42 protein-coding genes and 1 riboswitch (2 of these 43 running past the window's edge) are annotated in these 57671 nt (G+C 56.5%); of the genes, 28 read left to right on the top strand and 14 right to left on the bottom strand.

The features are described from left to right. The 9 genes from purT to ACP4CD_RS12345 all read right to left on the bottom strand — a co-directional run. A protein-coding gene (purT, locus tag ACP4CD_RS12385) for a formate-dependent phosphoribosylglycinamide formyltransferase (protein WP_426991146.1) crosses the window boundary here: on the bottom strand, positions 1–156 show its 5' portion. The gene continues 1047 nt to the left of window position 1, outside the view; the window shows 156 of its 1203 coding nt (coding positions 1–156); its start codon is at positions 154–156; its stop codon lies off the left edge, out of view. Further along, complete coding sequence (locus ACP4CD_RS12380; RefSeq protein ID WP_426991144.1) at positions 156–1748, bottom strand: MutS-related protein; 1593 nt, start codon at positions 1746–1748, stop codon at positions 156–158. Before ACP4CD_RS12380 ends, purT begins: the two co-directional genes overlap by 1 nt. Before the next feature lie 36 nt (positions 1749–1784). Continuing rightward, on the bottom strand, positions 1785–2762 hold the full coding sequence (hemH, locus tag ACP4CD_RS12375; RefSeq protein WP_426991142.1) for a ferrochelatase: 978 nt from the start codon (positions 2760–2762) through the stop codon (positions 1785–1787). A 1-nt stretch (position 2763) separates the two neighbouring features. Beyond that, the gene (gene folE, locus ACP4CD_RS12370; RefSeq protein ID WP_071155201.1) at positions 2764–3309 is read right to left on the bottom strand and encodes a GTP cyclohydrolase I FolE; all 546 of its coding nucleotides are present in this window, start codon (positions 3307–3309) and stop codon (positions 2764–2766) included. 40 nt (positions 3310–3349) lie between these two features. Then, entirely contained in the window at positions 3350–4336 is a 987-nt protein-coding gene (dusA, locus tag ACP4CD_RS12365) for a tRNA dihydrouridine(20/20a) synthase DusA (protein ID WP_426991141.1), read from the bottom strand. A 126-nt stretch (positions 4337–4462) separates the two neighbouring features. Next, entirely contained in the window at positions 4463–5842 is a 1380-nt protein-coding gene (locus ACP4CD_RS12360; protein WP_426991139.1) for a DUF1302 family protein, read from the bottom strand. Between the two features lie 65 nt (positions 5843–5907). After that, positions 5908–6810: an outer membrane lipoprotein-sorting protein gene (locus tag ACP4CD_RS12355; RefSeq protein WP_281022393.1), complete on the bottom strand. Its 903-nt coding sequence runs from the start codon at positions 6808–6810 to the stop codon at positions 5908–5910. 9 nt (positions 6811–6819) lie between these two features. After that, complete coding sequence (locus tag ACP4CD_RS12350; protein ID WP_426991137.1) at positions 6820–9534, bottom strand: efflux RND transporter permease subunit; 2715 nt, start codon at positions 9532–9534, stop codon at positions 6820–6822. 385 nt (positions 9535–9919) lie between these two features. Next, positions 9920–12406: a penicillin acylase family protein gene (locus ACP4CD_RS12345; RefSeq protein ID WP_426991136.1), complete on the bottom strand. Its 2487-nt coding sequence runs from the start codon at positions 12404–12406 to the stop codon at positions 9920–9922. 849 nt (positions 12407–13255) lie between these two features. On the opposite strand from ACP4CD_RS12345, the gene ACP4CD_RS12340 reads away from it, so the two are divergent. The 10 genes from ACP4CD_RS12340 (at position 13256) to ACP4CD_RS12295 (ending at position 24663) form a co-directional block, all read left to right on the top strand. Continuing rightward, positions 13256–14227, top strand: coding sequence for a hypothetical protein (locus ACP4CD_RS12340; protein WP_426991134.1), 972 nt, complete (start codon positions 13256–13258; stop codon positions 14225–14227). A gap of 154 nt (positions 14228–14381) precedes the next feature. Continuing rightward, positions 14382–15362, top strand: a complete 981-nt coding sequence (locus tag ACP4CD_RS12335) for a hypothetical protein (protein ID WP_168031698.1) — start codon at positions 14382–14384, stop codon at positions 15360–15362. Positions 15363–15394: 32 nt separating this feature from the next. Continuing rightward, positions 15395–16171, top strand: a complete 777-nt coding sequence (locus tag ACP4CD_RS12330) for a hypothetical protein (RefSeq protein ID WP_168031959.1) — start codon at positions 15395–15397, stop codon at positions 16169–16171. Between the two features lie 44 nt (positions 16172–16215). After that, on the top strand, positions 16216–16971 hold the full coding sequence (locus ACP4CD_RS12325; protein ID WP_168031957.1) for a DUF1566 domain-containing protein: 756 nt from the start codon (positions 16216–16218) through the stop codon (positions 16969–16971). A gap of 523 nt (positions 16972–17494) precedes the next feature. Further along, positions 17495–18568, top strand: a complete 1074-nt coding sequence (locus ACP4CD_RS12320) for a HEAT repeat domain-containing protein (RefSeq protein WP_168031955.1) — start codon at positions 17495–17497, stop codon at positions 18566–18568. 796 nt (positions 18569–19364) lie between these two features. Continuing rightward, entirely contained in the window at positions 19365–20345 is a 981-nt protein-coding gene (locus ACP4CD_RS12315) for a hypothetical protein (RefSeq protein ID WP_426991132.1), read from the top strand. 25 nt (positions 20346–20370) lie between these two features. Continuing rightward, positions 20371–20505 carry a hypothetical protein gene (locus tag ACP4CD_RS12310; RefSeq protein ID WP_426991130.1) on the top strand — a complete coding sequence of 45 codons (135 nt, stop codon included), beginning with the start codon at positions 20371–20373 and terminating at the stop codon, positions 20503–20505. Positions 20506–21285: 780 nt separating this feature from the next. After that, positions 21286–21459: a PEP-CTERM sorting domain-containing protein gene (locus ACP4CD_RS12305; RefSeq protein WP_426991129.1), complete on the top strand. Its 174-nt coding sequence runs from the start codon at positions 21286–21288 to the stop codon at positions 21457–21459. A gap of 369 nt (positions 21460–21828) precedes the next feature. Further along, positions 21829–22920 (top strand): HEAT repeat domain-containing protein, encoded by a 1092-nt coding sequence (locus ACP4CD_RS12300; protein WP_426991128.1) that lies wholly within the window; start codon positions 21829–21831, stop codon positions 22918–22920. A 720-nt stretch (positions 22921–23640) separates the two neighbouring features. Continuing rightward, positions 23641–24663 (top strand): hypothetical protein, encoded by a 1023-nt coding sequence (locus tag ACP4CD_RS12295; RefSeq protein ID WP_168031948.1) that lies wholly within the window; start codon positions 23641–23643, stop codon positions 24661–24663. 16 nt (positions 24664–24679) lie between these two features. On the opposite strand, the gene ACP4CD_RS12290 is transcribed toward ACP4CD_RS12295, so the two are convergent. After that, a complete protein-coding gene (locus ACP4CD_RS12290) occupies positions 24680–24850 on the bottom strand; it encodes a hypothetical protein (protein WP_426991127.1) in 171 nt (56 codons plus the stop codon). Between the two features lie 513 nt (positions 24851–25363). On the opposite strand from ACP4CD_RS12290, the gene ACP4CD_RS12285 reads away from it, so the two are divergent. The 16 genes from ACP4CD_RS12285 to ACP4CD_RS12210 all read left to right on the top strand — a co-directional run bounded on the left by ACP4CD_RS12285 (position 25364) and on the right by ACP4CD_RS12210 (position 48825). Next, positions 25364–26941, top strand: a complete 1578-nt coding sequence (locus tag ACP4CD_RS12285) for a fatty acid--CoA ligase (RefSeq protein WP_426991126.1) — start codon at positions 25364–25366, stop codon at positions 26939–26941. A gap of 119 nt (positions 26942–27060) precedes the next feature. Further along, positions 27061–27957, top strand: coding sequence for a TauD/TfdA dioxygenase family protein (locus ACP4CD_RS12280; protein WP_197471691.1), 897 nt, complete (start codon positions 27061–27063; stop codon positions 27955–27957). 73 nt (positions 27958–28030) lie between these two features. Next, positions 28031–28924, top strand: a complete 894-nt coding sequence (locus ACP4CD_RS12275; protein WP_281022406.1) for a TauD/TfdA dioxygenase family protein — start codon at positions 28031–28033, stop codon at positions 28922–28924. Continuing rightward, positions 28924–29385, top strand: coding sequence for an FcoT family thioesterase (locus ACP4CD_RS12270; RefSeq protein WP_426991125.1), 462 nt, complete (start codon positions 28924–28926; stop codon positions 29383–29385). The genes ACP4CD_RS12275 and ACP4CD_RS12270 overlap by 1 nt, the downstream gene beginning before the upstream one ends. Positions 29386–29858: 473 nt before the next feature. Continuing rightward, a complete protein-coding gene (locus tag ACP4CD_RS12265; RefSeq protein ID WP_426991124.1) occupies positions 29859–34883 on the top strand; it encodes an amino acid adenylation domain-containing protein in 5025 nt (1674 codons plus the stop codon). After that, entirely contained in the window at positions 34859–35023 is a 165-nt protein-coding gene (locus tag ACP4CD_RS12260) for a hypothetical protein (protein ID WP_426991123.1), read from the top strand. The genes ACP4CD_RS12265 and ACP4CD_RS12260 overlap by 25 nt, the downstream gene beginning before the upstream one ends. A 75-nt stretch (positions 35024–35098) precedes the next feature. Next, on the top strand, positions 35099–40111 hold the full coding sequence (locus ACP4CD_RS12255; protein ID WP_426991122.1) for an amino acid adenylation domain-containing protein: 5013 nt from the start codon (positions 35099–35101) through the stop codon (positions 40109–40111). 1 nt (position 40112) lies between these two features. Then, a complete protein-coding gene (locus ACP4CD_RS12250) occupies positions 40113–40421 on the top strand; it encodes a hypothetical protein (RefSeq protein WP_426991121.1) in 309 nt (102 codons plus the stop codon). A gap of 77 nt (positions 40422–40498) precedes the next feature. Further along, positions 40499–41119 carry an ABC transporter permease gene (locus tag ACP4CD_RS12245; protein ID WP_426991120.1) on the top strand — a complete coding sequence of 207 codons (621 nt, stop codon included), beginning with the start codon at positions 40499–40501 and terminating at the stop codon, positions 41117–41119. Between the two features lie 432 nt (positions 41120–41551). Continuing rightward, a riboswitch (cyclic di-GMP riboswitch) is annotated at positions 41552–41628 on the top strand. 100 nt (positions 41629–41728) lie between these two features. Further along, positions 41729–42499, top strand: a complete 771-nt coding sequence (locus tag ACP4CD_RS12240) for a hypothetical protein (RefSeq protein ID WP_168031938.1) — start codon at positions 41729–41731, stop codon at positions 42497–42499. 134 nt (positions 42500–42633) lie between these two features. Continuing rightward, the gene (locus ACP4CD_RS12235; RefSeq protein ID WP_426991119.1) at positions 42634–43419 is read left to right on the top strand and encodes a VPLPA-CTERM sorting domain-containing protein; all 786 of its coding nucleotides are present in this window, start codon (positions 42634–42636) and stop codon (positions 43417–43419) included. Between the two features lie 28 nt (positions 43420–43447). Then, positions 43448–44308 (top strand): hypothetical protein, encoded by an 861-nt coding sequence (locus ACP4CD_RS12230; RefSeq protein WP_168031936.1) that lies wholly within the window; start codon positions 43448–43450, stop codon positions 44306–44308. Then, complete coding sequence (locus ACP4CD_RS12225; RefSeq protein WP_426991118.1) at positions 44308–45990, top strand: hypothetical protein; 1683 nt, start codon at positions 44308–44310, stop codon at positions 45988–45990. The genes ACP4CD_RS12230 and ACP4CD_RS12225 overlap by 1 nt, the downstream gene beginning before the upstream one ends. A gap of 539 nt (positions 45991–46529) precedes the next feature. Then, positions 46530–46736, top strand: coding sequence for a DUF6494 family protein (locus ACP4CD_RS12220; RefSeq protein WP_426991117.1), 207 nt, complete (start codon positions 46530–46532; stop codon positions 46734–46736). Between the two features lie 124 nt (positions 46737–46860). Further along, positions 46861–48396 carry a cation:proton antiporter family protein gene (locus ACP4CD_RS12215; protein ID WP_281022414.1) on the top strand — a complete coding sequence of 512 codons (1536 nt, stop codon included), beginning with the start codon at positions 46861–46863 and terminating at the stop codon, positions 48394–48396. A gap of 51 nt (positions 48397–48447) precedes the next feature. Further along, the gene (locus ACP4CD_RS12210; RefSeq protein ID WP_426991116.1) at positions 48448–48825 is read left to right on the top strand and encodes a VanZ family protein; all 378 of its coding nucleotides are present in this window, start codon (positions 48448–48450) and stop codon (positions 48823–48825) included. 4 nt (positions 48826–48829) lie between these two features. Here ACP4CD_RS12210 and ACP4CD_RS12205 read toward each other — a convergent pair whose 3' ends face one another. Further along, positions 48830–50182: a DUF3999 family protein gene (locus tag ACP4CD_RS12205; protein ID WP_426991114.1), complete on the bottom strand. Its 1353-nt coding sequence runs from the start codon at positions 50180–50182 to the stop codon at positions 48830–48832. Beyond that, positions 50179–52698 (bottom strand): DUF2339 domain-containing protein, encoded by a 2520-nt coding sequence (locus tag ACP4CD_RS12200; RefSeq protein WP_426991113.1) that lies wholly within the window; start codon positions 52696–52698, stop codon positions 50179–50181. The genes ACP4CD_RS12205 and ACP4CD_RS12200 overlap by 4 nt, the downstream gene beginning before the upstream one ends. 253 nt (positions 52699–52951) lie before the next feature. On the opposite strand from ACP4CD_RS12200, the gene ACP4CD_RS12195 reads away from it, so the two are divergent. Further along, positions 52952–54559, top strand: a complete 1608-nt coding sequence (locus tag ACP4CD_RS12195) for a methyl-accepting chemotaxis protein (RefSeq protein WP_313728861.1) — start codon at positions 52952–52954, stop codon at positions 54557–54559. A gap of 207 nt (positions 54560–54766) precedes the next feature. Continuing rightward, positions 54767–55669 carry a DMT family transporter gene (locus ACP4CD_RS12190; protein WP_426991112.1) on the top strand — a complete coding sequence of 301 codons (903 nt, stop codon included), beginning with the start codon at positions 54767–54769 and terminating at the stop codon, positions 55667–55669. A 10-nt stretch (positions 55670–55679) separates the two neighbouring features. On the opposite strand, the gene recN is transcribed toward ACP4CD_RS12190, so the two are convergent. Together recN and ACP4CD_RS12180 are read right to left on the bottom strand one after the other, a co-directional pair. Then, the gene (recN, locus tag ACP4CD_RS12185; RefSeq protein WP_426991111.1) at positions 55680–57359 is read right to left on the bottom strand and encodes a DNA repair protein RecN; all 1680 of its coding nucleotides are present in this window, start codon (positions 57357–57359) and stop codon (positions 55680–55682) included. Between the two features lies 1 nt (position 57360). Beyond that, positions 57361–57671 carry the end of an NAD(+) kinase gene (locus ACP4CD_RS12180; RefSeq protein WP_426991110.1) on the bottom strand. The gene runs 577 nt beyond the window's last position, so only the last 311 of its 888 coding nucleotides appear in the window; the start codon falls outside the window, past its right edge; it ends in the stop codon at positions 57361–57363.

The following is a 57671-nucleotide window of genomic DNA, read 5'->3' as shown; positions in this document are numbered from 1 at the left end:
GGCGACCTGCATCGCCGGGGCATTAGCGTAGCGGTCCACCGCGATGACTTCGACGCCGTAACGTTGCAGCGAAATTGCGATTTCCTTGCCCAATTCGCCGCTGCCCAGCAACAGGGCTTTAGTGGCGGCGGCGCTGATGGGGGTTCCTAGTGTCATCACGATTGGGCTAAATAGTGGTCGATATCTTGTTTGGAAAAGCCGATTTTCTTGGCGACCCGGTCGGCATGGCTGATCCGGGAAATGCCGGCTACCAACTTGAAGGTCGGTAAATCGTCGGCGAATTCGACTTGTTTGGGATCGGCGATTTTGCGTTTGACGAATTCGTCCACCAGTTGATGGTTGTGGGTAATCAGGATCGTACTGTTGCCTTTGCGGTAAAAACCGTCCAAGACATCGATCGACGATTGCATCTTCTCTTCAAAAGTAGTGCCTTCCGCCATTTCGTCAAGCACGACCAAGCTTTTCGCACTGCTGGCCAGGAAAATGTCCCGGGTGCGTTTCAGCTCGGTGCCGAAGCGGCCCTCGCCGTCGTCGAGGTGGCTGATTTCCGGCGCCTGGTAGAAAATTCGGTCGGCGACGCTGAGTTTGGCCGACTTGGCCGGTACGAAGCAGCCCACCTGAGCCAACAACTGGATTTGGGTAACGGTCTTGCAAAAAGCGGTCTTGCCGCCGCTGTTCGGTCCGGTGACGCAGACCAGACGGGCTTGATCCATCGTAAAATCGTTGCCTACATAGTCCGGGTTTTTATTGCCGAGTACCGGATTTTTAGCGTCGGTCAATACCATGTCGTGGCGCTCGCCGCCGTGCAGTTCCGGCAGCACCATATCGCTGCCGTAATGTTCGGCGTATTTGATGAAGGCCAGCAATTCGTCGAGTTGGCCCAAGGCGTCCAGTAATTCGCCCAGCGCCTTGGATTGACGGAAGATATTGCGCAACGGAATGATGCAGTTGTCGCGGTCGTAACCGCCGACCACCGGAATATACACCAAGGCCAGCGGCAAAAAGAATACCGAGGCGATCGACAGGCCGTCGCGGGTCACTTCGAATATATTGGACGGGAAGACTTTGGTGATGCCCCAGATCACCGCGACGACCAGAGCGATCAGTAGCGGCTTGAACAAGGTTGGTCGGAATATCGTCGCCGGCGCGAACGAGTGCTTGCGCTCTTCCTTGCTTTGGATGCCTTTTTCGCTGTTGTACACCGGGCCGACCATCAACGAGTATTCGTTGCTGTCGGCGAACGCGGCGATTTTGTCGAAGATGGCTTGCAAATACGGTGTTTTCGGCTTTCCGGAATTGTGGATGGCGCCGACCAACTCCAGAGGCAGACGGATGCCGCGACTATAGGGTTTGTAGCCGTAGCCTTCGATTTGATGGTCTTGGCGGGCGGTGCCGAAACTGCCCAGAAACTCGCCGAACAACAATACGTAGAGGCGTTTTTCGGTTTCGGCGGCGCGGGCCACGATCGTTTCGATGTTGTCGCGTACCGCCGGATTGTCCTGAATTTCCCGCACCGCCGCTTGTTTGGCGGCAATCGCGTCGGCGTCGGCCAACGGCTGGGTCAGCGAGCGGTACAGCACCGATTGGCCGGCGGTCGTCGCGGCGTAATTGACGTGGTCGAACAATTCGTCCACTTCGATGGTGTTGAACGCGCCTTGGTCGATGACGCCGGCGCCGGTGGGCGGCGGGGTGCTGGATCGCACCGTGGGCCATTGGTCATTCCAGCTTTCTAAGATATTCGCTTGCATGCTGCCTCCCCGGTTTTATTTTATGGTTCCGCGTTTCTAACGCGCGGTTTCGATCAAAGCTTGCATCACCTCGACGTGGGCGTCGCTGTCGTTCAAGGCCGGAATATAGCGGTAGGTTTCGCCGCCGGCTTCCAGAAAAATCTCCCGGTTGGCGATGGCGATTTCTTCCAAGGTTTCCAAACAGTCTACCGAGAATCCGGGGCACAGCACATCGATGTTGCGTATTCCCTGGGTTGGCAGTTCCGCCAAGACTTCCACGCAATAAGGTTTCAGCCATTCGGCGCGGCCAAAACGCGATTGGAATACCAGACGCCATTGGTCTTCGGCCAGTTCCAATTGTTCGGCAATCCGTTTAGCGGTGGCTTGGCATTGGTAAAAATACGGGTCGCCGAGTTCGGTCAGTTTAGCCGGCAGGCCGTGGAAGGACATTAGCAGACAGTCGGCCTGGCCGTGCTCGGCCCAATGCGCGCGTACCGAATCGGCCACGGCCCGAATGTAAGCCGGATGTTGGTGGAATTCGCCGATAAAACGTAGCGACGGCAGATGCCGCCAGCCGACGAAGACCTCGGCGACCACGTCGAAAATCGAGGCGGTGGTGGTCGAGGAATACTGCGGGTACAGCGGCACGACGACGATGTCTTCGACGCCGTTTTGCTTGAATTCGGCCAGTTTCTCGGCCAGCGCGGGTTTGCCGTAACGCATCGCATATTCGACTTGAATGTCGGTGCCGGCCAGGCGCGCGGCCAGTTTTTCGGCCAGCCGTCGGGTGAACACGATCAGCGGCGAGCCTTGCTCGGTCCAGATCGCGCGATAGGCGTGGGCCGACTTTTTCGGGCGGAACGGCAGAATGAACAAATTCAGGATCAGCCACCACAACGGCCGAGGCAGATTGACGACGCGCGGGTCGCCCAGAAACTCGCGCAGAAAGCGGCGCACGTCGCCGATCTTGGTCGAGGCCGGCGAGCCCAGATTGACCAGCAGAACGCCGGTTTTGCGTAGCGCTTGCCGGCTCATGTTATTTGCGGTTGATCAGGTTGAGGAATTCGGAACGGGTGCTGATTTCCTGGCGGAAAATCCCGGTCATTACCGACGTGGTCATTACCGAGTTTTGCTTTTCGACGCCGCGCATCATCATGCACAAATGCTTGGCTTCGACAACCACCGCTACGCCGCGCGCGCCGATCGCGGTTTCCACCGCCGTGGCGATCTGCCGGGTCAGTTGTTCCTGGATTTGCAGGCGGCGGCCGTACATGTCGACGATCCGCGCCAGTTTGGACAGTCCCAGCACCCGGCCCTGCGGCAGATAACCGATGTGGCATTTGCCGATGAAGGGCAGTAAGTGGTGCTCGCACAACGAATACAGTTCGATGTCCTTGACGATGACCATGTCCTCGGTATCGGCCTGAAAAATCGCATCGTTCAGCACGTCTTCCAGCGTTTGCTGGTAGCCCTTGTTCAGGAATTTGAAGGCTTCGGCGGCGCGTTTGGGCGTGTCGCGCAAACCTTCGCGGTTGACGTCTTCGCCTATCGCTTGAATGATTTTGGAAAAGTATTCTTCCATTGCCGTCCCCCAGGTAAAAAAATGCGGTGAGTATACCGTATCACCGGGTAAATTCTAAGGCGTCCAGCAAGACCCCAGCGCCGGCGCCGGGTTTGTTGGCATTCTCGCTGAGATGGCGCCGCCAGGCCCTGGCGCCGTCGACACCGTGGAACAAGCCCAGGATATGCTTGGTGATCGCGTGCGGGCGCAAGCCCAACCCGGCCTGTTGTTCGAGATAGGGCAGCATGGCTATCGCAATCTCGCGGCGGCTGGGAATCGTGCCGCTATTCCCGAACAGGCGGCGGTCGACTTCGGCCAGAATATAAGGGTTGTGATAGGCCTCGCGGCCCACCATCACGCCGTCGAGTTGTCGCAGCAAACTCGCCGCGCTGTCCAGCGATGTCACGCCGCCGTTGATAGCGATCGTCAGATGCGGAAAATCCTGTTTCAGGCGAAACACCACGTCGTATTGCAGTGGCGGAATCTCGCGGTTTTCCTTAGGCGACAGGCCCGACAGCCAGGCTTTGCGGGCGTGGACGATGAAGGTCTCGCAACCGGCAGCCGCCACCGTCGCGACGAACTGCGCGAGTTCTTCGTAGGAGTCCCGGTCGTCGATGCCGATGCGCGACTTGACCGTTACCGGTATCGTCACCGCCGCGCGCATCGCCGCGACGCAATCGGCCACCAGTCCCGGCTCGGCCATCAGACAAGCGCCGAATCGGCCGTTTTGGACCCGGTCGCTCGGACAACCGACGTTCAGATTGACTTCGTCGTAGCCGTAGTCTTCGGCGATTTTTGCGCACAGCGCCAAATCGGCCGGATCGCTGCCGCCCAGTTGCAGGGCCAGCGGATGTTCCTCGGCGTTATAACGCAAATGCCGCTCCCGCCCGCCCTGCAAAATCGCTCCGGTGGTGACCATTTCGGTATACAGCAAGGCCTCGCGGGTCAGCAGACGATGAAAGTAGCGGCAATGCCGGTCGGTCCAATCCAGCATAGGCGCAACGCTGAAGCGGTGACTTGCGAACGGCCGGTTTTCGGTGTTTTGCATTCCTCAATATTCCACGAAATTTCAGACTAAGGGGGACTATCGTATCGCAACACGGTGCCGCCTACCGAAACTGGCGCGTTTAGTTGTCATCCGCGCGGGACCGCGCCGGCTTGGGGGCAGACGGCTTTACAGCGAGTAACTGATGCTGAATCCGAGCCTGACGTCCTGGTCCAGAACCGGCAGCGCGCTTTGTTTGTTGGCGAACGTGCCGACCACGGTACCCATCACCGACCAATGGTCGTCGATCGAATAGGTCAGCATCGCGCTGGTCAAGGCTTGGCCGGCGTTGAGCGTGCCTTGGTTGTAGGAGATGAAGGTTAGGGTGTCGTTCCAAAAACGGCAGTTGTAGCGTATCAGCCAGGTGCCGAAGATGTCGCCGTTGCTGGTGCGCTCGCTGACGGCCAAGCCGGTGTCGTGGTCCAGAAACGAGCGTGCCTGTACCGAGGCATTGATGTTCTGGTCGTTGGTCAGCGCGTAGTCGAAGCCGAAGGATGCGCCGATTTGATCCTTGCGCGCGGTCGAGGTATGCGGGATCGGCGCAAGGATGTTCGTGTCCTCGAGCAGGCCCACGCTGTAGGCCAAGTCCAGCTTCAGCAACAACTTGCCGATGGCCCGGTTGGCGCTGGCGCCCAGCAGCCAATAGCCGTTGTCCTTGGACTGGATGTGGCCGTTCAGCGTGGTCGGCGTCAGATAATGCAATTGGTTTTCCTGCAAATAGGCCGCCATCAGCGCCAGATCGCTGTGTTCGACCGACCATTGCATCCGCGCGCCGACTTCGATCGGGTGACGGTCAGGGTTGGGATCGTCGATCGGAAATAGCGGCGCCGAATAAGCCGGGCTGCCCTGGCGCGGCAGCGGGTTGAATTGCGGATTCAGATTGACGAACATGGCCCAGCGCCGATTGGCGGCGAAATGCTCCCAAACCGCGAACCATTGGTTGATGCGGGCGTCCTCCACCTCTATCGTGCTCAGGTCGCGGTATTCCAACACGTTCAAGGTGTCCAGCACCGAATTGCCCTCGGCCTCGCCCCACACTAAGGTCTGTCTGCCCAGCTTGAAGGTGTGGCTGCCGAAGGTCTTGCTCAGATACAACTCGTTCAGCCGCATTTCGACGTTGTCCAGGCGTTGTTCCATTTCGATGGACTGGCTGCTCAAGCCCTCGAAATCGTAATCGGACGGCCAGTACAGCTTGGCCTGGCCGCTGCCTTGCAGATTCCAGCCGGGGGCGAAGGGGTTTTGATATTTGACCAGCAGGCCGAGACGGTTGTCTTCGACGGTGGCTTGCTTGTGCCGGCCGGAATCGGTTTTGTGGTCGTGAACTTGCGCGTAAAGCAGTTGGGTGAATTTGAAGGTAAATCGGTCCAGCCAGCCTGAATCGGTATCGGTCGGCGGCGACGCCGAAGCGTCGTCGAATGCTAGCGAGCCGGTGTCCGGCAAGTCCAGCACCGGTTCGGACGCCAACGCCGCCGCGCTGGGCTCGGCGCGCGCGGGGAGCGCCAGACTCAAGACGACGGCCAAATACAGCCGTGACCGCTTAGGGCCAGGTTTGCGCGGTGGGCAAGCAATCACCGTCAGTTCGTTTGGGCCCGCAATTGTTCCAGCGTGGTTTCTCTAAAAGCCACGTCGGTTAACGTGCGCTGGGTCAGAAAGTCGTCGGGGATTTTTACGCTGCTGTTGATTTCGCTGCGGGCCATATTCGATAAACGATTGGTGACCAGATTCATCATGGTTTGCGAACGCGCCGTCCAGACGCCTTTGATTTCCTCGACCTTGGAAGTCAGCAGGCGCTTGATTTCCTTGTTTTGCTTGTCGTACAGCTCGACCCGCAACGACACGTAGCGCTCCTTGTCGACGTACATTACCCGGCGGCCGTAACGGGTCTTGCGGGCGCGCTCGGCATTGGGGATGGTTTCGATTTTCCAGACCGGCCGGCCCGCTTCCACGGTGTCGCCGAGCACATTGATCGTGTAGTCGTCCAGTTTGCCGGTTTCGGTGTCCTCGGTGGTGAATTCGGAGCCAAACAGCGAGGCCGGTTCGGAATCGTCGTCGGAATTGCCGCTGGCAATGCGCTTGACCTTACCCAGCGCCGACAGGTAGAGCCAGGTTTCGTTATCCTTGCCGGTTTCGTCGTAGGTGTAATTCAACATGCCGACGCCTTTTTCGGAGGCCGGTTCCAGTACGATGGTTACCGCCTTGGTGTCCTTTTTGTTCTTGCCGTCGTTGATGCCGACCGCTTCCAGCAGTTTTTCCCGAGGCGTTTCGGCGCAGGTGATTTTGTTGTCCTTGATGCCGTATTGGCAACTGGACAGGCGCGATTTGACGAAGGCCGAGTCGGTGATGCTGCGCTGGTAATCCGACAGTTTTTCCAATATGGCCCGCCCGTCCGGCGCGCCGCCTTCCTCGGCCGCCGCCGGTTGAGCCAGTACGGCGCAGACGGCCGCCAGAATCAGCCGATTTGCAAAGCGATTACGCATGCTTGAACCTCATAAATTGACGGTCGTATCGACCTGTTTGAGACCGAATTTCGGTTTGAAGGCCACCAGCAACGCCGGTAGCAAGAACAGTTCGCACAAGATGCCGACGAAAATCGCCAAGCCGCCGAAGATGCCCATCTTCGCGGTGCCGAGGTAGTCGGAAAAGCCTTGAATCGAAAAACCCAAGCCCAACACCATGCCGGTAAACAGTATCGATGGGCCGACTTCCTCTATCGTCTCCCGCAAGGCTTCGGCCATGTGCCGGGTCTTGATCAGCGTTTGTCGGTAATGGGTCATGAAATGGATGGTGTCGTCGACCGCCAAGCCGATGATGACCGGCGCCAGCAACAAGGTGTCGGTATCGAGCGGTATGTCCAGCAAGCCCATCAAGCCGTAGGTGAACAAGGCCGGAATCACGTTGGGAATCAACGACAGCAAACCGGCCTGCACTGAACCCAGCGTCAGGAAAATGATCACGCTGATGACGCCCAGCGCCAACAAAAAGCCGTCGTACTGCGAATGGGCGATGATGGCCTGGGTGCGCATCGCCAGCGGAACCGTGCCGGTCAAGGTGACTTCCAGATCGGGAAATTCGTTCTTCACGTCGCCGAAAACCTGTTCGATTTCCCGGTTCACTTCGTCGAAGAAGGCTTGGTATTGCGAAGAACCGGCGCTGTACACGTTGACGCTGATATGCGACTGGCTATAGTCGTCGGACACGATGCCGCGCCGGTCGGCCGGATTGACGCTGTTGAACAGATACAACAATTGCGCCACCATCGTCTGGGAATCCGGGATGCGGTAAAACTCCGGCCGGTCTTCGTTCAAAACCCGGTAAGTATCCTTGACCAGATTCGCCAACGAATACGTCCGGCTGACCTTGTCCGGATATTTTTCGGCGATCTTTTGTTGCAGACTATCGATGCGGGTCAGGATTTTCGGGTCGAGAATGCCGTCCGCCGTTTTGGTATCCAGCATGATTTCCATGTTTTGGGTGCCGGCCATCTTGCCGTCGGCGGTTTGGTAGGCGACCCGGATGGCGCTGCCCTCGCGGGTCAGTTCGGTGACGTTGGAGTCGATGCGCAGCCGGCTTTCGCCGTACCAGCAGGCCGCCACCAACACGCCGAACAACAGCAAGGACAGCCGAAATTGCCGCGAGGCCAAGCGCGGCACGGCGCTCAACAAACGTTTCTGGCCGCGGATCACCGCGTAGGTCAATACTGAAATCAGCGCGATATAGCCGCCCACGCTAAAGCCCAAGGCCAGCATGACCAAGCCGACGTAGGCAATGGTGCAGACCGAGCGGGTCGCGGTAGACAGTGCCAGCCAACGATTCGCGATACGCCGCGGCCAGCCCGGTTTGACCGACGCGTCGGCCACGCCGGGATGCCAGAAATCCAACAGGATCGGCAGCAGCAGCACCGAAAATAAGTAGGCCAGCCCGACGCCCAAGGTGGACATCGCGGCGAACACCCGGATCGGATAAAGCTCTGACGAAATCAGCGAAAAGGTACCGGTCATATTGGTGATGCTGGTTATCAACATCGGCAAACCGGCGGTCGCGTAGGCATCCGAGAGCGCCTGTCGATGGTGGTCGCCTTGCTGGCGGCGCGCTTGGTAAATGCTGATGACGTGGATGCAATCGGCCATGCAGCAAACGAACACCAACATCACGGTCAGACTGATCATCGTCGACAAACTCTTGCCGGCCCAGGCGGCCGCGCCGGTGACCCAGACGATGCTGAACAGCACGATCAACACCGGCCACAGCACCGCGCTGAACGAGCGGAACAGCACCCACAGCAGTACCACGTTGATCAGAATCATGCCCAGATTCAAACCTGCCGATTGCTGCAGCACTTGCTGAACGAATTCCATCAGCGGCGGATAACCGACCGAATAAAATTCGAAGTCGTTGTCGTAGCGTTGGTACACCGCTTTCAAGGCCTTGACGAAGCGGGCGTAAACAAAATTATCGACCTTCTCGTATTGGATGGCCTGCACTTCGGCGCTGTCGTCGAACTTCAAGGTTTCGGCGCCGCTCGCCACATCGCCGAAGCTGTCGTCCAAGGCCACGCCGTCGGCGTTGACCTTGGGCACGTAGTCCTTGACCGGTATCGCGCCGAAATCGGTTTGGATCAACACCGCCGCGTATTGGCCGTCCGGCGAGTAAAACGCCAAGCGATAGTCTTTTTGCGCCAGGGCCTGGGCTTTGATTTCGGCCAATTCGGCTGGATTGTCGGGCAATTGGCGCGGCACCAAGCGGTTGGAATGCAGGGTATCGCCGTCCGCGCTCTGCACGCGGAGGTTGCTTAAGGATTGTACCCGGCGAATATGGCGCAGTTCGTCCAAGTTCGCGGTCTGTCCGCCGGCATCCTTGACCTTGTCGCCGAGTTCACGCCAGTTTTCCAAGTCGTCGGTCAAGGTTTGCAAGGCGGCCAACGAACGCCGCGAGAAGACGTCGCCGTCCTTGGCCCGGTAAACCAAAAACACCGAGTCGTCGCTACCGAACTGGCGGCGAAACTTATCCAAGGCGACGATGGCCGGGTCGCTTCTATCCAGAAAGCTGTTCGCGGCGGTGTTAATGCTGGTGCGGGTCAGCGCCCCGAATAGCAAAAACAGGGTTAGCGCGAGGGTTGACAGCAAAATCCACCATTTAAACCGTATCACCCGTGTCGGGACACCGGCAAAATATCCGTTCAGACTGTCGAACAATTTTTCCATCGCTACTCCATTGCGCCGCTGCCGAAAGCGGGGAATCGATTTCGGCGGTTAAGTTTTTAGGTGTCTGAAGGCGCGGGTGTTGCCGGGGGGAGCTGAAAAAAATCGCGCCGCTTACGCCCGCAAGCAATTACCAAGCCAAGCAAAAGGCACCGAATAGCAAGGCTTCCGGACTCTCGACGGGTGTCCGAATCACTAAACTACGTTATTTGACTCAGGCAGCGCGTGAAATGGCGCGATTGAGCGGCTAGGAATAATCGATGAGCTGGGTTGTGCGCGGCCCGGCCAGCGGTTTGGAGTACAAGCCGAGGTTTGTACTCCGCCGTTCGTCGGCGCCCATCGGGCATAGAGGCGACACCACTCCGCCTCGAAGACGGTAGGACCGGTGTTACGGCGTTGCTACTTGGTAGCGCCGCAAGCTCGGATCGGCTTCGATATCGGCATCCCGGAACAAACAAGGTCGCCAGCCTTTCTTGGAGAACAATTCAGTCTGGTCCGCGAAATGCGGCGACTCGGGGTCGGTCGATTGCGAGAAGGCCAGCACCGCTTGACCATGCGGGCCTTGCGGCGTTAATTCGACAGCCAGCAAAAACGAGGTGCCGTAATTGACCACGTAGCCTTGGTCGGTCAAACCGGTGGCCGGATTCAGCACTTTTCCCCGCTGGGTACCCGGTAGCAAGGTGTCGTTCGAGCCGCTGTAAGCCGCCATGTTCAAAATGCCTTCCTGGCCTTGACCACCGTGGATAGGAATCTTGGCGGCGTTTTTCTGGCTGAATTGCAGATCGCCCAATTTGGCATCCAATGCGATGCCGGCTTGCCGCAGCGTTTGCACGGCCTTGCCCAGCGCCAGCAGCGCCGGGTCCGGACCGTGTTTCGGTGCTGGCGCGAGGCCGTCGGGCGTCGTGAGCGGCGCGGCCGGGTCGAAGGCCCGGGCAAAGATCTTGTCCTTGGCCGACATCATCGTATCTTCGTGGCCGCCGGCTTCCGGGCGAAACGTGCTCAGAAACTCGCGAAACAACACCGCGCCGCGGCTTTCCAAATCGAAGCGTTCGTCCCAGTTGGCCAGTATTCGGCGCGCTTGGCTCAAATCGACGCGCTCGGTGCCGATTTTGACCGATTTGGCGGCGCGGCAACGTTCCACCAGGGCGGTTCTGAACAAGCGGCCGGCCAGCGATTGGTTTGACAAGGCCGCCTCCTTGACCGACTGCAACGAAAATTTAGCGTTTTGCCGGGTCAAGGCCAGCGCGTTCATCCGGGTCCGCAGCGACGGCGGCAGACGCTCGTCGCCGTACAGCGCGTAAAAGCCTTCCAGCGGCTGCTTGGGATTGCTCAGCCAGTGGCTGTCGTTGGCGTTGAACACGAAATCGCTACGCAGCAGTTGCGGCGCGCGCTCGAACGGTAGCAAGCCCGGCTTGCGGGCGGCCGGGTCGTTAAGCCATTCGTCGCGCGATGTGCTGCCGTCCAGCAAATAGATGCCGTGAAACGCGTATAGCGCCGCGACGCCCGGATCGCTTTGCTTGGCCTGTTGCCAGGCCTGCAACGCGGCCGGCGACAAATGCGGTACCGGCGAACTGTCGGCGTACCAAGCTTTGCCTTCCACGGACGTGGCGATGGTGTTCGAGAACGGTACGCTACCGGCCCAACGCCGGTGGGCGTCGATCAGGCCGTCCAAGTTCGTTGCCTTGGCCATGTCGAAAAATTGGGCGAGCATCGAATCGTTGTCGATATTGGCGTCGCGGTAAGTCAGAACGTGCTGATTATTCCATGCCAGATCGGCCATGCCGCCGGTCAAGGCGGCCGGAATAGACAGGATCGGTCCGTAGTGGCTGCGCCACAGCTTGCGGGTTCTGGGTTCCAATATGCCCGCGCCGTTCAGCACCTCTATCGTGTAATCGGTCGATTCCATCGCCTTGATTCCGTCGTCGTAACGATAGCGAGTTGGATCGCCCGGATCCAGCGCTAATCGGTAGAGCGTGGCTTTCGGCGACGTCGTTACGGTCAAGGTCCAGGCGACTGCGGCATTGAAGCCGACCAGCGTGTTCGGTACGCCGGGGACGGTGATGCCGTAGACGTCGAGTTTGCCCGGCACCGTGACGTGCGACTCCCAAGCCTGCAATGCGCCTTCCCACGGAAAATGCGGTTGGGCCAGCAATAGGCCGTGGCCGGACTCGCTCAAATCGCCGCCGATCGCCCAGCCGTTGCTGCCGGGCTTTGCCGAGTCGGCCGGGACCGCGGGCGGTGCCGATACCGGCGCGCCGTTGGCTTGCGGCGGTTGGGCGCTACTCAGGAAGGATGTCAGAAACCGGCCGCTTAAAAAAATGCTGAAATCGGTGGCAATCGCCAATAAATCAGCTGACGTAACCGTCACGTGCCGCTTCGGATCGCGGCAGGCGCCGGGCAATTTACCGGAATCGGCGACAGCCAGAAAACGGTTGATGCCGGCGGCATGCGCGGCCAGCATGTCTTGAATATCCGCGGGTAAGCCGGCCAATTTCTTTTCCGCATCGGCCACTAAACGCAGATGTCGGTAAGCAAAATCGCTTTCGACGTTAGCTTCGTAATCGCCGGCGCCGAAATAACGCGAACGTTGGCCGCGCACTTTGATGACTTGATCCAGCAATACGCAAATCCGGTCTTCGGCCATCGCATAGCCTTGGCCGAACCAGGCGCCGGGTAGATCCGGGGCGGAGATGTGCGGAACACCGTAACTGGTGCGCCGAATGGTTGCCGAATAGGCGCGTTCGCCGACCGCGGTCGGCATGGCGTTAGGTTCCATGTTTTTCAACGACTCCGAATGACAGGTACCGCTTAAAAACGGAATGAATATAAAAGCAGCCAACGCGCAAGCGTTTGTAAATGATCGATTGGCATTCATGGTTTCTCAAGAAAACTATAAAAAACGAATAATTGAATAAGCGCTTATTTAAAGCGGGAAAGTTTTTTCGTAATAAATGATGAGGTGATTATAACCATCCTGGATGGGTCTCGCTCTGAAAAAAGCGTGCGGCTGAATTGTAGTTAAATTTTTGAAAGTCATCAATCGCGGCTTTAAATTCATAACAGCTGGCAGATTAAGAATCGATGCTGAATTTTCGCGAAAAAAATTAGCTTTTAAGCTCAGCAATTGTTCTTGATTTTAGTTGGGTGTCGCTAGGCGGCTGGGCGCCGGTAACGACAATATCTAGTGTGCATGGCGGGCTAAAAGCTGTTCGTCCTAAGCCGGCAGTAGAGCATCGTACATGGTGTATAGAACCGGATCAATCCGAATAGTCATTCTGATCTCGGCGGTTGTCGGCTTATGTTTTAAGGTTCGCTTTTCTCCGGCTCCATGTGGTACTTGTCGGCGTTTTTTTAGCGCTAGGCATGTTCGACCGAAAAATAAATTTAATATTAAACGGTATGGCATATGCCGCAAGGCGCTAAAAATTGCGTGATATGCCATAAAAAATATTAACTTTTTGGTGAAATAAACTAGTTATTTAACACAGATTTTTAGTCGGTATGCGACAAATCGCCGCGCGACAATTTGTCTCATTGCGAATTATTTATTCTCGATTGAAGATGCGCCCGGCTCTAAAAGCCAACGAGAGTGTTAGAGGTGTTTTTGAACGATTTAGGGTTCTGTCTTTAAGATGCCGATTAATGCTGATTTTATTTAAAATTGTTTAAATTAGTTTGGTAACCCGCCGTAATCGAGCAGGTTATTCAAAGCCGGGAGTTATAAATGAAAAAAAGCAATAAAATCAAAGTAGGAATATTCGCTTTAACCGCGCTATCCAGCGCGTTGACGGCGATGGAGGCGAATGCGGCGTGTGCGACGGGTAAAACCGCGACCATCACGTTGAATAAAGCCATACTGGCAACGATAGCCGGCGGCGGCAGGCCTGGCGGCGTGACCTTGCCGGTCTCGAATGTCAGTTCCGGACAAGCGCTCTGGGGTGGCGTGGATTACGGCAAGCGCTATATCTACCTCAATACATTTTTGGCGGATAGCACGTTCAGTTACAGCACCTTGAGTAACACCGTGCCTGTCACGACCACTGGCGGAACCGGCGTGCTTGCCGGTACAGACACCTATCCAACACAAACCCTGCCTGTGGTCTGCGCCACGTCCGCTACACCTAATTACACAACTACTTTCCAAACCGGCAATATCGTCTCGACCTATAACGCTGGTACAGGTGCGGGAAAGATTGGCTTGGCGGGTGTGTTCAAAGTAAGAAGCGCCTTCCAAAACCCCAGTTTATCTCTTAGATGGGGAGAACTATCTCTAGAAAAAGTCGCTGGCAAATGGGTGGTTAAAGATAATTTGGTCGCAGCCATGACAGGTACGCCACAAACGCTGTTTAAACTGACCGAGGCGACGGAAACTCTATCGGGCACCACGGTGACGCTGAAAGGTAATCTGCGTTTCGCCGATGCCGCCGGACCGACAGACTGGGGTAGTTGTATTAAGGGTACGTTTAGCTCTACTTGTAATAACGGCGACCCTGGCGACACCATCGGTACCGGCGTCAACTGGTGGCAAACAAGCACCGCCACCTACAACAATCAAACCATGCTGACCGGAACCGGCACCTATACGACAGCAACTTCGACTAAAACCGGCACGCCGGCCCTCTACGGTAGTCCACGGCCAACCGGCAGCGAGTCTCAAGCCCTGGTCGGCACCATCGAAGTGACCTATACGTACTAATTGCCGATACTTCACTGGCGATAGACGTCTGTCCATCGCCTTCGTTTGAAGTTTACCACCAGGGAAAGCTCCGCCTACCCTGGTGGTTTTTCAGGACATAACTCCAAAAAATTCCGGCTGGTTTACCCCAAAACAATAATTTCAAGAAAAACTCATGAAAATCTATCCCGCAAACCTGAAACCCCTGGCCGCCGCGCTGGCGTTGGCGGCAGCCTCGCCGGCGCAAGCCGATCTGCCGAACGGCACCATCGGCGGCATGGCCTATTTCACCTATGACCAAGCTGCCTGGGCGACGATGAAGAGCTCGGGCAAGCGTAGCGACGTGCACGGCGTCGATCTGAAGAGCACGCCCGATCCCACCTCGGACACCGACGGCAACCGCTTCTTTTATCCGCAGCTCTTCCGCGACTATCGCCAGTCCGCTTTGATAGTGGCTTCCGGCACTGCGTCCGACGACTTCATCGTCGTTAGAGGCAATCCCTACCCGGAAGCGGTCGAGCAGTGGCGGATTTTCGATTTGGCGCAGCGCAAGCCTTTGGCCCAGCCTGAGGGCGGCTTCGCGATGCCGGTGGACCCAGTGGATGCTGGGCTGCCGATTGACTGGGGCGATGGTTACAGTCAAACCCGCTACGATCCCAATCCGGTAAATCAGGGTGGCGTGCTCATCCGTTCGGTGATTGGCCTGGGCGGTGGATTTAGGATGGTCAGCGACTTTTTTGGCCAAAGTGGCTCGTTGTGGTTTGGCGGGTTGGAATTGAGGGAGCAAGGGCAGCCTGATGCCGACGATCCAAATTATAAATGGTATCTGGCTGCCAGCACCCCGGCTCAAGCTAATGCAACGGTATTCGAATTGATCGATCCTCTCTTCGGGGTCGACGCCCAAGGCCGGATGACTTTGGAAGCCGATTACAAATGGGGGCAGACCGCCTGGGGAGCGTTCTTTGGTTTTAGAAATGTAGACGGCAGTACATCCGAAGACGGCAACAAAGTCCTGGGCCACCTTTCCATCAATCCCAATCGCTCAGGCGCGCCGGTTTCCAGCGTACCGTTACCCGGTGCGGTTTGGCTGTTCGGCAGCGCGCTGCTGGGCTTGATTGGCGTCAAGCGGCGCATCGCTAACATTTCCGCCGTCTGACCCATCCTCGCGATCATTCAAGGAGCACGAATATGCAAACCATTAAAATCCTAGGCGCCGCGGCGCTGCTGGCCCTGTCCATGAACGGCCAGGCCGCCTTGCTCAGCCGGGCCGGCGGCACCATGGTCTACGACACCGAACTCAATGTAACCTGGCTGGCCGACGCCAACCTGATCAAATCCCAAATGGCGGCCAATCCCAATCTAGTCAGCGAGATCATCGCCAATGTCGGCGGCATCCACGACACCCCCAACGACTACGATTCCCCGGCCGGCAGCGGCTACCATTCGCTGACCGCCCGCGACTTCGACGCCGAAGACGGCCGGATGACCTGGTACGGTGCCAAGGCCTGGGCCAAAAATCTCAGCTACGGCGGTTTCAGCGACTGGCGTTTGCCGAATTACGGCACGGCGGAGTCCGGATTTGGTATCGGCGGTAGCGAAATGAACCATTTATACCAAGAACTGGGCAGTTTGGACCCCGACTACGCCACCAGTCCGGATTACAACCTGTTTAGCAACTATCCGTCGGTGCAGGGCGGCGGTTACCACACCCCACAATACTGGCTGGACGCCGAGTTCGGGCCGTTTCCGGAGTTCGCCGGTTACTTTAAGTCGGCCTTTCCACGGGGTGCCAGCGTTCCGGAGGGCTACCAAAGCTACGGCGTCAAGGGCGACGAATACCTGAATGCCTGGGCGGTGCGCGACGGCGACGTGGCGGGAACCGCGCCGGTGCCGCTGCCATCCGCCGTTTGGCTGTTTGCCGGCGGCTTGGGCTGGCTGGGCGCCAAACGGCGCAAAGCCGCTTGACTAGACGCGACACTTAAAATTTTAACGAAAAAGGAAAAACGCATATGCAACTGTTAAAACCCTTGACAGCCACCTTGCTGTTCACCCTGTCAGCCAGCGGCCAGGCCGCCTTGCTCAGCCGGGCCGGCGGCACCATGGTCTACGACACCGACCGCAACCTCACCTGGGTGGCCGACGCCAACCTGTTTCAAACCCAGGCCGCCGCCAACCCCAACCTGGTCAACCAGATCATCGCCAACGTCGGTACCATTAACGACACCCCCAACACCAGCGACACGCCAGCCAACAGCGGCCATTACAACCTCGCCGCCGGCGACTTCAATGCCGATGCCGGCCAACTGAGCTGGTATGGGGCGACGGCGTGGGCGCAAAACCTGGATTACGGCGGCTATAGCGATTGGCGCTTGCCAACCGCTAGTGCCAAAAACGTCCAAAGCGAGATGGGACATTTGTTTTTGGGCGAACTGGGCGGTGAATTGGGACAGCCGCTGGATGCCGTGCATAACGCCAATTATGACCTGTTCAAAAACATTCAGGTTGGTGGGTTCGGTTACTGGGCGTCGGGCGAATTCGCCAAGAACCCCGCTATGGCGGAGGTTTTCAGTCCTTATGACGGTGGCAATAGTTATCAAAATAAGGGCGACCCGTATTCTTTTGGCGGCACGTTCTTTAACGCCTGGGCCGTCCGCGACGGCGACGTGGCCGATACCGCGCCGGTGCCGCTGCCCGGCGCGGTTTGGTTGTTCGGTACCGGTGTAGTTGGCTTGCTGGGCTTGAAACGGCGCGGCGGTGTCGGTTAAACGTTAGTGTTGATCGAGGGCGATGGACCAAGCAGCGCTGGCACCGCCGTTGATTAAGGGAGGCCGTCGTAAAAGCCAAAATCGAAATGTTGGACGTCATTGCGATCCGCCCAATCTACCTTTTACGACAACCTCCACAGCAGGTCGTGCCCTAACTTAACGGTACTGCCCGCTTACTGGTTTCGCCAGCCGCCGTCATTTATTGTTCCCACGCGTCGACCTGCTCTCCTCTTTTTCAAAGAGAGGCTGAGGGAGATTTTTTAAATAAACCCCTCGATCCCCCTTTTTCAAAGGGGGAAGAGCTTTAACTTAACGGTATTGCCCCTTCAATCTCCTTCGGGTGCTTTTCCAAAGGGGAGGCAAGCTTAACGGCATTGCCGCCGGAGAAAATGGCAATTTTTTATCGTTGCCGCGCTCCAGCGTGGGAACAATACAAACAATAAATTACGCGGCGCGCTTGCTGCCCGGCAGGTCGCGGGCAATCGGGCTTAGGCTGAGTTCTTTGATGGAGTTAAAACTAGACATGCGGAAATTTAGTGTTTTTTTTGTGCCGGTTTTCCTGTTGGCATGTTTGTCGATTTATGTGCTCAAGGGCACCGGGTTTGATCGGCCCGAACCGCAGCCAGGGCAACCGGTCGGTTCGGCGACTGCTCCGCCGAGCCAATTGCTGGACGTTAACCCGCTTGGGCCTAAAATCCAGACCTTTACCGACGATCAAGCCTGGCTGGATTTTTCCGACGACACGTCTGCCGACGAGGTTGCCGATACTCAAGGCACGAGCCAGTTGCTGGCGGCATTGGAAGACAAGGCCGGGCAGGGGCTAAGCTACGAAGCGCTGCGGGACGGCGAGGAATTTCAACGGATCATGGCCCAACTCCAATCCGACCCCGCCGCCCGGCAGCAAGTGTTGGCGCAAGTTATGAAGTTCAGCGGCACGCCGTTGGGCAAAACTCTGAGTTTGGCCTTAGCGACCTCCGGTGTCGCCGTGAGCATGCCGAAGCTTAAAACGGCGGCCGTTCAGTTATTGCGGAAAGGCTCGGAGGAGCAACGGCTGGATGCCCTGCAATTGTTGGGTGCGACGGCGAGTTACGATGCTCCGACCCGCGCCGGTGTGCTGGATGTGTTACGCGGAGACGGCGCGGCAAATTCGGAATTAGCGGTGGCGGCCATGGCTAATTTGGTTAAGCAAAGCGGAGGTGCTTCGCCGGCCGAGCAACAAGAAATCGTTAAGGCGGTTTATCCGTTTGTCGGCAGCGGCGATCCGCAACTGCGGCTGAACGGCCTGCAAGTACTGTCCACTTTGGCGGGTAGCGATCCGGATGCTCAGCGGATTTTCGCCGAAGGGGTCAATGATGCCGATCCAGACGTCAGGCGTTGGGTGATTGCCGCGATGGGCAATGGCGAGTTTGCTTACGACAGCGTGCGCGAGCCGTTGCTGGCAACCTTGCAAAATCCGGATGAGGACCCGGCGGTGAAAGCCGTCGCGCAGCGGGCGCTGGAACGTTTTCCCTTGGACGAACAGGCGCAACAAATTTACCAGGAACATTTGGCTAGCGAATCTTACCAGGCGCCTACGGGCGGGTTTGGCTTCAATTAACGGCCTTGGCTGCATGCGCGTCTTTTCTTGATGCCACTACCATTATCAAAAAGGCCATTTCCTTGAAATATAGGGAATGGTGTTATTCCAGGAATGGTGATATAAAACTCAGTATTAATAGTTAAAACGCTGCTAATGTAAATGGGTGTTTTATTGTGTTAAACGGTTTAACGCTTCACTCGTTTTTGCTGATTTCCGAGTTTGGCGTCCTGTTATTAATATCATTCAGTAAAGCGGTAAGTATTGATTTCAATTTAAATAAATCGCCGCCTTCCTCAAGTCTGAAAAGTCGTCATTGAATAATAAACATTAGCTCTTAAGCTGCGTTAACCAGTTGAGGCCGGTTGTCTACAATTCGACTATTCCAGCAGAATCGGGTCGAAGAGACGATCACGATTCATCCGCCAGGGCATCGTTTTTGGCGTTAGCTTGTTTCAGAAGTTGTTGGGGGTAAAAAATATTTTCATAATCAAAAATTCGCCTGTCATTGGTAATTGCGGCATATGCCGTAAAATCGACCGAAATTGCGGTATATAAAATAGTTATTTAACACAGTATCGATATTATGGCTGAGATAATTTGTCCTGCGACAATTTGTCTCATTGCGAATTGTTTATTCTCGCTTGAAGATGCGCCCGGCTCGAAAAAAGCCAAAGAGAGTGTTAGAGGTGTTTTTTGAACGATTAAGGGTTCTGTCTTTAAAATGCCGATTAATGCTGATTTTATTTAAAGCTGTTTAAATTATTTTGATAATCCGCGCGCAAGCGAGCAGGTTATTCAAAACCGGGAGTTATAAATGAAAAAAAGCAATAAAATCAAAGTAGGAATATTCGCTTTAACCGCGCTATCCAGTGCGTTGACGGCGATGGAGGCGAATGCGGCGTGTACGACGGGTAATAACGCCACGCTCACCTTGCATAAAACCGCTTTAGCGACGATGGCGGGTGGGGGCAGGGCCGGTGGCCTGACGCTACCGTCTGCGGACTCGGATACGGGGCAGGCGCTTTGGGGAGGGGTGGATTACGGTAAACGTTTTATCTATCTCAATGCATTTCTTGCCGATAATGCTTTCAGCTACTCCACTCTGAATAATGCCACACCGAGCACCGGTACCGGCGGAGCTGCGGTGGTTGCGGGCACGACGACCTACAATGCTCAGACTTTGCCTGTGGTCTGTGCGACCTCGGCGACACCCAATTACACCACTACGTTTCAAACCGGAAATAAAGTCTCTACATGGAATAACGCTTCAACGGGCATAATCGGTTTAGCAGGGGTGTTGAAGGTGCGTAGCGCATTTCAAAACCCTGCGTTATCGCTCAGATGGGGTAAGCTTTCCCTGGAGAATACGGGCAATACGGGGGGCAACGGCACTTGGGTGTTGAAAGAGTATTTGACGGGTAATACTCTTTTCAAACTGACCGAAGTCTATACCTCGCTGTCCGGAACCACCTTGACGTTGAAAGCCAATTTGCGCTTTGCCAATTCCAGCACTGATACCGATGGAACCGATTGGGGAAGATGCTTTAAAGGGACGAAGACAGGAACGGTTTGCGATGACTTCTACGGTATCAATGTAGCGCCGGCCAATGGTGCCAATTGGTGGCAATATACGGCCGATTCAGTCAATAACATGACCATGTTGACCGGTAGCGGTACTTACACCACTCCAACCTCGACAAAATCCGGCACTCCGGCTGTGTATGGTTCGCCGGCGCCAACAGGCTCTGAGTCGCAAGCCATCATAGGCACCATCGAAGTAACCCATCAATATTAACCATTGAAAGCGTGGGCGGCGATGGGTGACTAAGGCTACCTTCGCCTTCGTTGATAAGCATCAGGGAAAGCCTTTCGCCGCCCCTGATGGTTTTCCGGTAACAGTAAAGATAAAAAAATTTGATATTCAGGAAGAACCGCATGAAAAAACAATTACCTAACGTTAAGAAAATAACCCTGCTTTCCGTCAACCTGGCCGCGTTGATGATTCTATCCGCGCCCGCTGACGCCAGCACCTTGAACGGCACTATCGGCGGTATGGCTTACTTGACTTATGACCAGCAGGTCTGGGCGACGATGAAAAGCGAGTGGTTTCGAAGCGATATACACGGTATTCCGTTAAATAATGGTGCCATGGAGCCCACCTCCAACACCTACGGCAACCGCTTCTTTTATCCGCAATTGTTCGTTGGCAACGAGGTGCCGTCCGAAATTCCCAATTCGATAACCGCCTCGGATCGATCTATTCAGCGTGGCCAGTCCACGCCGGAAGCTATCGCGGCTTGGCGGATTGACGACCCAGCGCAGCGAGTGCCACTCGAGCAGCCGGTTGGCGGCTGGGCGATGCCGGTGGAATCGGCCGATTCGCCGGGGTTGGATCCTGGTTGGGGGGCAGGGTATGCGCCGGGTTCGTACGGGCCGTTGATGGCCGACGGCATGGGTTATAGCGATCCCGACTTTCCGGATTTTGTCCATTACATTAGCTTGGGCGGTTCCTTGCGCTTTGCCAGCGACTTTGCTGCGCCTGGCGGTACGCTCTGGCTGCGGGGTATTGATATTCGAGAATATCAAAGCGGTGATACTAATAGATGGTATATAGGTGCCAGCGGCCATGCGGAAACAGCCAAATATACGGCATTCCAGCTATTGAACCCTGTGTTTGGCGTTAATGCCCAAGGCATGCTGACCCTGGAATCTGATTACATTTGGGGGGACAGTTCGTGGGCCAGCTTTTTCAACTTGGGGATCCAGAAGTCAATTTGGTTCTGGGTCACCTTTCCATCAACCCCGATGTTACCTCTACGCCGGCGGTCCCGGTGCCGGGAGCGGTCTGGCTGTTCGGTACCGGCTTGCTGGGGCTGCTAGGCCTTAAGAGGCGGGGCCGCGCCGGCTAAGCGTCAAAGCCGTGGGACGTGCTGAACGACGCGCGGCACACCCTATAGGCTGAGTCGTAAGCAATCATAAGCGCGCCATCGAAGTAAGCTATCAATATCGACCGTTGAAAGCGTGGTGGGCGATGGGTGGCTAAGGCTCCCATCGCCTTCGTTGGTAACCGCCAGGGAACTCTTTCGGCGGGGTCGAATAGATTTTATCGTGCCCACGCACCTGCGTGGGAATGCATCCCGTACCTCTCTAGTGGTGCGGCTTGGTACGCAGGAGCGTCTGTTTTGTGTTCCCACACTGGAGCTGGGACCACAATAAATTGATGCGGGGCGCTTGCTGCCCGCTAGGGCCGGGCAATCTGGCTTGGGTTGAGTTCTTTGATGGAGTTAAAACTAGACATGCGGAAATTCAGTGTTTTTTTTGTTCCGGTTTTCCTGGTGGCGTGTTTGTCGATTTATGTGCTCAAGGGTGCCGGGTTTGATCGGCCTGAACCGCTGCCTGGGCAACCGGCCGGGTCTGCGACCGCTCCGCTGAGCCAATTGCTGGATGTTATCCCGCTTGGGCCTAAAATCCGGACCTTTACCGACGAGCAAGCCTGGCTGGATTTTTCCGACGACACCTCCACCGACGAGGTTGCCGACACTCAAAGTACAAGCCAGTTGCTGGTGGCATTGGAAGACAAGGCTGGGCAAGGGCTAAGCTACGAAGCGCTGCGGGACGGCGAGGAATTTCAACTGATCATGGCCCAGATCCAATCCGACCCCGCCGCCCGGCAGCAAGTGTTGGCGCACATTATGAAGTTCAGCGGCACGCCGTTGGGCAAAACCCTGAGTTTGGCCTTGGCGACCTCCGGTGCCGCCGTGGGCATGCCGAAGCTTAAAGCGGCGGCCGTCCAGTTATTGCGGAAAGGTTCCGAGGAGCAACGGCTGGATGCCCTGCAATTGTTGGGCGCGACGGCCAGTTACGATGCTCCGACCCGCGCCGGTCTGCTGGATGTATTACGCGGAGACGGGGCGGCAAATTCGGAATTAGCGGTGGCGGCCATGGCTAATTTGGTTAAGCAAAGTGGAGGTGCTTCGCCGGCCGAGCAACAAGAGATCGTTAAGGCGGTTTATCCGTTTGTCGGCAACAGCGATCCGCAACTGCGGCTGAACGGCCTGCAAGTGCTGTCCAAGCTGGCGGGTAGCGATCAGGATGCCCAGCGGATTTTCGCCGAAGGGGTCAACGATGCCGATCCCGAGGTCAGACGTTGGGTGATTGCCGCGATGGGCAATGGCGAGTTTGCTTACGACAGCGTGCGCGAGCCGTTGCTGGCAACCTTGCAAAATCCGGATGAAGACCCGGCGGTGAAAGCCGTCGCGCAGCGGGCGCTGGAACGTTTTCCGTTGGACGATCAGGCGCGACAAATTTACCAGGAACATCTGGCTAGCGAGTCTTACCAGGCGCCTACGGGCGGCTTTGGTTTCAATTAACGGGTTTGATATCCAGTCCGGTCAGGCGCTGAAAACGCCAAAATGCGAATTGGGTTTGCCCAATATCGTTTATTGAGGTTCTTCCGCCTTTTAAAAATAAGGATCGAAGGGGATATATTTGGAAAATCTCTCCAGCCCTCTTTTGCAAAGAGCGGAACAAATACCGAAAGTTTGAAAAATAAGCTTGCTACGCCCGTCTCAATCCGGATTTGGGAAAGTTTCCTAATCAATGGTTTCGTCTTGGTGCCGGCAAATCCGTTGCAGTTGCGAGTGGCGGCAAAATTAAGCGATTTCCGGTAGTTTTTTATTAGAAACACAGGAGTTAACACAGTTTAATTTCGCCGAAATTTCATTTGGCCGCGTATTAGAAACTGCTTGGTTTCCAATGTAACCGTTAATTCAAGGCCTAATCGGCGATTGTTCGAGGCTTTAAAAACCGAATCGGTAGTTGATGGCTATTGGTATAAATTTTGCTGAATAGTCGTCGAGTAAGTTCTACAATGATCTCATCAAGAAACTCGGACTTATTCGCGATCGAAATTCCCCGGTAAAGCTAAATCTGAAAAATTCAATGTGTTTTCGGGGGAAGACCATTTAATTGCCCTTCCTGGGGCAATCGCCCGTTAGAGCGCAAGCTTTGCATATTTGATGGATATTGATCCAGAGAGATAGGGGGCTTGTCTTGGCGAGATATTATTAATCAATTGGAGTTATCAATTCATGAAACGGAAACTAAAATCGCTGGCCCTGGGAGGCGGCGTATTGCTTTGCGGTTTAACCTCTTCGGCGGCCAATGCGACCTTGGCCGGCGGTACGGCTTATATCACCTTCGATAAGGAAGCGTTGGCGACCGATTTGATCGGCACGGCGCGCTATACCGGCGTCAGAACGCAGAGCTTATACAACCACGATTCGTTTGCCCCGGCCAACGCCGATGGCAAGCGCTTCTTTTACATTCAAAAATTCGAAGACAAGACGGTTGATGCGCCATTAGTGAATTCGAATGTGGCTTCGAATCGTAATATCCTTAAACAATTCCCCGATCCGGAGACCAGCGCTTTAGCGAAATCGCAATGGCGGCTACAACCGTCGGAAGAAAAGCCCATGGCCTTGCCGGACGGCGGTTTTGCGCTATCTGTGCATAGTTACACCGACGGCATCGATCCCGGTTGGGGCGCGGGGTATTCCACAACGACTTGGAATTCGGAAACCAATCCCGACGGTATTATCAGTCTGGGAGGTTCATTCAGAGTGGCTAGCGATTTTTTTAATTCGTCCGTCATTGCCACCACCGGCACCGGTCCCGACGATCCGACGAATGTCAAAACCTATGACCCTAACGGCGGCGGCGCGGTTTGGTGGCGCGGCTTGGATTTGCGCCACAACTCTGAAGGCCCGTGGCAAGGTTGGTGGATAGGCAATAGCGCCTACGATCCAGCTAAGGGTTCGATTTTTAAGCTGGTCAATCCGATTATATCCGTTAATCCTAAAAACGGACTGCTCAGCATCGATGCCGACTTCAACTGGGGCGGAGACCCCGTTAACTGGTCGGACGGCTCAGATTGGTATAGATTTTTGTGGGCCGCGCAAGACAATATTGATGGTGCCAAAATTGTCGGCCATATTTCGTTGAACGTTAGCGGTAATGTTGCTCCGGTGCCTTTGCCCGGCGCGGTCTGGTTGATGTTGAGCGGCTTATTCGGTTTGTTCGGTTGCTCGCGTAAGCAAATGGCAAAAGGATAGGCTCTTTAGCCATTGCTTAAAACGCCCTAAACTTGAGCCTAGTCAAACAATGGCGGGAGTTTTCCTCCGGAAGGATGACGATTAACAAAAGATTCACCTGCCAATAATCAGGCTCACCCACTAACAAAGCGCCGCGGCTGCAACGGCTGGCGGCGTATGTTTCGTCCATCTCTTTTCGGTTGGTCATTTACCTCTTCTCCGGCAACACCTTTCCGAGTTAGTTAAGCCGGTATGACTCACCTCAATCGCCCTTCGAAATTCCCGGGGCAGTTCACTCTGTGTTGTCGCCCGATAGGCGTTGAGTACAAAACGCGGCGCATCAGTGTCTCATCGCGATAGGGTGCGGTGCCAGACCGCGACGCAATTCGTCGATTATCCTGGTTTTTGAGAGTCGCGTTGAATAAGGCGGTAGGTTGAAGGGCTCAAACGCTCGGCGAGGTTTCTTAAGCTATGTGTTTTAACGCAATAAAAACAGGTGAAATCACTTACTTTTTTTACTAGTCGATTCGCAAAGCATTTCAGCAAACCCATTTTACGGTTTTGCTAGGCGAACATAGGGGTTTTTGGTTGTCTTTATTTAAAAAAATACACTAATTTTCAATTGGTTATATTTTTGATGATGGCTCGGTTGTTTCTAGTTTTTCTAAGTGGCGCGTTTGTTGCATTTAGTTGAAGCAATCTTATTGCTGCATAGATAACCATGATCTTAACGTCGCCTCAAACTCTCGCCGAAATCTCTACATGGCAAGCGCAATACCAGGGGGATTCAATTGCCTTCGTATTCGAAGAGCAGAGTTTGACGTTTCGCGAATTCGATCAACGGGCTAATCAAGTAGCGGCGGGTCTGTTAGCTGTCGGGATAGATCCTGGGGCGCGCGTTGCGATATTGAGCAAGGACAGTATTAATAGCTACGAAGTGCTATTCGGTTGCGCAAAAGCCAGAGCGGTTTTAATCGGAATTAACTGGCGGCTGACGCCGCAGGAAATTCATTACATTCTGCAGCACGGCAACGCCGAGATTTTGTTTATCTCTCGGGAATTACTAGAAAGAATCGAGGCCGTGAAAAGCGAGTTGCCGAGTTTGCGCAAGATTTTCGTATTGGATGGCGAATTCGAGGATTATTCGGGTTTCCAAAATTGGCGGGATCAATTTTCGCCGAATAGCGTCGGTCTGACTTATGCGCCGGATGAAGTCGTTGTGCAAATGTATACCAGCGGCACTACCGGCCATCCAAAAGGCGTGCAACTGCCGAATTATTCGTTCTTTAGATTGATGCAGGGAATGCGCGAGCAAGGCGATCATTGGATGAGCTTGAATCCGGACGACAAATTGCTGATTTCGCTGCCGCAATTTCACATGGGCGGAATTTGGTGGGCGATTCAGGGCTTCATCGCCGGCGCGCAAGGTTTCATTATCGATACGTTTATTGCTTGGAAGGTGTTGGAACTGATCGAACGTCACCGGATTAGCAAAGTGCCGATGGTACCCGCGATGATTCAAACCACTTTGGCGGAACCTTCTTGCGAAACTACCGATTTATCGTCGGTACGGGGTTTTTTATACGGTGGATCGCCCATCGCGCCTGCTTTGCTGCAAAAGGCGATGCAGCGTTTCAACTGCGGATTTTTCCAAATCTACGGTATGACCGAAACCGGCAATATGGCGGTTTGCCTGCGCCCCGAAGATCACTCGCCGGCACATCCAAAACGTCAAGAATCCGCGGGCAGACCTTTGCCCGGTGTGGAAATACGCGTATCGGATATATCAGGAAATGCCTTGCCGGCTAATGCGGTCGGCGAAATCTCGATTAAGTCGCCCGCTAACATGATTGGTTATTGGAACAACGACGAGGCAACCCGGGAGTGCCTGTCCGAAGGCGGATGGATTAGAACCGGAGACGCCGGTTACGTCGACGAGGAAGGCTATTTGTATATCTGCGACAGGATTAAGGACATGATTATTTACGGCGGCGAAAACATTTATCCCGCCGAAATAGAAGCGGCGCTGTGCGAGCACGAAGCTGTCGCCGAAGCAGCGGTCATCGGTATACCAGACGAGCGTTGGGGCGAGGTCGTCAAGGCGTTTGTCGTATTGCGGCCCGGCCAAGCGATTAAGGCGCGCGAACTGATTAACTTTACCCGAAATCGAATCGCCGACTTCAAGGCGCCGAAGTCGATCGATTTTCTCGAAAAGCTGCCTCGGAACCCGAGCGGCAAAATATTAAAACGGGAATTGAGAATGCCTTATTGGGCTAGCCAAGCTCGGCAAGTCAATTAGCGCGAGGCGGATTTCCGCCGCGACCGGGTTTCGTTAAGGCGTATTGGCGGAGCATTTTATGAACTGTTATCCGCCGGGAAATTTATAAAACCTTCACCTTTGGTTAGAGGAGAGTATGTATGAGCGTTGAGACCTTGGAAATGGAAGTGATCGAATCAAAATCCGGAAAAATAGGCGCCGAAATCCGTGGCCTGGATATCAATGGGTTGGCGGATGACGCGCCGGAACTGGGCATGATTCGTAGCTTGATCTACAAGAATAAACTGGTTGTACTGCGCGATCAGGAATTGGATGAACAAAAATACGTTGCATTCGCCCGTAAACTTGGGCGGCCGCAAGTCTATTTTCAGCCGCAATATCATCATCCGGATCATCCCGAGATATTTGTTTCTTCGAATGTGCCGGATCAAAACGGTAACAAAATCGGCGTTTCCGGTACCGGAAAATATTGGCATACCGACTGCGCGTTCGAAAAGAATCCCTTGTCGTTTACCTCGGTTTATCCCTTGATTTTCCCGAAAATGTCTAGGGAAACCTCTTACATCGATATGGTAACGGTATTGGAAAATCTGCCTGCGGATTTAAGACAGTATGTCGACGATAAAATCTATATCCATGCGGGGCAATTACGATACAAAGTTCAAGCGTCCGATATCGATAAATCGCTGGCCGAGCTTCTCGATAGGATTAATAGCGAAGTGCCGCCGGTCGAGCATCCCGCCGTTATTCAGCACCCGGTAACCGGTGAGTTTTCGCTTTACATCAGTAGCGGATTTACGACAAAAATCGCAGGTTTGACTCACGAGGAAAATCAGCGCGCGTTGACGGCGCTATTTGATTTTATCGAACGTCCCGAACATGTGCATACTCACTATTGGGAAGAAGGCGATTTGATTATATGGGATAACCGCTCGGTTATACACAAGGCATCCGGCGTCAAGCCGGGAGAAACCAGCAAAATGTATCGGGTCGGTATTTACGATGACTTGCCGTTTTACGTGGGTATCGGCAATTAACAATTAACATTCGATACGGTTAGGTTGGTCGAAACTTGTTCTATTAACATTACTATTATTAAGGGTAGCGCGCATGATTACTAAGAGTAAGGGATTGGAAATTAACGAAGCGAAACAGGGTAAAATCGGTGCGGAAATTATTGGCTTGGATGTCAATAGTTTGTCCGAAAACGCGCCGGAACTGGCGCTGATTAGACAATTAATATATAAAAATAAATTGGTGGTCTTGCGCGGTCAGGAGCTGAATGCCGAAAGATATGTTGCATTCACTCGGAAACTCGGTCGTCCGCAAGTGTATTTCCAGCCTCAATACCATCATCCTGATCACCCGGAAGTATTCGTTTCGTCGAATGTGATCGAAGCGGACGGCAAAAAACTGGGCGTTTCCGGCACGGGGCGGTATTGGCACACTGATTGCGCTTTCGAAAAGCATCCATTGTCGTTTACTTCGATTTATCCGTTGGTTTTTCCCAAATCGGCGAGAGAAACCTCTTACATCGATATGGCGGCGGTTTACAGCAAACTGCCGGACGAACTCAGGTCTTACGTCGAAACGGCTACCGCGGTTCATGAAGGTAAAATGCGCTATAAGGTTCAAGCGTCGGATATCGATAAATCGCTTGCCGAATTACTCGATCGTATTCACAACGAAGTCCCGCCGGTTAACCATCCGGCCGTAATCCAACATCCGGTCACGGGCGAGAAAATCCTGTATATCAGTAGCGGCTTTACCACCAAGCTGGCCGGTCTGAATTACGAAGAAAATGAACGGGTGATGCAGGCCTTATTCGACTTTGCGGAAAAACCGGAACATATTCACACCCATTATTGGGAAGAGGGCGATCTGATTATCTGGGATAACCGACCTCTGGTACACAAAGCGTCATCCATACAACCCGGAGAGAAAAGCAAAAGTTACAGAATCGGGATTTACGACGACTTGCCTTTTTATGTGGGAATTAACTAATGACTTCTATTTTGGAATTGCCGGAGCGGGAAGCGCTCAGTTTAACGGATATTGACGCTTCGTTTGTAAAAACGGTGTTGACGCCTTATCGGGAGAGTTGTCGGTACTTAAAAAAGGCGTATTTTCAACAGCAGGAAGACTTGGGTATTCAGGGTATGCTGATGAATGGCGAGTTTTCAATTCCGGAGTCTTGTTACATCGACGATACCGGGCATTTCAATGCCGTAGAATATAATATCTGCTACAACCAGATTGCTTACGTTCATTTGGGTTATTGCATAAAAAATGGATTAATTCCGGAGTTGGGCGACTACGATCCCGATTTGTTTTTTGAAAAACAGCTTTCGAATTTCTTGATTGCCAATCTCAATTCCGGTTTTCAAAGTCTGATTAACGCGAAGCGCTTCTACGGCACATTCGGTATTCATACCGTAAAAAAACGTCCCGCTGTGTGTTTCTGAAAACATTTTGTCATTTTCACGATGACGAGGTCGGTAAATCCAAGGGTGAAGTGATGCTGGCTATATTGCGTCCCGGTCCTTAATAGCGTGAGCTCCGGCTTATAGCTAAAGGTGCTTCGAAACATTGAAAGCCGGCGGAATTAACGCGAGCAATGGTGTATCGGCAAAGGCTTGCTATCCGGGTTGGGACTGTCGCGATTTTGATGTTGGGGTATGAATAGCTTCCGGCATGGAATTCAAATTAAAACGGTATCGGATACGGCTAGTTATTTGCCGTTTATTTTTGCCGGACTTGGCATGGATTGAGCGATTAATTTCCGGCGCCTGGTGAACAGATAACCGTCCGCACGCCCGCGTTTCAAGCTGCTTCGTATTTTGCCAAGACGCGCCAATGTGGCGGTCATCTTTAATTCGGGTTTTTAGCTGTTTTCGCGCTAATTTTCGATCATTCTTAAATTATTTACTTATATATCATGGGGACGGATATACAGTTTCCGCGAACGCGCGACGAGTTCATCGACGCCAACAGCGTTTTAGATCGGCTCGCCGTCGCGGGTTCCGGTTCGCGCCAAGCCCTATTGACCGACTTCATTCGCGATTTGTTGGTTGAGTTTCTGGAGTTGGACAGCCCCAACGAGGTGGCCGACGATCAGAATTTCGCAGCCTTGGGCGCGGATTCGATGCAGGCGGTCGACTTCAAGGTAGAGCTTGAAAAGCGCTTGCAGTGCGCTTTGAGGTCGACGGTGCTGTTCGATTATCCGAGTCTGGATTTGCTCACTCGGTATTTGCTGGATGAGGTCTTAGTCTTCGGCGACGTTGCTTCGGTTGACGACCCTTTGGAGTCAATGCCGATACCCGTGACCCGACAATTTGCTGAGCTCGAACCGTTTGCAATCGCCGTGATAGGCATGGCCGGCATATTTCCGGAAGCCGAGAATGCCGCCGCGTTGTGGCGGAAAGTCATTTCAGGTTCGCCGTTGCAAGTCACCAGCCATCCGGGAAAGTCGGAATTGACCTATGGTCGGGTCGATCCGGGCAGATTGCAGGCCCTGGAATGCCTGAAGATGTCGCGGGCCGACTTCGCGGCTTTACCGCGTCAGGAGCAGTTACTTTATCAGTGCATCGAAGACGCGTTGCACGACTATCGGCTTGATCTGTCCGCGCTGATAAAAAGTACGACTGCTGTTTACATCGGCAGCCGGGATACGGTGCCGACACCGGACGTGGCCTACCAAATTCCGCTCGCCAACAAGGTTTCGTTTCAATTGAACCTGAAAGGTCCCAGTGAAACGATCAACACGTTTTGCACCAGCGTGTATGTTGCCTTACATCGGGCCATACAAAGCCTGCGGGCCGGCGAATGTCAACAAGCGCTGGTCGGCGGCGTCAACGTGATCGGTGCCGACGAATTTACCGAAGCTTCCCGTCAGGGTCTGTACCGGGACATCTTGAGTCCGGACAATCAAACCAAAAGCTTTGGCGATGCCGCCAACGGCTATCTGCGCAGCGAAGGGGCCGGGGTGTTGATCGTAAAACCGTTGGCTGACGCGGTGCGGGACGGCAACACGATTCTGGGCTTGGTCAGGGGCTCGGCGGTTTATCACGGCGGCCGAGGTTATTCGTTCGAGGCACCGAATTCGCAGGGTCTTAAGGAAGCGATACGCTTGTGCTTAACGCGTGCCGATCTGGACTCGGATTCTATCGACTATGTCGAAGCGCACGGCATCGGCAACGTGATGGCCGATGCGCTGGAGCTAGGCGCTATCGATCAAACTTACCGGCAGGCCGGCGCCGATTCCGCCAAACGCTGGCATATCAGCAGCGTGAAGCCCAGTATCGGCCATCCGGAAGCCGCTTCGGGTATCGCGTCGATCATCAAGGTGTTGAAAGCCTTCGAGCACGGAGTGCTGCCTGGCGTGGCCGGCCTGGACGCGATCAATAGCGACTTTCCCGCTGGGCACGCCTTGACGCTGCAACACGAAAATCGTCCTTGGCCGGGAGCCGACCGGCCGAAACGCGCGGCCCTGAATAGTTACGCCATCGGTGGGGTAAACGCTCACATTGTTCTCGAGGAATACCGGCCCGATGCCGAGTTGCAAGCTCGGGCCGCCGGTCATTCAGCGCCGGTGACGGTAAAACCGCTGGATGGCTTGAGTCCGGATACGCCGACTTTGGCGGTCGTAGCCAAGCTGGTGAAAGACATTTTTAAGCTGGACTTGGCCACGCTCGATTTATCGCTGTCCCTGATCGATTACGGCTTCGATTCCATCGACGTGGTGCAGTTCGTCGGCCGCTTGAACGAATCTCTGGATTTGGACATCAAATTCAGCCAGGTGTTGGGGATAGACGATTTCGCCGGTTTCTTCGATTTGTTGGCTCGCCGACAGCAGCAAAAGCGCAAGGTGGCGCATGACACCGGCTCCGCGCGCTCGCTGAGTTTGGCGTCGGAGATTCGCGGTCCGTTGTCCGAAGTGCAAAAAGGTCTGTGGTATGTCAACGAACTCGCCCCGGAGTCGATCGCGTTTAACGTGCCGTTGACCTTCAAGGTCTCTGGCGGCGTCGAGGTCGAAAAACTACAGCAAGCGCTCGCCGCGATGTTGGCGGAGTATCCGCTGCTTAGGGCGGCGATTATTCAGCGGAGCGACACCGGCGATAGCGAGCAAGTGATTCGGCCGCTGGATGACGGTCCTCTCTGCCATGAAATTCGCCTCGAGTCCGGGGCAATGCTGGATGATTGTTTGTGGGCGCTGTTGAGGCAGCCGTTCGATCTAGCCACGGAGGCATTGGTCAGGCTGTATGCCATCGACGCGCCGGATGCCGGCGCTTACGTGTTTTTCGTGATCCATCACATCGTCTTCGATGGTACCTCGGGCGCGTTGTTTATTGCGTCGTTTTGGCGGAAATATCATGCTTTGCTGGCTGGCGAAACCTTGGTTTGCCAAGCCCCGGACTTGGCTTTTCTGGACTACGTCGAATGGGAGCGCCGCTATCTGGCCGGTAGCGCCGGAGACGAGGATAGGCGTTGGTGGCGCGCATTATTGGCCGATCAAGCGGCGACCTTGAATCTGCCCTACGATCGTATGCCGCAAGCCAGTTTGTCGGCCGACGGCATCGGCTGTCGTAAATATACCTTGGACGACGCGACGTTGACGGCCCTCAAGCAGTTGGCGACGCGCTGCAAAACCAGTTTGGCGGTGCTGTTTCTGGCGACATTCCAGGTTTTTTTGCACAAGCTCACCCAGGAATCGGCGCTGGCGGTCACCACGCCGGTGCGAGGACGGCCCAAGCAAGCGCACGAGCAGAGTATCGGTTGTTATATCAATGTGATGGTGGTGCCTTGCACGATGCAAACCGAGTTGGCCTTCGTGCAATGGGTCCAACAAGCCCGCCAACAATTTTTCGATTGTCTGGACCATGCGAACTATCCGTTTCCCAGGCTGTTGGCGGATCTGGGATTGAATCTGGCCAACCCGCAAGAAAATCCGTTTCCGGTGTCCTACACCTACCAAAATTTCTTCGACGAGTTGTTGAACAACGCCGATGCGCTGCAAGGCGTGGAGACTTTGTACGAGGTGTTTCAACAAACCGAGGACCATTACACACTGGAAATTTACGATTTCCGGCAGAGCCTGCAGATCAATATCAAGTACAAACGCAGTTTGTTCGACGACGCCACGATCACGCGGCATTTGGCTTGCTTCAAGCAGTTGTTGACCAGCGTAATCACCGACCCCGAGCAGGCTATCGGCGGCATCGAGATCGTTCCGCCAGCGGAAAAGCGACGCTTGTTGAGCGATTTCAACGCGACTCGGACCGCGCCAATCGGCGATTTTTGCATCCACGACCTATTCGTCCGCCAAGCCCTGAAAAGCCCCGACCAGGTGGCGGTGATCGGCGAGGAGCGGTTGCTCAGCTACCGGGAGTTGCACGAGCAAAGCGACCGGCTGGCGAGCTATCTGCAGCAATGCGGCGTGGTCCCGGATACCATCGTGGCGGTGTGTCTGCGCCGCTCGCCGCTGATGCTGGTCGGCTTGCTGGGCATCCTCAAGGCCGGCGGCGCCTATCTGCCGCTGGACGCCAATACCCCCGTCGAACGTAGCAAAGCCTTGCTACTGGACAGCGGGGCCCAGCTGTTGTTGACCGAAGCCAGCCTGGCCGACGGCTTGCATGAAATCCGCGCGGGCCTGGGGATTCAGAGCCTGGCGCTGGATAGCGACTGGCCGGCGATCGCCCAAAGCGCCGCGCAACCGCGCCCCAGCGCGGGTCCCGAGCATCTGGCCTACGTCATCTATACCTCCGGCTCCACCGGTCAGCCCAAAGGGGTGATGGTGGAACATCGCAACGTGGTCAACCACAATCTGGCCGTCGTAGCCGCCTACCGTCTCAGCGAGCGCGACCGAGTCTTGCAGTTTTCGACGATCAGCTTCGACATCTTCGTCGAAGAAGTGTTTCCGACCCTGCTCAGCGGCGGCGCGGTGGTGATGATGGACGGCGAGCGTTTCACCGACGTCGCGTATCTTAAAAGTTTGCTGCAACGCCACCGGGTCAGTCTGATCAACCTGCCCACCGCCTACTGGCATACGCTGGTGGACCAAGACTTCAGCGACACCGCGTTGAGCCGGGTCGTGATCGGCGGTGAAAAAGCCGAGGCGCAAAAATATCGGGCCTGGCGGCAACGCAACCCGAACGTCGTGGTGATCAACACCTACGGTCCGACCGAAACCACCGTCATCTCGTTGCTACACCCGATCGATCCGGCCCAGAATCCCGGCCAAGCGATACCGCTCGGCAAACCGCTGGCCAACACCCAGGTCTACGTGCTGGACAGCGAACTCAAACCGGTGCCGATCGGCGTGCCGGGCGAACTGCACATCGCCGGCGCCGGCGTCGCTCGCGGCTATCTCAACCAACCGGCACTGACCGCCGAGAAATTTATCGCCAACCCGTTCGGCGCCGGCAAGCTGTATAAAACCGGCGATCTGGTGCGCTGGCTGGACGACGGCAACCTGGCCTTCATCGGCCGCCGCGACCATCAGGTCAAGATTCGCGGCTTTCGGGTGGAAATCGGCGAAATCGAAAATGCCTTGCTAAGCCACCCGAGTGTCCGCAACGCGGTCGTTCTTGCCCAAGAACATGCCGGCGGCAAACAATTGGTCGCGTTCTACCAGCTCGGTCAGGCAATTGACGCAACCGAGTTGAGCCGATTTTTACGCGAGCGCTTACCTGATTACATGGTGCCGGCCGCCTGGGTCGAGTTGGAGGAAATGCCGATAACCAGCAACGGCAAGGTCAATCGCAAAGCTCTGGAGGATAGGCCGGTCGATCTGTCCGCTCGGACCCATTACGTCGCGCCCGGCAACGCCGTCGAAGCGACCTTGTCCGAGATATGGCGGGATGTGTTGGATCTGGACCAAGTCGGCGTGCAAGACAACTTTTTCGCGCTAGGGGGCATTCCCTACTGGCGATCCGAATTGTGCTCCGCATCAAGGCCTCGCTAGGCGTGGAACTACCGCTCAGCCGCTTTTTCGAGGCGGCTGACATTCAGCAACTGGCCCTCGCCGTCGCCGGCGGCGCGCAAGTCCAACAGGAAGATTCGCTGGCTAGTTATTTGAAGCACATGGAGGTGTTCATTGTTTAAACACGCTCGATCGCGGCGGAAGGCGTTCGTCTGGATTCAGCGCTTAAGATTTTTGCCATTACCACAGCCAATAGCATGTTGAGTGAATTGATAGCAAAGGGCGCGCGGTTCAGTGCCACATCCGCCGGGGATTTGCAGGTACAGGCAGGCCATGGCCTGCTGACCGAGGCGGTGAAATCCGCGCTGATCGCCGATAAACCCAATGTTCTAGCTTACTTGGCCGGCGACAAAATCGCCTGCCAGTCCTTTTCCCAGGAGCGCCTGTGGTTTCTGGATAGACTGGGGTTTGGCGGCCAGTACCACGTGCCGGGCGTCGGGAAAATCGACGGTCCTTTGGACGTCGACGCGTTGGCGAAGGCGCTGAACTGCATTTATGCCCGCCATGACGCGTTGCGTACCAATTTCACGGTGCTGGGCAATATTCCGTTACAAAGAATCCGTCCGGTATCGGAAGTCCTGATCGAGCAGCACGATCTGAGCGGGCTCGGCGAAGAAGCGCGCCAGCACGAACAAAAGCAAAGGTTGAAAAGCTTTATCGAGCAGGCGTTCAACTTGGAACATTCGCCGTTATTCAGGGCGATGCTGTTGCGCTTGGACAGCGAAAGCCACGTGCTGGCTCTGTGTCTGCACCACATCATCACCGACGGCTGGTCGATGCGGGTATTGTTGAACGATCTCGCGGCCGCCTATACGGCATTTATCGAAGGCCGGCAGCCGGTATTGCCGGCTTTGGCGGTGGACTACGCGCTGTTCGCCGGCTGGGAACGCGAAACTCAAACGGACGCCAGATTAGCCCGCGAACTGTCTTATTGGCAACGCCAGTTGTCCGGCTATCAAAATCTTGAGATGCCGTTGGATTTCGCGCGTCCGGCCGCCGCCAGCGGAAAGGGTGCTTACCTGTCATTCGAGTTCAGCACGGCCCAGGGGCTAGCGATCAAACAAGCCGCGCGGGCGAGAAAAACCACGCCGTTTACCGTGTTCATGACTGCGGTGTATCTGTTGTTAAGAAAATACAGCGGCCAGGACGATATTTGCTTAGGTATGCCGGTGGCTAACCGCAATCAGCGCGAAATCGAAGACATCGTCGGTTTTTTCGTGAACACCGTCGTGATGCGCATTCATCCCGAGGCGCAATCCAACTTGTCGGTCGATGCGCTACTGGATCATGTGCATGGCGTAATCGTCGACGGCCAGGACAATCAGCACGTGCCGATCGAGAAAATTTTCGACTTATTGCAGCCTGAGCGGGATTTGAGCCGAAGCCCGGTGTTTCAAGTGCTGATCAATTACACGCCGTTACGGCTTGGCGCGGTGCCTTTCGGCAATTGCCGCTTGCAGCCGGTATTCGACTTCGAAATCAACGAAGCAAAATTCGAATTGACCTTCACTTATAACGAGTATGAAGACGATCATGCCGTTATCGGTATCGAGTATGCCTCGGATCTATATTTGCCCGAGACTGTGCAACGGCTGGCGGCGCATCTGTCTCGAATCATGCAGTTTTTGGTCGAGTCGCCGAACGGTACGCTGGCGGAACTGGATCTGCTGGATGCCTACGAACGGCGCAAGATCCTGGAAGATTGGAGCCGGACGGCCGGCAAGCCAGCTCCGGACGCCTGCATCCACGACCTATTCGTCCGCCAAGCGCTGAAAAGCCCCGATCAGTTGGCGGTGATCGGAGAGGATCGGTCACTCAGCTACCGGGAGTTGCGCGAGCAAAGCGACCGGCTGGCGAGCTATCTGCAAGAACGCGGCGTGGTCCCGGATACCATCGTGGCGGTGTGTCTGCGCCGCTCGCCGCTGATGCTGGTCGGCTTGCTGGGCATCCTCAAGGCCGGCGGCGCCTACCTGCCGCTGGACGCCAATACCCCCGTCGAACGTAGCAAAGCCTTGCTACTGGACAGCGGGGCCAAGCTGTTGTTGACCGAAGCCGGTCTGGCCGACGGCTTGCATGAAATCCGCGCCGGTTTGGCGATTCAGAGCCTGGCGCTGGATAGCGACTGGCCGCTGATCGCCCAAAGCGCCGCGCAACCGCGCCCCAGCGCGCGTCCCGAACATCTGGCCTACGTCATCTATACCTCAGGTTCCACCGGTCAGCCCAAAGGGGTGATGGTGGAACATCGCAACGTCGTCAATCACAATCTGGCGGTGATAGCCGCCTACGCTCTCAACGACCGCGACCGGGTGCTGCAGTTTTCGACGATCAGCTTCGACATTTTCGTCGAAGAAGTCTTCCCGACCCTGCTCAGCGGCGGCGCGGTGGTGATGATGGACGGCGAGCGCTTCACCGACGTCGCTTACTTGAAAAGCCTGCTGCAATGCCATCGGGTCAGTTTGATCAACCTGCCCACCGCCTACTGGCATACGCTGGTTGACGAAGACTTTAGCCACACCGCGTTGAGTCGGGTCGTGATCGGCGGCGAAAAGGCCGAGGCGCAAAAATACCGGGCCTGGCGGCAACGCAACCCGAACGTCGCGGTGATCAACACCTACGGCCCGACCGAAACCACGGTGATCTCGTTGCTGCACCCGATAGACCCGGCCCAAAATCCCGACCAAGCGATCCCGCTCGGCAAACCGCTGGCCAACACCCAAGTCTACGTGCTGGATAGCGAACTCAAACCGGTGCCGATCGGCGTGCCCGGCGAACTGCACATCGCCGGCGCCGGCGTTGCCCGCGGCTATCTCAACCAACCGGAACTGACCGCCGAGAAATTTATCGCCAACCCGTTCGGCGCCGGCAAGCTGTATAAAACCGGCGATTTGGTGCGCTGGCTGGACGACGGCAACCTGGCCTTCATCGGCCGCCGCGACCATCAGGTCAAGATTCGCGGGTTTCGGGTGGAGTTGGGCGAAATCGAGACCGCCCTGGCCAGGCATCCGGCGGTCAAGTTGGCGGCGGTGGTGGTCGGCGAACACTCTAATAACAAACAACTGCTGGCTTTTTATACCCACGACGGCAACCCGCCCGAGCAGGAGGTGCTGAAAGCGTTTTTGCGTGAAAGCTTGCCGGAATACATGGTGCCACTCGCGCTGTTTGCCGTCGAGGTGTTGCCGATGACGGCCGGCGGGAAAATCGACCGGAACGCCTTGGCGCGGCAAGCGAGCGGCGTACAGATCGGCAATGCCGATTTTAGTCCGCCGAGCGGCCAACTGGAGCAACAACTGGCCGACATTTGGCGGGCGCTGTTGAACATCGAGCGGCTTGGCGTGCACGACAATTTCTTCGAATTGGGCGGCCACTCCTTGCTGACCGTGCAACTGATCAGCCGGATTAACGCCATTCTCCCCGACAGCTCGCTGAATCTTGCCGATATTTTCAAATATCCGACGATAAAAGCGTTGACCGACTACTTAGAAAGCTCGATGGATAAACCAACGAATTCAGTATATTTGCTTAATCTGCGCTCGGGGATTCCGACGTTTATCGTGCCGGGCATGCCCGGCTTGAGCGACGGCTATGTTGAACTGGCGGAATGCCTGAAGCGGGAAGGGCCGGTTTACGGCTTGCAAATGAAAGGCTATGCGGGCGATCAGCCGGCGGCCACGGTCGAGGAAATGGCGGCGCACAATATCGAGCAGATCGGGCGCGTCTGGCCGCAAGGGCGAATCAATTTATACGCGCACAGTTACGGCGGCACCGTCGTCTACGAAATGCTGCGCCAGTTGCAAGATTCGGCCTACGAAATCGGCGAAGTGGTGTTGATCGATAGCGGTTTGTTGTTGAGGCAAAGCCGCGTGGACAAAGCCTCGGTCAAGGCCTTTTGCAACTTCATGCTGACTAGCGCCGGCATTTCGCCCGAGCCTTATCGCGCCGCCATCGCCGACGTTTTAAAAACCAAGCCCTACTCGGAATGGAAAGACTGCTTTGCGTTGCTGTTGGCGGATATCGTTCCTAATCTGGATGCCGGGGATTTTCGGAAAATCTGGCAGGTGACCGAGGCGTCGATTACCGCTAATTACCGTTACACCGCCAAGTTGCCGTACCGAGTGACGCTGGTGATCGCCGACGGCAGTAAAGGTTGGTTGGCGGCCAACGAGTGGGACGATTACTACCAAGCCGTCCATGTCATCAAGGCCAAGGGCGAGCATTTCACGGTGGTCAAGCAGCCTTTTTGCGCGGCTTGGTTGCGAGAACTGAGTCCGGAGCCGGCTGCTCAGCCGTCAACGCTAGCCGCGCCGCCGCTTGCCGAGCCTGGCGCGACCGCTAGCCTGCTGAGCGTTAGGGGGCTGGAGAAGCATTACGGAAAAGTCACGGCGGTCGCCGGCGTCAGCTTTGAATTGCAAGCCGGGACGTGTTTCGGCTTGCTGGGTCCGAACGGCGCCGGCAAGACCTCCACGCTGGAAATGATGGAGGGCATACTCAAGCCCAGCAAAGGCGAGATCTTGTTTCGCGGCGAGCCTATCGACCGGCGTTATAGCCAACATATCGGCATTCAGTTTCAGCATACGGCCTTGCCGGACACCCTGACGGTCAAGGAATCCCTGCAACTGTTTCAAAAGCTGTATCCGCGCGGTTTGCCGCTGGAAGAGATTATCGAAGCCTGTGCCTTGCAAGACTATATCAATCGCGATTCCCGCAAATTGTCCGGCGGTCAGCGGCAACGCTTGTTGCTGGGCATCGCCTTGATCAACGATCCCGACATTTTGTTTCTGGACGAACCGACCACCGGCCTGGACCCGCAATCGCGCCACAACTTTTGGAGCTTGATTCGGGAGATTAAAACGCGCGGCAAGACCATTGTGCTGACCACGCATTACATGGAGGAAGCGGAGCAGCTTTGCGACGAAATCGCCATCATGGATCAAGGCCGGATTATCGTCCAGGACACGCCACAGAATCTATTGCGGGAGCATTTCGACGGCGTACTGATCCGTTTACCGAGTGCCAGCGGCCTGGCGGACATTCCGGGTTTGCCGTTCGCGGTGACTGCCGGCGCCGAAACGGTCGAGTTCGTCACCGCCAATGTGGAAGCGGCGATCGCCCAATTGACGCGCTTGCATGTCTCGCTGGAAGGCTTGACGGTCGCCACGCCGAATCTGGAAAACCTGTTTCTTAAATTAACCGGCCACTCCTTGAGAAGTTGAGATGAAGCATTTTTTGGCATTGCTAAAAGCCCGCAATATCGAATTGATCCGCGACAAAGCCACCTGGATCTGGAATTTCGTGTTTCCGGTGATTTTGATCGTCGGCATAGCGGCGATATTCGACGATCAGGACAGCGCGCTGTTTAAAGTGGGCGTGACCGGCGAGGCTAATTCGCAGATTACCGCGTTTAAGACCACCCAATATCTGCAATTCATCGACTACCCGGAACTGGATAAGGCGTTAGCCAAACTGCAGCATCATCAACTGGATATGGTGGTGCAAGGGGGGCGGAAAACGGCTATTGGATAAACGACAGTTCCGGGCAGGGCTATCTGCTGGAAAAAGTCCTGCTGGCTGGCGATCGAGCCGCCACCTGGAAAAAGCAAGTGGTTTCCGGGCGGCGGGTACGCTACCTCGATTGGGTTTTGCCCGGCATTTTAGCCATCAACATCATGCACGGCAGTTTGTTCGGAGTCGGATTTACGATCGTCAGGTATCGCAAAAGCGGCGTGCTTAAACGCTTGAAAGCCTCGCCGGTCAACGCTTTTGAGTTCCTGTCGGCGCAAGTCGTCAGCCGGCTGGGGCTGTTGATGCTGGCGGTCGTGCTGCAATTTGTCGCGATGAACGTCTTGTTCGACTTTTTAGTGCAGGGGGCTTATGCCTTGTTGGCGCTGATAGCGGTACTCGGTTCGGTAACTTTGATCAGTCTAGGTTTGTTGATGGCGAGCCGGACCGGTAGCGAGGAGTTGGCCTTGGGCATCCTGAACCTGCTGACCTTGCCGATGATACTGCTGTCCGGGGTTTGGTTTTCGCTGGAAGGCGCACCGGCGCTGTTGCAGAACCTGACGCTGATTTTCCCGCTAACCCACATGCTGCAAGCGGCTCGCGCGGTCATGATCGACGGCGCCGGTTTGGCCGAGATAGCACCGGCGTTGATGAGCCTGGCCGCGATGACGCTGTTGTTTCTAACGACCGCCGCGCTGCGGTTTAAATGGGTGGAAGATTGAGGAGCGGTCAATCCATGGAGGTCCGTGCGACTCACCGGGAGCTGGCGCATTCCGCCCGTTGATTCGACGTGGCTTAGGTTTCGAGATACGTGGAGTTGTCACAAATACCGGCGAATCGTTTGAATAGGTGATTTCACGCAGTTGCTGAGGCAAATCACGTGGTTTGGGTTTGTTTGGCCGTCGGTAAAAATGTTAGTCGTTGTAAAACAATGGCTTTTTAATTGGCCTGGTCTTTGCTGTTAGATCAGCAACTCGGGAAATGACGATAGGTTTATGTCGGCGGGTTTGCGTTTCGCGACGCTCTCTCTAAGCCAGTATCGTTGGGTTTCGAGCCTTGGCGGCTGCCGAATGACGGCATCTTGCGCCGTTCGGAAAAGCCGCCGGAAATCTAGGAAAACCTCGCTCAAGGATTCGGGCGATGCCGCACGGAAGCGGCAATTTCGCCACATCCGCCGCGAGGCGGAGCCGGAAAGCCACGGGTCTTGGAATAAGACGGCCGGGTTGCCTTCGAACTTTGGGCTCTGCAATGGGATGTGACGCGCTTCCATCCGTATCGGGGCCTGGATTTTGCCCATTAAATCAATCTTAGATCGTTTTGTAAGGAAAACAATGAACCTATTAAACAAACACAGTTTGAAAGCGGCCTATGCCGGCGTTCTGGCAATCAGCGTATTCGGCGGCGGTCTGTTAACGGCAGGCGATGCCAACGCGGCCCTCGTTAGCGGCGTCGCGAATATGACCATCGACAATTCCGCATTTACCTCGGCTGTTGGCGGTTCCGAAGGTTGGTATATCGCCAATTTTTGGGACGAGAGTTATAACGCAACGCCGATCGATCTGGACACGACCGGCGGTGTTGCTCTCAGTCAGACCGAGACCTTCAGCGTTTCGTTGCCGGTGAACGCCAATGGCACCACCATCAGCTACGGCGCGAGAAAGCAGGAGGCCACGACGATGGATGCCAGCAACACGGCGGCAGGCCAAATCGGCTTGAGCGGTGCATTTCGGATGGAACCCGCCGGTGGCGGCTCCTACCTGAACCCTGGTGATTTTTACCTGAAAAAAGCCAGTGGGACGTGGAATATCTTTACCTACAGCGCCGGTTTTAGTAGCCCCGCGCAAGATCCAGCCTTGTTCCGCTTGGTGAATGCCACCGAGTCGGTCAACGGTAATGGCGAATTATCGCTAAGCGGCGATTTGTATCTTTCCACTTTGGGTTACTCCTGGAATTTGCTGTTTAACGGCAGCACATCGGTCAAAGTGGGTACCTTCAATCTGGCGCCCGCCGCAGTGCCGCTGCCGGCCGGCGTGTGGTTGTTCGGGAGCGGATTGGTCGGCCTGTTAGGCGCCTCCAGAGGTAAATCGGGCTTATCCGCCTAAGCCTTACCAGACCGCTCATCCTTCCGTCGCAAAAGGCTGCGGGGCGCTTTGCTTTCCGTTAACGGTCGGGGGTAGAGCCCGAACTTGGCCGGTAAGCGACTTATTAGAAACCCAATTTTTTTCAAGGAATACGCATGAAATTTCTATACCTGATCGTGCTGTCGTTAACCCTTGCCGCGACATCCGCGCACGGCGCTACCGTATCCGGCGGTTCGCTGATTATCAATATCGATCGAGACGCTTTCGAGAACGGTATCGATCTAGATAGGACCGCTGCGCCATCCATATACGTCGAGGAATACTACGACGCTTCGCTGGCCTCAAAAACCTTTGAAGAGTTGCGCGATTACAATACGCCCGTCGATCTGACCGATTACGCGGCGAACGAAATTCCGGCCACCGGATTGAAATTTACCGTCAATGGTGCCCATGTGGCCGACAACCCGTCGGGTCGGCACAATAGCGCCACTGCCTTCACGTTCGACCCCAACGACATTACCGGCACCGCGTCGGGCTCTATCGGCCTGGCCGGCGGCCTGCGCTATCGAGTGGATGTCGCGCCCCCCACTAACCGGGTATTAATGGGCGACATGACGCTGACCTATAATCCCGCGGAAGCGCTAAAAACGCCGGAAAGTTCGGATTGGGTCATTTACAACACCCTCGGCTTTAAAGCGGTGGCTTTCGAGTTGTTTAACGTGGTTTCCGAGATCAACGGAAACGTGCTGTCTTTGAGCGGCGAGTTGGGTTACGGTTGGGGATTCGATCATCTTGGGGCCGGTCCGGCCCGCAATGCTAATGCGCGCATCGGTACCTTCAGCTTTCAAACCTCCGTGGTCCCGCTGCCGGCCGCCGTCTGGATGTTTATGACCGGCTTAATCGGCATGGGCGTGAGCGGTTTTCGCAACCGATCCGCTTGATCGGGATATCAGTTAACAGGAGGTTTCGATGACATGCCATCGCCTTGAAACATCAAAATACTTGACCGCGGTTTCGACGGTTTTCGCGCTGGTCGCCGGCGGATTCGTTACGCAGGCCGATGCCGCGTTGTTAAACGCGAATTCCGGAGGCACCTTCACGATGAATCTGGACCGCGATGCTTTAGCGCTCTCCAACTTCGGCTCGTTGACCCAGCCGGGATACTTTCTGGCGCAATATTTCGACACCATCGAGTCCGACTACACGGTTCGCACCGATTCGTCGTTTTACTTCAATAATCCGACGCGTGTCGAAATTCCAGCCGTGAACTTGGTACACGACATCACCCCCGTCAGTGCCAGCAACCCCAGCGGTCAGCTTTCCGGCCGCAACGTCCAAGCCACGACGCCGGACTTCTCGATCGATTCGGACACCTTGGCGGGTACCGGCACGATGGGCATGACCGGCGTCGAGATGTTTCGAGGAAGCTTTTCCGGCACCTTGCTGAACGGCGATTACTCGCTGAAATACGACCCGGAGGCGCGGCAGACCATGTGGGATGCCTTTGGCGTTTCGGGCACGCCGGGCGGCTGGTATTTGCAGAATAACGTTTCGTTTAGCGCGGTGGCTTACGAATTGGCTAATTTGCGGTTGCAGTACAGCAGTGCCGGCGATTGGATGCTCAGCGGCGATTTATTACTGTCCCCCGAAAACGCGTTCTTTTTGAAAAATACCGTCTTGGCCGATTTGGGGGATTTTTGTTTAGGCGTGGGTGCCTATAGCGGTTGCGGCCAAGTGGCCGCCGTTCCATTGCCTTCGGCGGTTTGGTTCTTCGCTTCGGGGATTGCCGGTATCGGTATCAACGGCTATCGCCGATTCAGGAGGGCGTGATGGACGTTCGCCTAGGTCGCGCCGCGCCGTTGCCGCGAGGGATTTCCGCCCATTGCTTGGGCTTGAGCGTGTTAGCGGTCTGCGGCGCGATGCCGGAAAGCGCCGCTGCGCAATCGCTGTTTCCGTACGGACCGTATTCGAGCATTCAAATGAATGTGGACCCGACCGGCGATAACGTTGTCGGCGACGCGGCTCACGAGCCGACGATCGCTCTCGATCCGAATAACCCAGACCGGTTGGTCGCGGGCTGGAAGCAATTTACCAGTATCGCTTCGGGCAGCCGGGAAGGCGGTTGGGCTTATAGCGACGACGGCGGTAAGCACTGGCATTTTCAAGGCGTGGTGACGCCGGGCGAACAACGGACCAACATCATGGTGGATGTCGATTCGGCGGGCAATTTCTACTACCAGAGTCTGCATTACGACAGCACCGGCAACTTCGCGGCGGACGTGCAGGTCTTCAAGTCGCTGGATGGCGGCGTCAGCTGGCAAGCGCCGGTCTACGCCCACGGCGAAGGCGCGGATAAAGGCCGAATCGGCATAGACCGGAGCGGAACCGCCAGCGACGGCCATATTTATTTGCACTGGCGGGAAGGTTTGGACGACAAGCGTTTTACCCGCTCGGTTGACGGCGGCCTGAGCTACGAAGCGCCGGTCAGCGTGCCGGAAAACCCGTCGTTCGGTACCATCGGCGTAGGTACCAACGGCGAAGTGTATCTGGCCGGTCGTAAGGAAAGCGGCAGCTTGGTGGGTACCAAGCTGGTCTACGACGGTTATTTGTTCGCCACCTCGTTGAACGCTCGCGATCCCAACGCAATACCAAGTTTCACGACCCAAGCCATCGATATGGGCGGTTCGCCGATCACCTTCATGATTCCCAACAATCCCAACCCGCTTGGTCCGATCGGCGATATTCAAGTCGCCGTCGATCATTCGGCAGGTGCGTTGCGCAACAACCTTTATCTGCTGGCTCCGGTCGATCCGCCGGGCACGGACAATCTGGACGTCAACTTTATCCGCAGTAGCGACGGCGGGCTGACCTGGTCGGCGCCGCTGCGCATCAACACGGATACGGCGGATCGGAACGCCTTTCAGTGGTTTCCGATGTTGGGCGTTGCCGACAACTCGCGGATCGATGCGGTTTGGTACGACACCCGCGAAAAACTCCAAGCCGGCACATCCCAGTTGTTTTATTCCTACTCATGGGACGGCGGGGCGACTTGGAGTCCGAATCGAGCGGTCACCGCGACCTTCAACACCCAAACCGGTTATCCGTTGGGCGTCGACAAAATCGGCGACTATAGCCATCTGGTTTCCGACAAATACGGCGCTCACGTGTCCTACACCGCGACCTACAACGGCGAGCAGGATGTGTACTATTTGAATGTATTTCCGGATTGCAATAACAACGGCAAATCCGACGTCTTGGACATCGAGCAACGCCAAAGCGGCGATACCAACCAAAATCATCTGCCCGACGCTTGCGAAAACATGACCGTGACCGGCGATCAAGACAGCGACCGCGATGTCGATTTACTCGACCTCAATATCTTGCTGGCCGCTCGAAACAAACCGGCGAGCGGTGCCGGCGACCCCAGGGATTTGGATCATAACGGCACGATCAATGTGCTCGACTCGCGCAAACTGGCCCTGTTGTGTACGCGACCGCAATGCGCGAAGTAAGCTCGCGGGATTCGATACACACGTCTTGGATACGATCACTTAAACCCTTCCCCTTCACTTCCGATTGACGTCACCGACCTGCCGCTCGGTGACGGCTTGTTCGAATCGCCGTTCCCTGCTCTCCAGAAATCGGAACTGGCATGCTCTCATGTTTGTGCAAATCATCGGTTTTATCCTACTGACACGGCTACTTGTTCTGTGCCGGCGAGTAGATAAAAGACGTCACACGATGATGACCGGCCTACTAAAACGCTCCAATCCTTCGAATCGTAACCGTTTGGCAGCGTAGCGACTTACCACCGCTGCCAAGGTCATTGATCTATTGACTCGCGGTATCGGGATGACGGCCCGACGAGTCGGCGAATTTCGGCGGAATCCTTTTCAATGTTCATGATCCGGCCGATGGCTCTGCCTCTTCGCCTATCGCTAAGCCGAGAATGCACCGATCCGTGATAATCTGCTAGCCGAGGCGATGGCGCAGCGAGTTCCGCGCGTCGATTCGTCGCTTCGACTTTTTATAACGTGTCCGGGGGATGACGATGAACGAAGATGCCTTGAATTTGGAAGTCCGTAAGTTCCTGAAAACCGTCGGGATCGCTTCGCAGCGCGAACTGGAGCACGCGGTGTTGAAAGCGGTCGAGGCCGGCATACTCGAGGGTTCGGAGACTCTCGCGGTGGCGATGACCTTGGAGGCGCCCGCGCTGGGGATACGTCACACCATCGAGGGCAGTATCGCGCTGGAATAGTTTCCGCGCCTAACGTTGCGATTGGCGTCGGCGCGAGACGGCCGACGGTCCTTGACTTGTCCAGCGACTCTATTTTTAAGACCGGCCCGCATGGCTGGCCGTTTTGACTCAGCATGATTGATTTATGACCGAACTGATCTGGATCGCCGCCGCTTATTTGGCCGGCATGGTTGCCAGCCGCTTGTCGTTTCCACCCTTGGTCGGCTACTTGGCCGCCGGCTATGCCCTACATGGTTTGCAAATCGCGCCGTTGCCGAATCTTGGTCACGTGGCGGAAATCGGCATCGAACTGTTGCTGTTTTCGGTCGGTTTGAAGCTGAAGCCTTCGTCGCTAATCCGCCGCGAGGTGTTAAGCGTCGGCGGTTTGCACCTGTTGCTGACGGCGGTGACATCGGCGTTGGTGTTTTTCTGGCTGGAACAAAAGGTGACCGGCGGTTTGGTGTTGGGAGTCAGTTTGGCGTTTTCCAGCACCGTGTTGGCGATCAAGGTATTGGAAGACAACGGCGAATTGTCGACGCTGCACGGCCGCGACGTGCTGAGTATTCTAATTTTGCAGGACATTGTCGCGATCGTCTTGTTGGCGGTGGCGGACGGCAAACAACCCCAGCCTTGGGCTTTGGCCTTGTTGGCCTTGCCGCTGTTGCGGCCGCTGGCGCATCGGATTTTGTCGGCCAGTCGCGCCTCCGAATTGAAACTGCTGCTGGGCGTCTGCTTGGCGCTGGCCGGCGGCGTCGCGGCCGAACGGGTCGGCATTTCCGCCGACATCGGCGCGCTGCTGACCGGCGTGATGCTGGCGACCCATCCCAAGATCGACGAATTGACCGATCGGCTGTGGAGCTTGAAGGAGTTGTTTCTGGTAGCCTTCTTTCTGCAAATCGGTCTGGCCGATCTGCCGAATCGCGAACAGGTGACGCTGGCCTTAAGTTTACTCGGCTTGCTGCCGCTGCAAGGCGTGTTATTTTTCGGGTTGTTTCTGTTCGCCGGCTTGCGCGCGCGCACCGCTTTCGTGTCGTCGTTGGCCTTGATGACCTATAGCGAGTTCGCGTTGATCACGACCGGCGCGGTGGTCAATGCCGGCTTGTTGACCGAGGATTGGAAGGCGATTATCAGTTTGGCGGTGGCCGGTTCGTTGGCGGTGGCGGCGCCGCTGAACCGCTACTCGCACCGCTTGTTCGGTTGGGCCGAGTGCTGGCTGGTGCGTTTCGAAAAGCAATCCGGGAATCCCGACCGCTTGCCGGAATCCTTCGGTGCTGCCGAATGGCTGGTGATCGGCATGGGCCGCACCGGCATCGCCGCCTATCGGGCGTTGTGCGAGCGCGAACAACGGGTGGTCGGGCTGGACGCCGACCCGACCGTGCTGGAAACCCTGTTGGGTAATGGGCGGCGCGTGGTCTACGGCGATGCCGAGGACAGCGAGCTGTGGAGCGGTTTGCCGCTGGAGCGCGTCAGGGGGATTTTATTGACGGTGCCGGCGTACGAGGTGCGCTGCGCCGCGATCGAGCAATTGAGGCGGCGCGGCTATCTTGGCCAGATCGGCGCGATTTGCTATCACGCCGAGGAAGCCGATCACATGAAAGCGCTGGGTGCCGATTTTGTGATACATCCGCTGGTCGAGGCCGGCAATCAATTGGCCAAACAATTGCTCGAAGGCGGCGCGTAGGCTTGGCCGACATCGAACCCTGGGTAAATTACGATAAATGGATAGAAAAAGATGAGAGCATTCCGGGACTGGACCGCGTTGGCGGCGTTTTGCGGCTTGATTTTCTGGTTGTCGGCGCAGGAGAGTTTGCCGGTCAAGATGCACTTCGAGTTTCAGGACAAAGTCCAGCACGCGCTAGCTTATTTCGTGATGGAGGTGTGCAGTTGGCGGGCGTTTCGGCATCGGCTGGCCGAGCGCCGCTTACTAGGCTTGGTCAGCGTCGCCTATTGCAGTTTGTACGGCATCAGCGACGAATGGCACCAGTCCTTCGTGCCGGGGCGCGAGCCGGGCGTCGGCGATTGGTTGGCCGACAGTTTGGGCGCGGCGTTGGCGGCCGGAGCGCTTTACGTCGCCGGCCACAGATCGGTTCTGGCCTGGATCGCGCGCTGACCGTTTATTTCGGCAAGTCGCCGAGCCGCTTGCCGGCCTGGTAAAGGCTCCAGGCCAATATCGGCACCACCAACGCGATCGCGCCGAGCAGAAATGCTCGGCTGTTCAGCAAGTTTCTCAGGGAATTGTCGGCGCCAGTCTGGCCAGTTGCGAGCGCCTCGCCCAAGTTGGCCGGCGTCGGGACGATACCTTGCCGCAGCAATTCGCCGATCGCGGCGGTGTCGTAACGGGCTTTTGCCAGGCCTTGGCTGCCGTAAGTCAGTCGGTACGCAGTATTGGGGGCGGCGATGAACAGCAGACGATAGCGTTTGCCCAAGCCGGTCAGCGCGGTGATTTGCAGTGGCGGATTGTCTTGATTGTGAATCACCAAGCGATATCGCTCGCCGCGTTGTTCCGGAAAGTCGATCCGGGTCTCGGCTTGCTGAATGTCGCCGAAGCGCAAGGCCCGCAGTTGCCCGCTGCTTAGGGTTTGCCAAGCCGAGTCGCCGGCGCCGGTTCGAGGCGTCTGCAGTTCGACATCGCGTTGAAAGCTGGGCGTGGCGACGTCCAGCCGCAGCCCGGTCAGCGGCAGTTTGCGGCAGTCGATGTCGATTAGGGTGGCGTGTCGCTCGGCGTCTTCGTGTACCTGAAAGTCCGGCAACGGATAGTCGACGACGGTTTCGGCCTCGGCGCGGCTTTCCGAACGCAGATGCCAGAACTCGATCCGCTCGATATGTAGCGGCTCCCGATACAGGGTTTGCGTTTCGCTGCGTTCCAATTCCTCGTGGCCTTGCATACGCCGGGTCAGCGCCGTGATTTCCGCGATCCGGGTTTGGCCGGTCTTGCCGACCAGGATTTTGAAATAGCGGTCCCCGTTGGCGGGCAAGGACACGTCGAGATTGGCGATCGCCAAGTGCCGGGAGTAATCGTAAACCGCCGCGTGCTCGGTCAGCGTCCGCCAGTGTTCGCCGTCGTTCGAGCCTTGTACCGTGAGTTCGTACTCGAAATCGTGTTGAGCGGTGACCAGCGTCAAGCCGTCGGCAGGTTCGGCGTTGTCGGCGAGGTGGACTTCGAAGCTCAGGCTGTCGCCAGCGGTTTGCAGCGCGGTGATCTGGCCGAGGCTGGGGCGGCGGCTACGGACCGTTTTGGTCGCGGCGGCCGGGCGCAACAGAAACGGTGTCTCGACGGCTTGGCCGTCGAGCAGACGCAGATCGCCGAAGTCGGCGGCGCTGGCGGCGTAGATTTGGCTGTCCAATTCCACCGCCAACAGCGCCTGACCGTTACCGGGCGCTTGCTGGACGGAGCGGCTGAATTCGGTCGCGCCCACCGGGGCGGACAGCGACAGCCAGCAGATAAAAAAGGCGTTACGGGGGCTCATCGTTTGCTCTCGGTCTCGGCGTTAGCGGCGAAGTTTTGCCGGTAGCGCATGTAGAAAAACGCGCCGCCGAGTACCAGCATGCCCAGTACGATGAAGGCGACGATCCGGTAGATTTGTTCCAGGCGGGCCAGGTCGACGAAAAACACTTTCCAGGCGACGATCGCAAACAAGACCAAACCGGCCAAGCGCAGTGCGGCGACTTCGCGGCGGATGCCGTGGTAGACCGAAGTCAACGCGAACAGCGACCACAGAATCGTCACGCCGCCGGAGCGCAAGCCGGGCAAATAATGCAGCAACAGCGAATTGGTTTCCAGGCTGAGAAACGCGAACAACAATACCAGCGCCGCCGTGCCCAACCAGCGGCGCACGTCGGCGGCGCTGCCTTCGTCGCCTTCCAGCCGGCGGAAAGCCAGGGCCAGAAACAGGATAATCGCGCCGAAGTCGAGCAGCCGCATCAGCGCCGATTCGAAGCGGTAAGTGCCGCCGTAATGCAAAGTCAGCAAACTGTCGCCGATCGCGGCGTGACCCAGCGTCAGGCCCCAGGAAGGTAAATCGAAAAACGTCAGTTTGATCGCCAGGCCGATCAGTAGCCAACGCAGGCCGGCTAACATGAGCTGGCCGGAGCCGGTCATGTAGCGATTCAGCAGTAGCGCGCCCAAGCCTAGCCAGACCAGCGTCAATGCCGGCGCTTGCAATGGCGGATACAAGTAGGCCAGGCTGCGGTAGAGTTCCAATTGCAGCGTGACGAATACCAGGGCTACAACGATCAGTGCGATGACGGCCAAGACGCCGCCGTCCTTCAGCCAGACCGGCACGTCCTGGGCCGGCGAACAAGCCAATTCCGTCGCCGGTGCCGGTTTTTCGATCAGTGTATAGGCCAGCGCCATCGACAGTATCGGGATGCCGAAGCTGACCAGGCGTTCTATCAGCCCGAACCAGAATTCGCCCGGCGCGGCGTCCCAAGTCGCCGTAGCGTATTGGCCGGGCAAATCGATGAAAGCGTAGCGGGCGGCGACCAGCAAATACAGCAGGTAGGCGGTTTGGCGTAAAAACGCGCTACGCACTTTGCCGGCCATCCAAATCATCACCAGTGCTTGCAACGACCAACTGACGGTGATCCATTGCTTGGACAAGATTAACGGCACCGCCACGCTCAGAAAGAACGCCGCCAAGCCGATAAACCCGACTACCAACTCTCTATCCTCGATGCGGCGGGCCAAGCAGTAATACACGTGGCCGACATAGAATGCCGACAGGGCGAGGCACGGCAACGCGGTCCAGACTTGCCCGTATTCGGCGGCGATCAACTCGTAAGCGGTGCCGAAATAGATCGCCGCGTTGACCGCCAGCGCGACCAAGTCCAGCAGCGTCGAGCGTTGCCGATTGACCAGGCAAAACAAAAACACCGTCGTCGAATACAACACGAAAAATCCGGTCAGAAACGGCAGCACTTGCCAAAAGTAGCCGGACTCGTAGCGTTGCATCGCCGCGAAAAACAGCAGATAGTTGAAGGCGAAGCCGAGAAAATTCAGTACATGCCATTGCTTGTACCAGTTCACCGCCAGAACGCCGCCGCCCAGCAACAGCATATAGCTGAACAAGCCGACGAAATTCATTTGACCGGTGGACAGCAAAATCGGCGTGCAATAGCCGCCGATGATGGCGAAGATCGCCACCAGCATCGCGTCCAGCCGGATCGCCAACGCGGCGGCGCTGGCGGTAACCGTCAACATCAAGCCGAAGGCCGGATAGGCGCCGAGCAGGTGGTAGAAGGCGTAAGCGGCGAACACGCTGAAATACAGCACCGCGATGCCGCCGCCCAACAAGCCCTGGCTGAACAAATGGTACTGGCCGCCGACTAGGCGCACGCCGCCGACGATCATCGCCAGTCCGGTCAAGACGCTGAGCGCGACCCGCGCCTGTTCGCCGAGCAAGCCGTTATCGATCGAATATTTCAGAAAAAAGCCGATGCCGGTGACCAGGATCAGGACGCCGATGCGCAGCAACCAGTTGCTGGCGACCGCGTATTCGATCGAAACGCCGTCCGGACGGTGGCCTTCGCCAACCACGATCCAGTTCCAGATTTGTTGGAGTGCTTGCCTTGCCGCCAATTCGAAACGGCTCGGTTCGGCGACTTGCCAGCCGGCGGTTTGCCAAGCGTCGTTGGGAGCGGGTGTGCTCGCCGTCGGTTCGGTGTCGGCCGGTTCCGCTCGGCTGGGTTCGGGTGCCGTCGTCTCCACCGATGCGGCGCGGGGTTCGAACAAGATCTGCTCCCGCGCCGGCGTTTGCGCGTCGAAACTGGCTGGCGCGGCGGCCGGACGCTCGGTGCCGACGCGTTCCGTCAACGTCAGCAGCAGTTTGCGGTCTTCGCGCAAAGCGGCGTGCAGGTCGGCGAGCGAATCCTTGATTTCCCGGTTGATTTCGCGTTGCCGGTTGAGCAGTAGAACCAGCAGTACGATTACGACGATCGGCACGACGACCGCAACCACGGCGAGCAGTTCGAAAATATCGTCCAAGGTGGGACTCCCGGTCTATAGTTAAAGCGAGCGGAGGCTGTGGCCGGCAGGGCCGGTTTCGAGCCGTTTCGCAACCTTAGCATATTTATGAAAAATGACCGGGCGGCCGCTGGAGTGGTCGTTGCCACCTGATTGCGGAGACCGGCGGAAAAATGACCAGGAACGCAATTTTTCGGATGGGTCGTTCAGGTTTCCCCGCGCGGTGCCGATGACTCGTGATAAATTTCCAAGGAATGTTAAGCGGCCCAGAACTATGAACAGTCAAACTACTATCCAATCAAAAATTCTGCTCAGCATCGCCAGCGTGTTTGTCGTGTTGATGTTGGTCAGTAACGTGTTCATGGCCGGCCGCCAGAAAGATATGGTGCAAGCGCTGGCAACCGACAAAGCTAAAAATATTGCCGCCGGCTATTTCGACGGTATCAACACCCTGATGCTGACCGGCTCGATGTCTCAGGTCGAAGTGTTGCGGGAAAAGGCCTTGTCGCATCCCGGCGTCAGCGAGGTGCGCCTGATTCGCGGCAACGGGATCGTCGAGTTGCACGGTAAAGGCAAGCCCGAGCAAGCGGTCGTCGACGAACTCGATCGGCGCGGCCTGAGCGGTGAAGCGCTGATACGCCACGGCAACGACGCTAACGGGCGTTGGGTGACTGTGGTCGAGCCGATACTGGCCAGCAGCAATTTTCGCGGCACCAATTGCCTGACCTGCCATCCGGTCAAGGAAGGCGAGGTGTTGGGCGCGGTGCGGGTATCCTATTCGCTGGCGAGCCTGGACGACCAAATTAACCAAGATCTGATCGCCGGCTCGGCGATTTCGTTGGCGATGTTCGCCGCCGGCTTGTTGCTGGTCAATATTCTGATGCGGCGCATCGTCGTCAACCCGCTGGTGACGATGCGCGACACCGTCGATGCCATCGCTCGCCATTCGGATTTGACCGCGCGCTTGCCGGTCAATAGCGGCGATGAAATCGGCCAGGTCAGCACCTCGTTTAACTCGATGTTGGCTAATTTCGCGGCGAGTTTGAACCGGGTGTCTGACGTCAGCCGTTTACTGACCGACGCCACCGATCGCATCGCCACCGTATCGAGGCAAACCTCGCAGGCGGCCAGTCAGCAGCAGAGGGAAACCGAAAACGTCATTCAGGCGATCCACGAACTGGAGGAATCGGTGAGGGATGTGCGGCACGGCGCTGACGGTGCGGCGCGGGCTTCGGTCGAGGCCGACCAGCAAGCCGCCCAGGGCGCGGAAACCACCAAAAACGCCATCGACGGCATCTATGTGCTGGTCAGCGAAATCGAGCGGGCTTCGGAAGTCATCAAGCGCCTGGACCAAAAAAGCAACGGCGTCGGCGCGGTGTTGGACGTGATCAAGGGCTTGGCCGAACAAACGAACTTGCTGGCGCTGAACGCCGCGATCGAGGCGGCTAGGGCCGGCGAACAAGGCCGGGGCTTCGCGGTAGTGGCCGACGAGGTCAGAACGCTGGCGACCCGCTCGCATCAGGCGACTGAAGAGATCGAGAAAATCATCGACCAATTGCAGCGCGAGGCCAAGGAGGCGGTGACGGTGATGGATAAAGCCAAAACCAGCGCCGAGCAACGCCGCGAACAAGTCCAAAGCGCCGATCTAGGTTTAAGCGCGATTGCCGAGCGGGTGACTCAGATTCGCTCGTTGAATTCGCAAATGGCCTTAGTGGCCGACAATCAAAGCCGTGTCGCGCAACATGTCGGCCAAAGCATCGGCAACATTGGCGGCTTGACCGATCGCACTTCGCAAGATGCCGCGCAAACCAGCGACGCCAGCCGCGAGTTGGTGCAACTGGCCGTGCAGTTGAATGAATTGGTCGGTAAATTCCGCCGTTAACGCGCTACGTTTGACAGTTTTGGCCGGTCCGGCTTATAGTCGCCCCATGAGTCGTTTTTTTCGTCACGTTTTGCAAACAAGTCATGGCTATGGGCTTTGCTCACGGCCGTGGTGTTTGCGTTGTTCTAATATCAGTTCAAACCACCGCGGGCTCGACCGCGGTGGCTTTGTCATTTGCCTAGGGCTCGCACCAGCACAGGAGCCCTAATGAAGTCCCTTAGCATCACCTCCACTCAAACCCTGCTCGGTTACGGCCTGGCGGCCTTGGCCGCGATCGGCTTTTCCGCCAAGACGATATTGGTCAAGCTGGCCTATGTGCAAGCCGTCGATGCCGTGACGTTATTGGCGTTGCGGATGGCGTTTTCGGTGCCGTTTTTCCTGATCGTCGCGTTTCAGCAACGCGGACCCGCCGCGCGGCCGTCCCTGACGGCTCGGGATTATTGGGTCGTCGGCGTGCTCGGTTTGCTTGGCTATTACCTGTCCAGTCTGCTCGATTTCACCGGTTTGCAATATATCTCCGCCGGTCTGGAACGCTTGATTTTGTTCTTGTACCCCACCTTGGTGCTGGCGATGTCGGCACTATGGTTGAAAAAGCCGTTCGGGTTCCGGGAACTGACGGCGGTCTTGCTGAGTTATAGCGGGATCGCGCTGGTGTTCGTCGGCGAGTTGGATGGGGGCGGCGATACATTGTGGTTGGGGGCCGCTTACGTGTTTGCCGGCACGGTCAGCTATGCGCTGTACTTGCTGGGCGCCGGTCAGGCCATCGCCCGCTTGGGCGCGATGCGCTTTACCGCGTACGCAATGTTGGTCGCGTGCGCGGCGTCGATCTTACAGTTCGTGTTGACGCATCCGCCGGAGGCCTTGCTGTTGCCGATGTCGGTGTACCAATTGAGTCTGGCGATGGCGATCGTCTCGACCGTGTTGCCGGTGTTCATGCTGTCGGCGGCGATCCGCCGGATCGGTTCGGGCCACGCCTCGCTGATCGGCACGATAGGGCCGGTTTCGACGCTACTGATGGCGGCGGTGTTCCTTGGCGAACCGATGACGCTGTTGCAGGTCGGCGGGGCGGGCTTGGTACTGATGGGCGTATTGAGTTTGTCGGTACGTTGATGTCCGCCGGCTAGGCTTCGCCGCCGCCCAAGCTCAGCATTTCTCGGGCATGCGCCAAGGTGTTTTCGGTGATGGTCACGCCGCCCAGCATTCGCGCCACCTCGGCGACCCGTTCGTCCTCGCGGAGTTTGCGAACCGTCGACGAGGTGACCGCGGCATTTTGGTTTTTGGCGACGAATAAATGCTGATGGGCTTGCGAAGCGACTTGCGGCAAGTGCGTGACGCACAGCACTTGCCGGTTCAAACTCAGCCGGCGCAGCTTTTGCCCGACGATCTCGGCGATGCCGCCGCCGATGCCGGAATCGACCTCGTCGAAGATCATCGTCGGCGTGGTTTTATCGGTGCTGGTCGTGACTTGTATCGCCAGGCTGATCCGCGACAGCTCGCCGCCCGACGCCACCTTGGCCAAGGGTTTGGCGGGCAAGCCCGGATTGGTGCTGATCAGAAACTCGATGCGATCCAGGCCGTTGCGTTGCGGCTCGTTGCCATCCTCCCGGTCGAGCTTGACCAGGAACTCGCCGTGCGGCAGGCCCAGTTCCTTGATTGCGTCGGAAATGCGGCGCTGCAACTCGTCGCCGGCCCGGCGCCGGCTGGCGGATAATGCCGTCGCCAATTCGCGGTATTGCGCCAGCAGACGCTCGCAATCGGCTTGCAGAACTTCGATGCGCTCGCCGCTATGGCTGAGATTGTTCAACTCCAGCGCGAATTGCTCGGCCAGCGCCGGTAATTCCTCGGCTGGTACCTTGTGTTTGCGGCTCAGGCGTTGAATCACGCCAATCTGGTTTTCCAGCCAGCTCAGTTGGCCGGGATCGGCTTCCTGATTCTCCAGGAAACGCCGCAGTTGTTGGGTGGCTTCGCCGATCTGGATTTCGGCGTCGCTCAGCAGTTCGACGATGCCGTTCAATTCGGCGGCGTATTGGCTTAATTCGCCGACCGAGTGGATCACGTGACCCAGCATGTCGGCGACTGATTGCTGGTCGTTGTCGTAGAGGATGTCGAGCTGTTGCTGACCGACGCTCAAAATTCTGCCCAGGTTAGCCAACTTGTTGTGTTCGTCGGCCAGGGCTTGATAATCGAAATTTTCCAGATCCAGTTGCTGCAACTCTTCAAGCTGATAACGCAGCAGCTCCTCGCGTTCGGCTTGGTCACTGCCGGATTTTTGCAGTTGTTGCAGTTCTTTATGGGCTAGCCGCCAGTTTTGTTGGCAGGCGTTCAGATCGTTGAGCAATTCGGCGTGGTCGGCGAATCCGTCCAGCAGCAGACGCTGTTCGTCGGCATCAAGCAGCGTCAAATGGGCGTGTTGGCCGTGGATTTCGACCAATTGCCGGCTTAACGTTTGCAGCGTTTGCAGATTGACCGGCCGGTTGTTGATATAGGCCTTGGAGCGGCCGTCTTCGCTAACGGTGCGACGGACCAGGCATTGGCCGTCGTCGTCCAATTCGTGGTCGATCAGCCATTGGCTAACCAGCGGTGCCTTGGATAGATCGAATTCGATGTTGATTTCGGCGCGCTTGCTGCCGGGGCGCACGTAGCCGGAATCGGCGCGATCGCCCAACGCCAAGCCCAGCGCGGTCAGCAGTATCGATTTGCCGGCCCCGGTTTCGCCGGTCAGCACCGACATACCGGGTTCCAGGTCCAGGTCCAGTTTGTCGACCACGGCCAAATCGAGAATGTTCAGGTTCAACAGCATGTCATTTGGCGGAATAACCGCCGCTCCAGTTCAGTTTGCTTCGCAGAATGTGGAAGAAATCGTGGTCTTCCGGGTGCAGAATGTTAATCGGTTTGTCGGCTTTTCGAATGACGATCGTGTCGTTAATGCGCACGTCCGGGATTTCTAAATGATCGCAGGTGACCAGGGCGTTGATTTGCTTGGTCTGGCTGAAACGGATCTCGATCGTGGCTTTGTCGTCGATGACGATGGACCGATTGGACAGCATGTGCGGATTCAGCGGGACCAGTACCAGCGCATTTAGGGTTGGATGCAGAATCGGTCCGCCGGCCG

It is taken from the genome of Methylomonas stagni, from assembly GCF_050154735.1.
GTDB classification, from domain to species: domain Bacteria; phylum Pseudomonadota; class Gammaproteobacteria; order Methylococcales; family Methylomonadaceae; genus Methylomonas; species Methylomonas koyamae_A.
The sequence above is the reverse complement of the archived record's forward strand: the minus strand, read 5'-3'. Positions and strand labels throughout refer to the sequence as shown.

Coding starts and splice junctions, on each gene's coding strand:
- ACP4CD_RS12205 (WP_426991114.1), bottom strand. CDS start 50,182: ATGAGCCCCCGTAACGCCTTTTTTATCTGCTGGCTGTCGCTGTCCGCC.
- ACP4CD_RS12255 (WP_426991122.1), top strand. CDS start 35,099: ATGTTGAGTGAATTGATAGCAAAGGGCGCGCGGTTCAGTGCCACATCC.
- ACP4CD_RS12270 (WP_426991125.1), top strand. CDS start 28,924: ATGACTTCTATTTTGGAATTGCCGGAGCGGGAAGCGCTCAGTTTAACG.
- ACP4CD_RS12330 (WP_168031959.1), top strand. CDS start 15,395: ATGCAAACCATTAAAATCCTAGGCGCCGCGGCGCTGCTGGCCCTGTCC.
- ACP4CD_RS12215 (WP_281022414.1), top strand. CDS start 46,861: ATGACCGAACTGATCTGGATCGCCGCCGCTTATTTGGCCGGCATGGTT.
- ACP4CD_RS12265 (WP_426991124.1), top strand. CDS start 29,859: ATGGGGACGGATATACAGTTTCCGCGAACGCGCGACGAGTTCATCGAC.
- ACP4CD_RS12340 (WP_426991134.1), top strand. CDS start 13,256: ATGAAAAAAAGCAATAAAATCAAAGTAGGAATATTCGCTTTAACCGCG.
- recN (WP_426991111.1), bottom strand. CDS start 57,359: ATGCTGTTGAACCTGAACATTCTCGATTTGGCCGTGGTCGACAAACTG.
- ACP4CD_RS12250 (WP_426991121.1), top strand. CDS start 40,113: ATGAAGCATTTTTTGGCATTGCTAAAAGCCCGCAATATCGAATTGATC.
- ACP4CD_RS12280 (WP_197471691.1), top strand. CDS start 27,061: ATGAGCGTTGAGACCTTGGAAATGGAAGTGATCGAATCAAAATCCGGA.
- ACP4CD_RS12355 (WP_281022393.1), bottom strand. CDS start 6,810: ATGCGTAATCGCTTTGCAAATCGGCTGATTCTGGCGGCCGTCTGCGCC.
- hemH (WP_426991142.1), bottom strand. CDS start 2,762: ATGAGCCGGCAAGCGCTACGCAAAACCGGCGTTCTGCTGGTCAATCTG.
- ACP4CD_RS12190 (WP_426991112.1), top strand. CDS start 54,767: ATGAAGTCCCTTAGCATCACCTCCACTCAAACCCTGCTCGGTTACGGC.
- ACP4CD_RS12235 (WP_426991119.1), top strand. CDS start 42,634: ATGAAATTTCTATACCTGATCGTGCTGTCGTTAACCCTTGCCGCGACA.
- dusA (WP_426991141.1), bottom strand. CDS start 4,336: ATGCAAAACACCGAAAACCGGCCGTTCGCAAGTCACCGCTTCAGCGTT.
- ACP4CD_RS12345 (WP_426991136.1), bottom strand. CDS start 12,406: ATGAATGCCAATCGATCATTTACAAACGCTTGCGCGTTGGCTGCTTTT.
- ACP4CD_RS12240 (WP_168031938.1), top strand. CDS start 41,729: ATGAACCTATTAAACAAACACAGTTTGAAAGCGGCCTATGCCGGCGTT.
- ACP4CD_RS12230 (WP_168031936.1), top strand. CDS start 43,448: ATGACATGCCATCGCCTTGAAACATCAAAATACTTGACCGCGGTTTCG.
- ACP4CD_RS12335 (WP_168031698.1), top strand. CDS start 14,382: ATGAAAATCTATCCCGCAAACCTGAAACCCCTGGCCGCCGCGCTGGCG.
- ACP4CD_RS12275 (WP_281022406.1), top strand. CDS start 28,031: ATGATTACTAAGAGTAAGGGATTGGAAATTAACGAAGCGAAACAGGGT.
- ACP4CD_RS12195 (WP_313728861.1), top strand. CDS start 52,952: ATGAACAGTCAAACTACTATCCAATCAAAAATTCTGCTCAGCATCGCC.
- ACP4CD_RS12320 (WP_168031955.1), top strand. CDS start 17,495: ATGCGGAAATTTAGTGTTTTTTTTGTGCCGGTTTTCCTGTTGGCATGT.
- ACP4CD_RS12315 (WP_426991132.1), top strand. CDS start 19,365: ATGAAAAAAAGCAATAAAATCAAAGTAGGAATATTCGCTTTAACCGCG.
- ACP4CD_RS12290 (WP_426991127.1), bottom strand. CDS start 24,850: ATGACCAACCGAAAAGAGATGGACGAAACATACGCCGCCAGCCGTTGC.
- ACP4CD_RS12285 (WP_426991126.1), top strand. CDS start 25,364: ATGATCTTAACGTCGCCTCAAACTCTCGCCGAAATCTCTACATGGCAA.
- ACP4CD_RS12350 (WP_426991137.1), bottom strand. CDS start 9,534: ATGGAAAAATTGTTCGACAGTCTGAACGGATATTTTGCCGGTGTCCCG.
- ACP4CD_RS12210 (WP_426991116.1), top strand. CDS start 48,448: ATGAGAGCATTCCGGGACTGGACCGCGTTGGCGGCGTTTTGCGGCTTG.
- ACP4CD_RS12225 (WP_426991118.1), top strand. CDS start 44,308: ATGGACGTTCGCCTAGGTCGCGCCGCGCCGTTGCCGCGAGGGATTTCC.
- ACP4CD_RS12380 (WP_426991144.1), bottom strand. CDS start 1,748: ATGCAAGCGAATATCTTAGAAAGCTGGAATGACCAATGGCCCACGGTG.
- ACP4CD_RS12295 (WP_168031948.1), top strand. CDS start 23,641: ATGAAACGGAAACTAAAATCGCTGGCCCTGGGAGGCGGCGTATTGCTT.
- folE (WP_071155201.1), bottom strand. CDS start 3,309: ATGGAAGAATACTTTTCCAAAATCATTCAAGCGATAGGCGAAGACGTC.
- ACP4CD_RS12300 (WP_426991128.1), top strand. CDS start 21,829: ATGGAGTTAAAACTAGACATGCGGAAATTCAGTGTTTTTTTTGTTCCG.
- ACP4CD_RS12325 (WP_168031957.1), top strand. CDS start 16,216: ATGCAACTGTTAAAACCCTTGACAGCCACCTTGCTGTTCACCCTGTCA.
- ACP4CD_RS12220 (WP_426991117.1), top strand. CDS start 46,530: ATGAACGAAGATGCCTTGAATTTGGAAGTCCGTAAGTTCCTGAAAACC.